General features: G+C 47.1%; 55 protein-coding genes (2 of these 55 running past the window's edge). 8 read left to right on the top strand and 47 right to left on the bottom strand.

From position 1 onward, the window contains the following. The 3 genes in view from T499_RS0103670 to T499_RS0103660 are tightly spaced (at most 17 nt apart) and all read right to left on the bottom strand, a layout consistent with a single transcriptional unit that may run on beyond the window. Window positions 1-480: the 5' end (the start) of an ROK family protein gene (locus T499_RS0103670; RefSeq protein ID WP_033149772.1), read on the bottom strand. 501 nt of this gene lie to the left of the window's left edge; 480 of the gene's 981 nt are visible here — the first part of the coding sequence; its start codon is at window positions 478-480; its stop codon lies beyond the left edge, outside the window. A 17-nt stretch (window positions 481-497) separates the two neighbouring features. Continuing rightward, complete coding sequence (locus T499_RS0103665; protein WP_013064085.1) at window positions 498-1,496, bottom strand: ROK family protein; 999 nt, start codon at window positions 1,494-1,496, stop codon at window positions 498-500. 12 nt (window positions 1,497-1,508) lie between these two features. Next, a complete protein-coding gene (locus tag T499_RS0103660) occupies window positions 1,509-2,489 on the bottom strand; it encodes an ROK family protein (RefSeq protein ID WP_033150172.1) in 981 nt (326 codons plus the stop codon). 156 nt (window positions 2,490-2,645) lie between these two features. On the opposite strand from T499_RS0103660, the gene lysS reads away from it, so the two are divergent. The 3 genes from lysS to T499_RS0103645 are packed head-to-tail and all read left to right on the top strand — an operon-like array spanning window position 2,646 to window position 6,167. Further along, window positions 2,646-4,373 (top strand): lysine--tRNA ligase, encoded by a 1,728-nt coding sequence (lysS, locus tag T499_RS0103655; RefSeq protein WP_033149771.1) that lies wholly within the window; start codon window positions 2,646-2,648, stop codon window positions 4,371-4,373. Window positions 4,374-4,407: 34 nt separating this feature from the next. Next, window positions 4,408-5,403, top strand: coding sequence for an NAD(P)H-dependent glycerol-3-phosphate dehydrogenase (locus tag T499_RS0103650; RefSeq protein WP_013064950.1), 996 nt, complete (start codon window positions 4,408-4,410; stop codon window positions 5,401-5,403). Window positions 5,404-5,405: 2 nt separating this feature from the next. After that, complete coding sequence (locus tag T499_RS0103645) at window positions 5,406-6,167, top strand: DNA alkylation repair protein (RefSeq protein WP_033149770.1); 762 nt, start codon at window positions 5,406-5,408, stop codon at window positions 6,165-6,167. A 2-nt stretch (window positions 6,168-6,169) separates the two neighbouring features. Here T499_RS0103645 and T499_RS0103640 read toward each other — a convergent pair whose 3' ends face one another. From T499_RS0103640 to T499_RS0103625, 4 genes are read right to left on the bottom strand one after another with little or no spacing between them, the layout of a single operon-like run. Next, window positions 6,170-6,715, bottom strand: a complete 546-nt coding sequence (locus T499_RS0103640; RefSeq protein ID WP_033150171.1) for an NADPH-dependent FMN reductase — start codon at window positions 6,713-6,715, stop codon at window positions 6,170-6,172. Window positions 6,716-6,731: 16 nt separating this feature from the next. Continuing rightward, on the bottom strand, window positions 6,732-7,124 hold the full coding sequence (locus T499_RS0103635; protein WP_052173350.1) for an MGMT family protein: 393 nt from the start codon (window positions 7,122-7,124) through the stop codon (window positions 6,732-6,734). Beyond that, window positions 7,105-8,172 carry a glycerate kinase family protein gene (locus T499_RS0103630; RefSeq protein ID WP_033149769.1) on the bottom strand — a complete coding sequence of 356 codons (1,068 nt, stop codon included), beginning with the start codon at window positions 8,170-8,172 and terminating at the stop codon, window positions 7,105-7,107. The genes T499_RS0103635 and T499_RS0103630 overlap by 20 nt, the downstream gene beginning before the upstream one ends. Next, the gene (locus T499_RS0103625) at window positions 8,173-9,327 is read right to left on the bottom strand and encodes an FprA family A-type flavoprotein (protein ID WP_033150169.1); all 1,155 of its coding nucleotides are present in this window, start codon (window positions 9,325-9,327) and stop codon (window positions 8,173-8,175) included. Window positions 9,328-9,540: 213 nt separating this feature from the next. On the opposite strand from T499_RS0103625, the gene T499_RS0103620 reads away from it, so the two are divergent. Then, window positions 9,541-9,993, top strand: coding sequence for a helix-turn-helix domain-containing protein (locus tag T499_RS0103620; RefSeq protein WP_013064035.1), 453 nt, complete (start codon window positions 9,541-9,543; stop codon window positions 9,991-9,993). Here the strand turns inward: T499_RS0103620 and T499_RS0103615 are convergent. Then, window positions 9,990-10,940 carry a hypothetical protein gene (locus T499_RS0103615; RefSeq protein ID WP_013064784.1) on the bottom strand — a complete coding sequence of 317 codons (951 nt, stop codon included), beginning with the start codon at window positions 10,938-10,940 and terminating at the stop codon, window positions 9,990-9,992. The genes T499_RS0103620 and T499_RS0103615 overlap by 4 nt on opposite strands. Before the next feature lie 59 nt (window positions 10,941-10,999). Between T499_RS0103615 and metF the strand changes: the two genes are divergently transcribed. Genes metF through T499_RS0103595 form a run of 4 tightly spaced genes read left to right on the top strand, consistent with a single transcriptional unit; the run spans window position 11,000 to window position 14,716 of the window. Further along, complete coding sequence (gene metF / locus T499_RS0103610) at window positions 11,000-11,965, top strand: methylenetetrahydrofolate reductase [NAD(P)H] (RefSeq protein WP_013064350.1); 966 nt, start codon at window positions 11,000-11,002, stop codon at window positions 11,963-11,965. Between the two features lie 6 nt (window positions 11,966-11,971). Further along, window positions 11,972-13,084, top strand: a complete 1,113-nt coding sequence (locus T499_RS0103605; protein ID WP_033149768.1) for a DNA polymerase III subunit — start codon at window positions 11,972-11,974, stop codon at window positions 13,082-13,084. A gap of 26 nt (window positions 13,085-13,110) precedes the next feature. After that, window positions 13,111-14,262 (top strand): PSP1 domain-containing protein, encoded by a 1,152-nt coding sequence (locus T499_RS0103600; RefSeq protein ID WP_033149767.1) that lies wholly within the window; start codon window positions 13,111-13,113, stop codon window positions 14,260-14,262. Beyond that, window positions 14,252-14,716, top strand: coding sequence for a gliding motility lipoprotein GldH (locus T499_RS0103595; RefSeq protein ID WP_073043807.1), 465 nt, complete (start codon window positions 14,252-14,254; stop codon window positions 14,714-14,716). Before T499_RS0103600 ends, T499_RS0103595 begins: the two co-directional genes overlap by 11 nt. Here T499_RS0103595 and rodA read toward each other — a convergent pair. From rodA to T499_RS0103400, 39 genes are all read right to left on the bottom strand, one after another. Beyond that, window positions 14,702-16,177, bottom strand: a complete 1,476-nt coding sequence (gene rodA, locus T499_RS0103590; protein WP_033149766.1) for a rod shape-determining protein RodA — start codon at window positions 16,175-16,177, stop codon at window positions 14,702-14,704. The genes T499_RS0103595 and rodA overlap by 15 nt on opposite strands. Further along, on the bottom strand, window positions 16,158-18,017 hold the full coding sequence (gene mrdA / locus T499_RS0103585) for a penicillin-binding protein 2 (RefSeq protein WP_013065289.1): 1,860 nt from the start codon (window positions 18,015-18,017) through the stop codon (window positions 16,158-16,160). Before mrdA ends, rodA begins: the two co-directional genes overlap by 20 nt. After that, window positions 18,014-18,514 carry a rod shape-determining protein MreD gene (mreD, locus tag T499_RS0103580; RefSeq protein ID WP_033149765.1) on the bottom strand — a complete coding sequence of 167 codons (501 nt, stop codon included), beginning with the start codon at window positions 18,512-18,514 and terminating at the stop codon, window positions 18,014-18,016. Before mreD ends, mrdA begins: the two co-directional genes overlap by 4 nt. Before the next feature lie 4 nt (window positions 18,515-18,518). Next, the gene (gene mreC, locus T499_RS0103575) at window positions 18,519-19,388 is read right to left on the bottom strand and encodes a rod shape-determining protein MreC (protein WP_013064278.1); all 870 of its coding nucleotides are present in this window, start codon (window positions 19,386-19,388) and stop codon (window positions 18,519-18,521) included. A 21-nt stretch (window positions 19,389-19,409) separates the two neighbouring features. Next, the gene (locus T499_RS0103570) at window positions 19,410-20,432 is read right to left on the bottom strand and encodes a rod shape-determining protein (RefSeq protein WP_033149764.1); all 1,023 of its coding nucleotides are present in this window, start codon (window positions 20,430-20,432) and stop codon (window positions 19,410-19,412) included. A gap of 61 nt (window positions 20,433-20,493) precedes the next feature. Beyond that, window positions 20,494-21,096 (bottom strand): IMP cyclohydrolase, encoded by a 603-nt coding sequence (locus T499_RS0103565; protein ID WP_033149763.1) that lies wholly within the window; start codon window positions 21,094-21,096, stop codon window positions 20,494-20,496. 123 nt (window positions 21,097-21,219) lie between these two features. Continuing rightward, the gene (locus T499_RS0103560; RefSeq protein ID WP_157054497.1) at window positions 21,220-21,738 is read right to left on the bottom strand and encodes a hypothetical protein; all 519 of its coding nucleotides are present in this window, start codon (window positions 21,736-21,738) and stop codon (window positions 21,220-21,222) included. 36 nt (window positions 21,739-21,774) lie between these two features. Then, window positions 21,775-22,812 (bottom strand): aspartate--ammonia ligase, encoded by a 1,038-nt coding sequence (asnA, locus tag T499_RS0103555; protein ID WP_033149761.1) that lies wholly within the window; start codon window positions 22,810-22,812, stop codon window positions 21,775-21,777. Between the two features lie 498 nt (window positions 22,813-23,310). Then, window positions 23,311-24,762 (bottom strand): NADH-quinone oxidoreductase subunit N, encoded by a 1,452-nt coding sequence (locus T499_RS0103550; protein WP_033149760.1) that lies wholly within the window; start codon window positions 24,760-24,762, stop codon window positions 23,311-23,313. Window positions 24,763-24,781: 19 nt separating this feature from the next. Next, window positions 24,782-26,302 (bottom strand): complex I subunit 4 family protein, encoded by a 1,521-nt coding sequence (locus tag T499_RS0103545; protein WP_052173349.1) that lies wholly within the window; start codon window positions 26,300-26,302, stop codon window positions 24,782-24,784. Between the two features lie 4 nt (window positions 26,303-26,306). Further along, window positions 26,307-28,295, bottom strand: a complete 1,989-nt coding sequence (gene nuoL / locus T499_RS0103540; RefSeq protein ID WP_033149758.1) for an NADH-quinone oxidoreductase subunit L — start codon at window positions 28,293-28,295, stop codon at window positions 26,307-26,309. A gap of 37 nt (window positions 28,296-28,332) precedes the next feature. Further along, window positions 28,333-28,641: an NADH-quinone oxidoreductase subunit NuoK gene (gene nuoK, locus T499_RS0103535; protein WP_013065623.1), complete on the bottom strand. Its 309-nt coding sequence runs from the start codon at window positions 28,639-28,641 to the stop codon at window positions 28,333-28,335. After that, window positions 28,638-29,153, bottom strand: a complete 516-nt coding sequence (locus T499_RS0103530) for an NADH-quinone oxidoreductase subunit J family protein (protein ID WP_013065044.1) — start codon at window positions 29,151-29,153, stop codon at window positions 28,638-28,640. Before T499_RS0103530 ends, nuoK begins: the two co-directional genes overlap by 4 nt. 6 nt (window positions 29,154-29,159) lie before the next feature. Further along, window positions 29,160-29,705 carry a 4Fe-4S dicluster domain-containing protein gene (locus T499_RS0103525; RefSeq protein WP_013064037.1) on the bottom strand — a complete coding sequence of 182 codons (546 nt, stop codon included), beginning with the start codon at window positions 29,703-29,705 and terminating at the stop codon, window positions 29,160-29,162. A 9-nt stretch (window positions 29,706-29,714) separates the two neighbouring features. Continuing rightward, complete coding sequence (gene nuoH / locus T499_RS0103520) at window positions 29,715-30,803, bottom strand: NADH-quinone oxidoreductase subunit NuoH (RefSeq protein ID WP_013064661.1); 1,089 nt, start codon at window positions 30,801-30,803, stop codon at window positions 29,715-29,717. A 39-nt stretch (window positions 30,804-30,842) separates the two neighbouring features. Then, window positions 30,843-32,408, bottom strand: a complete 1,566-nt coding sequence (locus T499_RS0103515) for an NADH-quinone oxidoreductase subunit D-related protein (RefSeq protein WP_033149757.1) — start codon at window positions 32,406-32,408, stop codon at window positions 30,843-30,845. Next, window positions 32,405-33,118 (bottom strand): NADH-quinone oxidoreductase subunit B, encoded by a 714-nt coding sequence (locus T499_RS0103510; protein WP_028911757.1) that lies wholly within the window; start codon window positions 33,116-33,118, stop codon window positions 32,405-32,407. The genes T499_RS0103515 and T499_RS0103510 overlap by 4 nt, the downstream gene beginning before the upstream one ends. Then, window positions 33,109-33,459 (bottom strand): NADH-quinone oxidoreductase subunit A, encoded by a 351-nt coding sequence (locus tag T499_RS0103505; RefSeq protein WP_028908178.1) that lies wholly within the window; start codon window positions 33,457-33,459, stop codon window positions 33,109-33,111. The genes T499_RS0103510 and T499_RS0103505 overlap by 10 nt, the downstream gene beginning before the upstream one ends. 52 nt (window positions 33,460-33,511) lie before the next feature. Next, window positions 33,512-35,023, bottom strand: coding sequence for an alkaline phosphatase family protein (locus T499_RS0103500; protein WP_033149756.1), 1,512 nt, complete (start codon window positions 35,021-35,023; stop codon window positions 33,512-33,514). A gap of 58 nt (window positions 35,024-35,081) precedes the next feature. Further along, complete coding sequence (locus tag T499_RS0103495; protein WP_084162874.1) at window positions 35,082-36,356, bottom strand: AGE family epimerase/isomerase; 1,275 nt, start codon at window positions 36,354-36,356, stop codon at window positions 35,082-35,084. After that, window positions 36,353-37,696, bottom strand: coding sequence for an MFS transporter (locus T499_RS0103490; RefSeq protein ID WP_028911760.1), 1,344 nt, complete (start codon window positions 37,694-37,696; stop codon window positions 36,353-36,355). Before T499_RS0103490 ends, T499_RS0103495 begins: the two co-directional genes overlap by 4 nt. Before the next feature lie 14 nt (window positions 37,697-37,710). Beyond that, window positions 37,711-38,889: a glycoside hydrolase family 130 protein gene (locus T499_RS0103485; RefSeq protein WP_033149755.1), complete on the bottom strand. Its 1,179-nt coding sequence runs from the start codon at window positions 38,887-38,889 to the stop codon at window positions 37,711-37,713. A gap of 21 nt (window positions 38,890-38,910) precedes the next feature. Next, window positions 38,911-41,220, bottom strand: coding sequence for a glycosyl hydrolase (locus T499_RS15105; protein ID WP_198021233.1), 2,310 nt, complete (start codon window positions 41,218-41,220; stop codon window positions 38,911-38,913). Window positions 41,221-41,554: 334 nt separating this feature from the next. Further along, entirely contained in the window at window positions 41,555-42,139 is a 585-nt protein-coding gene (locus tag T499_RS0103475) for a superoxide dismutase (protein WP_033149754.1), read from the bottom strand. Between the two features lie 123 nt (window positions 42,140-42,262). After that, on the bottom strand, window positions 42,263-43,531 hold the full coding sequence (locus T499_RS0103470; RefSeq protein ID WP_157054496.1) for a glycosyltransferase family 4 protein: 1,269 nt from the start codon (window positions 43,529-43,531) through the stop codon (window positions 42,263-42,265). Window positions 43,532-43,562: 31 nt separating this feature from the next. Next, the gene (locus tag T499_RS0103465; protein WP_033149753.1) at window positions 43,563-43,904 is read right to left on the bottom strand and encodes a hypothetical protein; all 342 of its coding nucleotides are present in this window, start codon (window positions 43,902-43,904) and stop codon (window positions 43,563-43,565) included. A 289-nt stretch (window positions 43,905-44,193) separates the two neighbouring features. Next, a complete protein-coding gene (locus tag T499_RS0103460) occupies window positions 44,194-44,796 on the bottom strand; it encodes an RloB family protein (protein WP_052173347.1) in 603 nt (200 codons plus the stop codon). Between the two features lie 2 nt (window positions 44,797-44,798). After that, a complete protein-coding gene (locus T499_RS0103455) occupies window positions 44,799-46,028 on the bottom strand; it encodes an AAA family ATPase (RefSeq protein ID WP_033149752.1) in 1,230 nt (409 codons plus the stop codon). Between the two features lie 126 nt (window positions 46,029-46,154). Then, a complete protein-coding gene (locus T499_RS15100; RefSeq protein ID WP_033149751.1) occupies window positions 46,155-46,385 on the bottom strand; it encodes a helicase associated domain-containing protein in 231 nt (76 codons plus the stop codon). A 46-nt stretch (window positions 46,386-46,431) separates the two neighbouring features. Then, window positions 46,432-46,734: a type II toxin-antitoxin system RelE/ParE family toxin gene (locus tag T499_RS0103445; protein ID WP_033149750.1), complete on the bottom strand. Its 303-nt coding sequence runs from the start codon at window positions 46,732-46,734 to the stop codon at window positions 46,432-46,434. Then, window positions 46,725-47,024: a hypothetical protein gene (locus T499_RS0103440; protein WP_033149749.1), complete on the bottom strand. Its 300-nt coding sequence runs from the start codon at window positions 47,022-47,024 to the stop codon at window positions 46,725-46,727. Before T499_RS0103440 ends, T499_RS0103445 begins: the two co-directional genes overlap by 10 nt. Window positions 47,025-47,246: 222 nt before the next feature. Beyond that, window positions 47,247-48,314 carry an HNH endonuclease gene (locus T499_RS0103435; RefSeq protein ID WP_033149748.1) on the bottom strand — a complete coding sequence of 356 codons (1,068 nt, stop codon included), beginning with the start codon at window positions 48,312-48,314 and terminating at the stop codon, window positions 47,247-47,249. Continuing rightward, window positions 48,295-50,670 carry an AAA family ATPase gene (locus T499_RS0103430; protein ID WP_033149747.1) on the bottom strand — a complete coding sequence of 792 codons (2,376 nt, stop codon included), beginning with the start codon at window positions 50,668-50,670 and terminating at the stop codon, window positions 48,295-48,297. The genes T499_RS0103435 and T499_RS0103430 overlap by 20 nt, the downstream gene beginning before the upstream one ends. An 18-nt stretch (window positions 50,671-50,688) precedes the next feature. Next, complete coding sequence (locus T499_RS0103425) at window positions 50,689-53,802, bottom strand: AAA family ATPase (protein ID WP_033149746.1); 3,114 nt, start codon at window positions 53,800-53,802, stop codon at window positions 50,689-50,691. Between the two features lie 2 nt (window positions 53,803-53,804). Then, window positions 53,805-54,224 carry an ABC-three component system middle component 1 gene (locus tag T499_RS0103420; RefSeq protein WP_033149745.1) on the bottom strand — a complete coding sequence of 140 codons (420 nt, stop codon included), beginning with the start codon at window positions 54,222-54,224 and terminating at the stop codon, window positions 53,805-53,807. Beyond that, entirely contained in the window at window positions 54,211-55,506 is a 1,296-nt protein-coding gene (locus T499_RS0103415; RefSeq protein WP_033149744.1) for a S1 family peptidase, read from the bottom strand. The genes T499_RS0103420 and T499_RS0103415 overlap by 14 nt, the downstream gene beginning before the upstream one ends. Before the next feature lie 3 nt (window positions 55,507-55,509). Continuing rightward, window positions 55,510-56,502, bottom strand: coding sequence for a ComEC/Rec2 family competence protein (locus T499_RS0103410; RefSeq protein WP_033149743.1), 993 nt, complete (start codon window positions 56,500-56,502; stop codon window positions 55,510-55,512). A gap of 225 nt (window positions 56,503-56,727) precedes the next feature. After that, window positions 56,728-57,123 (bottom strand): WbuC family cupin fold metalloprotein, encoded by a 396-nt coding sequence (locus T499_RS0103405; RefSeq protein ID WP_033149742.1) that lies wholly within the window; start codon window positions 57,121-57,123, stop codon window positions 56,728-56,730. 490 nt (window positions 57,124-57,613) lie between these two features. Then, a protein-coding gene (locus T499_RS0103400) for a hypothetical protein (RefSeq protein WP_033149741.1) crosses the window boundary here: on the bottom strand, window positions 57,614-57,671 show its 3' portion. It continues 323 nt past the right edge of the window; 58 of the gene's 381 nt are visible here — the last part of the coding sequence; its start codon lies off the right edge, out of view; it ends in the stop codon at window positions 57,614-57,616.

The raw sequence follows: 57,671 nt of genomic DNA, 5'->3' as shown, positions 1-57,671 counted from the left end.
ATGTCCGATATGGTCGTCGCCTGCCGTGAAGAAACAGCTGCCTATACCCACACCCAGACTGAGAATAATGAAATTCTTCATACCATGGGCACAACCAAAGGTATACTCGCCAAGAGCCGATACGTGGGCATCGTTCGACAAACCTACAGCCAATCCAATGCGGTCGCGCAGCATAGCACTCAGAGGTACGATACCTTTCCAAGGCAGGTTGGCTGCGTTCTCGATACAGCCCGAAACCGAGCTGGCACTGGGCGAACTAACACCAATGGAACGAATGGTTTCGTAACCGCCATTAGCCTCAACCAGATTCACAATCTTATCGCTCAAGGCAGTCACAAAGTTGTTCACATCCGAATAGCCGCATGTAAGGAACGATTCCTCGGCAATAATATTACCGCGGATATCCACAATGGCATAGGTGGTCAGTTCATTACTGATGTCGACACCTACAACTTTCGTTTTAATCTTATACTCCTCCATAGATATAGGTCTAGTTATTATTTAAACAACGAATATTCCTTCACATCCCATGCCAGAGCGCTGGCGCCAAGCACATCACGCTCACCTTCCTTGAGAATCGACACCAGGATACGGGTCTTATTCTTGATGTTATGGAAAACGTGCTCCTCGAACGAGGCACGCATGGGTTTCAACAGCCACTTACCTGCCTGCGTCATATCGCCTGTCAGGATAATAGCCTCAGGGTTCAACACTGATGCATAGTTGGCCATACCCAATCCCAATATCTCGCCAGTTTTACGGAATACCTCGATGGCCACTTTATCACCTTTATAACAACAGTCAGCAATCGTCTTGATGCTCAGCTCCTGCTGCTCACTCAGCAATGTGGGTTCCTTACTGGCAGCAATCAGCTCTTCGGCAGTCTTAATCAAGCCCTTCTCCGAGCAATAAGCCTCCAAACAGCCTTTGTTACCACAACCACACTGCCTGCCGTTCAACTCTACACAAGTATGACCCAGTTCGCCAGCAAAGCCATTAAAGCCCAGATGGGGCTGACCGTTTGAGAAGAAACAGCTACCCAGTCCGCCATGACTGATTGAGATCACAACAAAGTCCTTCATGCCATGCGCACTTCCGTACGATTTCTCGCTGAGCGCTGTAATATGAGCATCGTTAGCCACTGCCACAGCCAGTCCTAACTGGTCTCTCAGCATTGCTCCCAGAGGTATCACACCCTTCCAAGGCAGATTGGCCGCATTCTCAATGCAACCTGTTACCGCACTGGCACTAGGCGCACTCACACCTACCGAGCGGATGGTTTCGTAACCACCGTTCTCCTCAACCAGCGCAACCACGCGCTCGCAAAGGGCCGCTACGTATTCATTAATATCAGTATAGTCGGAAGTCAGGAAATAATCCTGTGCCACAATCTCACCTCTGATATCTACCACAGCAAAAGTGGTACGATCCACACGGATATCGATTCCTACTACACGTGTTTTAATCTGGTCGATGCTCTCGTCTTTCTTCTCCATAACTATTCTCTGTTATTTAAACAACGAATATTCTCTTACTTCCCATGCCAAGGCACTGGCGCCTAACATGTCATTCGAGGACTTGTACTCCTCAGAAATCAGGAACTGGGTTTTACCATAGGTATTATGGAACACCATTTTATCAAAGGTCTCTCTGGCAGGTTCAAACAACCATTTACCAGCCTTTGTAAGCCCGCCGGTAAAGATAAAGGCCTCAGGATCTACCAGCGATGCATAGTTGGCCAATCCATATCCCAACATCTCACCTGTTCTGCGGTACACTTCGATAGACAGTTCGTCACCCTGATTGCAAAACTCAGCTATCTGCAAGGCTTTCAGATTCTCAACGCCACGCATCAGCGATGGTGTGGTTGTTTCGTCCAACAGTTCTTTGGCAGTAGCTACAATGCCTTTTTTGGCCACGTAAGCCTCTAAGCAACCTTTGTTACCACAGCTGCACTGTCTGCCACCATTTACTACACAGGTATGACCAATCTCACCAGCAAAACCTTCGTTGCCTTTATGTATCAGACCATTCGAGAACATACAGCTACCAATGCCACTGCCCATGGTAAGTACCACAAAGTCGCGCATGCCTCTGGCCAGTCCGTAGGTATGCTCACCCAGAGCTCTTACATCTGCATTATTAGCCACAGCCACAGCGTAGCCAGTACGTTCTCTAAGCAAAGTAGCTAAGGGAATAACACCTTTCCAAGGCAGGTTAGGTGCATTTTCAATGCTACCAGTCATAAAGTTGGCGCTGGGCGCACTGATGCCTACCGAACGAATGCTCTCGTAGCCACCGTTGCGTTCCACCATTTCCATCACGCGCTCACTCAGCACTGATACAAATAGGTTTATATCTGGATAGTCTAATGTCGGGAAGCTGTCCATCACAACCACCTCACCCTTCACGTCAACAATTGCGTAAGAGGTGGCTTCAAGACTGATGTCAATCCCGATGACCCTTTTCTTGATTGTTTCTTGTTCCATCAAAGTGTTCTCAGTTATCAGCCACAAATATATACTTTTTTTAGAGACTGAGCAAATCTTTCTCACTTTTTTTGCAAATATTTACTCGAATCTTGCATTTTTCGAGAAATTTCCGTAACTTTGCAGCCATAAAATTGAAATATTCGAATATTAAAGATGAACATTTTAGAGTTAAGCGAACAAGAAATCGGAAGGCGTCAGAGCCTTCAGGAACTGCGCTCGATGGGCATCGATCCCTATCCTGCAGCCGAGTTCCCAACAAATGCATTCAGCACAGAAATTAAGGAAAGTTTCAAGGACGATGAGGATCGTGAGGTCGTTATCGCAGGTCGTATGATGAGCCGTCGTGTCATGGGTAAGGCATCTTTTGCCGAGCTTCAGGACTCAAAGGGCCGTATCCAGGTGTACATCACTCGCGATGATATCTGCCCAGGCGAGAACAAGGACCTATATAATAATGTATTCAAGCGTTTGCTCGATATTGGCGATTTCATCGGTGTTAAGGGTAAGGTATTCCGCACCCAGACTGGTGAGATTTCTGTACATGCCTCAGAGCTTACACTGCTTTCAAAGAGCCTTAAGCCACTGCCTATCGTGAAGTACAAGGATGGTGTGGCCTACGATAAGTTTGATGATCCCGAGTTGCGTTATCGCCAGCGTTATGTCGACCTGGTAGTTAACGAGGGCGTAAAGGATACCTTCCTGAAGCGTGCAACTATCATTCGCACCATGCGTAGCATTCTCGACAATGCTGGTTATACCGAGGTTGACACACCTATCCTGCAGAGCATCGCAGGTGGTGCATCAGCCCGTCCATTCATCACCCACTTCAATGCCCTGAATCAGGACATGTACATGCGTATTGCCACCGAGCTTTACCTGAAGCGCCTGATTGTAGGTGGTTTCGAGGGTGTTTACGAGATGGGTAAGAACTTCCGTAACGAGGGTATGGACAAGACCCACAACCCTGAGTTCACCTGCATGGAGCTCTACGTGAGCTATAAGGATCTGCTGTGGGGTATGACCTTCACCGAGAAGATGCTCGAGGAGATCTGTACAGCTGTAAACGGCAAGCCCGAGGTTGAGATTGATGGTAAGGTTATCTCATTCAAGGCCCCATTCCGTCGCCTGCCTATCCTTGATGCGATCAAGGAGAAGACAGATTTCGATTGCGATGGCAAGACCGAGGACGAGATTCGTGCATTCTGTCTCTCTAAGGGCATGGATGTAGATGAGACCATGGGTAAGGGTAAGCTGATCGATGAGCTCTTTGGTGAGTTCTGCGAGGGCACCTTCATCCAGCCGACCTTCATCACCGATTATCCTGTTGAGATGTCACCTCTTACCAAGATGCATCGTTCTAAGCCCGGTCTCACCGAGCGTTTCGAGCTGATGGTTAATGGTAAGGAGCTGGCCAATGCTTATTCTGAGCTCAACGATCCTATCGATCAGGAGGAGCGCTTTATCGAGCAGATGAAGTTAGCTGATAAGGGCGACGACGAGGCTATGATCATCGACCACGACTTCCTGCGTGCCCTCCAGTACGGTATGCCTCCTACATTCGGTATTGGTATCGGTATCGACCGTCTGGTGATGCTGATGACTGGTAAGTTTGCTATTGGCGAGGTAATGCTGTTCCCACAGATGAAGCCTGAGAAGAAGATTCCTCAGTCATCTGTAGCAGAGTGGGCCGAGATTGGTGTACCCGAGGATATCGTTCCAGTACTCCGCAAGGCTGGTTTCAACCTGATCACCAACATTAAGGACGAAAAGCCTCAGGGGCTGCAGCAGAAGATTGGTGAGATCTTCAAGAAGTACAAGCTCGAACTCCAGAAGCCTTCAGTTGATGAAGTAGCCGCCTGGATCGAAAAGGCGCAAGCCTAATGGTCAATGTTCAATGATCAATGTTCAATGAACCATGTACGATTGTGGTAAGATAGCAATTATCGGAGGTGGCAGCTGGGCAACAGCTATTGCCAAGATTGTGGTAAGTCATACACACCATATAGGTTGGTATATGCGTCGCGACGACCGTATCGAGGATTTCCGTCGCATGGGGCATAACCCCGCCTACCTCACCAGTGTACACTTCAATATCGATGAGATTAACTTCGATAGCGATTTGAATCGTATTGCGCAGCAGTACGACACGCTGGTGTTTGTCACCCCTTCGCCTTACCTCAAGAGTCATCTTAAGAAGTTGAAGACGCGTATTCGCGACAAATTCATACTTACCGCTATTAAGGGTATCGTACCTGATGAAAATCTCGTATGTAGCGAGTATTTTCATCAGGTTTACGACGTACCTTACGAGAATCTCGCTTGCATCGGTGGTCCTTCTCATGCCGAGGAGGTGGCACTCGAGCGTCTCAGCTACCTCACCGTAGGTTGTGCCGACCGTGAGAAAGCCCAGGCCTTCTGCGATGTATTATCAAGCGAGTATATCAAAACCAAGACCTCTACCGATGTGGTTGGTATCGAGTATTCTTCTGTTCTGAAGAATGTGTATGCCATTGCCGCAGGTATCTGCAGCGGCCTGAAATATGGCGATAACTTCCAGTCGGTACTCATGGCCAATGCCGTGCAGGAGATGAATCGTTTCCTCACAGCTGTTTATCCTTTGGATCGCAATGCTTACGATAGTGTTTATCTGGGCGATTTGCTGGTTACGGGTTATAGCAACTTCAGTCGTAACCGCACCTTCGGAACCATGATTGGTAAGGGCTACAGCGTGAAGTCGGCCCAGATCGAGATGGAGATGATTGCCGAGGGTTACTTCGGTACCAAGTGTATGAAGGAGATCAATCGCCACTGTCACGTAAACATGCCTATCCTCGATGCCGTATATAACATCCTATACGAACGCATCGCTCCCCAAATCGAGATTAAACTTCTTACCGATTCATTCCGCTAATAATGACAGCCAAAGAAGTTATCAACCATATGGAATCGCTGCGCAACGATGCCCAGCGACGCATCCTGATGGGCTTCTTCAAGACTGGTCCTGGCGAATATGGCGAGGGTGACGAATTCCTTGGCCTGAAGGTTCCTCAGACACGCGAGGTGGTTAAGCTTGTGGGGAAAGATTTCCCATTGAACGAAATCCCCGAACTCCTGATGTGTCGCTGGCACGAGGTACGCCTTTGTGGACTGCTGATATTAGTATCTAAGTTCGAAAAACTGGCCACCAAACGTCTTGAAAACGATAAGAAAGCCATTAGCGCTCGCGACGAGATACTCACCCTTTATCTGCAATATGCCGAACAAGCCAACAATTGGGATCTGGTAGATCTTTCTGTCCACAAAATCCTGGGTCACTGGCTCCTGTTGCCCTCCAACTTAGGCGATAAAGATTACAAACTCAAGGTTCTCGACTCCTTGGCCCAAAGCCCCTGCCTGTGGAAACAGCGCATGAGTATGGTCTGTTCATGGAAAACCTCACAGATGGGCGATTCCACTTGGTGCCTGCGCTATGCCGAAATCCATCTGCATCACCCACACGACCTGATGCACAAGGCCGTAGGTTGGATGCTACGCGAAATGGGTAAACGTGTTAGCGAAGAACTCTTACGCGATTTCCTCCGCCAACACGTTCACGAAATGCCCCGCACCATGCTCCGCTACGCCATCGAGAAACTCCCCGCCCCCGAGCGCCAGTATTGGATGGGCATTAAATAAGTTCACACAATCTTCAAGAAAGCCTCAACCTGATTCTTTAGTGCTACTTTCTGTTCATCGCTAAGAATCATACGTCCTTCAGTCCAGGCCTCAACATTCAGAGCGATGCCTGTCTGAGGCTCCATCACATCGGCCTTCAGAAAAGTAAGCAATTCCGTTAGTTTCTCACGACATTTGGCTGTAGCCATCTTGCCGCCTGCACCACTCAGCGCCACCTTTTTGCCATTAATAACAGTAGGGGTTTCATAATCGTTAGCTACCACAGGACGCGACAACCAGTCAAACAGGTTCTTTACATGACCAGGATAACTGAAGTTATACTCGGGCGTAAACACCCAGATGCCATCTGCCTCTTTCACCGTAGCACGCAGTCTACATACAGCCTCAGGCTCAGGAAACTCTATATCCTGATTAATCAAGGGCACATCCTTATAATCCAGATAAGTAACTTCGGCACGTGCGCCAATCATTTGCTCAGCCTCGCGGGCTAACTGCCGGTTAAAAGAACCTTCCCTCAGCGATCCAACGATAAAAAGAATTCTTTTCATATCCATAAGTTTTTAGTTATTCACGTTGCGAAAAATGAAAATCATTGATATACCAACCACCCTCTAATGAATTCCGTTGCATATGAATCCACTGATGAAGAGACATTTCTACATGACCATTTGGCTTAAAGTGGATACCCTCTTCTTCTAGGAGGGGGCGTTGGCGACTCCAGCCTGGGGCGGTGCGACCAGATTTGTTCACTACACGATGACAAGGTAGCTTCTCTGCACCAGGCGTGTAGCGCAACGTTCTACCTACCATACGCGAATGACTGGGCCAACCTGCCAGGGTGGCGATATCACCATAGGTGGTTACACAGCCACGAGGTATCTGGGCCACTATGTTGAGCACAGCATCGCTAAAGGCACGCGCCTGTTCGGGCGACATCTTATCTGGATAATCCTTCATTCTGAACTGTAAGTAGGATGTTCTGTTTAGCTGTGGTGGGTTGCATAGCCATGTCGAGGGGTAATCCCAGGGGATTGATGCAGGCAACACGGGCAAAGCCGGCATCGAGAAGTTGCTGCTCGTCAGCGATGCGACCGGCTATGAGCATAACAGGCACATGATGTTTCTGAGCACGCTGCAGAATGCCATAAGGCAACTTACCCATCAGCGTTTGTCTATCGGCTGAGCCTTCGCCAGTAATCACAAGGTTAGCATCCTTCAGGAGTTCGTCGAAATGGATGGCATCCAACAGAAGGTCGATTCCAGAGCGACAATCAGCTTGCATATACTGCATAAAAGCATACCCCAAACCACCTGCAGCACCTGCGCCTGGCATATCCTGACAGTCGCGCCCCAAGTGCTTGGCCGATGCCTCAGCAAAGCGTTTGGCCCGGGCATCGAGGGCAAGAACATTATCAGGCGAAGCCCCCTTCTGTGGCGCAAACACATGGGCAGCGCCATTTAAGCCACAAAGGGGGGTGGTAACATCGGTGGCGATGGTGAAACGCACATCATCTAACTGACGCACATCGTCCCAAGTCTTTCCTTTGGCAAACGCATCGATGATGACACGCAGCATGCCTATACCACAATCACTGGTGGCACTACCACCAAGACCCACGATAATGTGCTTACAGCCTCTTCGCACAGCATCGACCACCAACTGACCAGTGCCATAGCTTGTAGCTACCATGGGATTACGTTCCTCGGGCTTCACTAGCGTTAGTCCACTGGCTTTGGCAATTTCAATCACAGCCGTATCGCCCTGCATCAGATACTGTGCTACAATGGGACGCATCAGCGGGTCCTTCACATGCACCTGCACAATATCACCACCCATAGCCGCTTGGAAAGCCTCCATAAATCCCTCGCCACCATCGCTCACAGGCACCTGCACCACCTTGGCATCAGGTATCCTGCTAAGAATACCCTCGCTGGCTGCCTGATTAGCCTCAACAGACGTGAGACAGCCCTTGAATGAGTCGATGGCAACGATGATTTTATGCATTTACAATAAGCTATCGGCCAACTGCTGCAGCAGGGCCTCGTCGGTAGATTTCATGCGTGAGCGGATGGTTACCATGGGCTCTACGATCTCACAGTCCTTCAGGGCCTCAATCATGGTGCGCATGGTCTTGCCGGCCGTAGGAGCCCAGCTACCATTCTCAATGATACCAAACTTACGCTTCTGGTAGTTCTTGATTTGCAGATGATACAGGAAGTCGTGCATCACGGGGAACACACCTGCATCGTAGCTCGAAGCAGCTACCACCACTGTAGGATAGCGGAAAGCATCCTCGATAACCTCAGCCATATCCGAACGACTCAGATCGCTAACTACTACCTTTGGCGCACCCTTTTCGCGCAGTATCTCACCTAATCGCTCTGCAGCAGCGGCAGTACCACCATGAATACTGGCGTAGGCAATCAGTATGCCCTCGCTCTCAGGCTCGTACTTGCTCCAGATATCATACAGGCGCACAGCCTCAGCCAGAGCCTCACCCTTGAGCACAGGACCATGCAGCGGACAGATAGCCTGGATATCGAGGGCTGCAGCCTTCTTCAGCACACTCTGCACCTGCGAGCCATACTTACCACATATATTAAAATAATAGCGACGTGCCTCGCAGGCCCAGTCGTCAGTCTCGTGGATTAATGCACCAAATTTACCAAAGCCATCGGCACTGAACAGCACCTTATCGGTGGTATCGTAGCTCATGATTACCTCGGGCCAGTGAATCATGGCAGCCCCAATAAACTGCAACGTGTGCTTACCCAACGCGAGTGTATCGCCCTCCTTAACAGTAACCACACGACCTGTAAAATCTACGTCCTCGAAGAAGTTCGACAGCATTTTTACAGCCTGCGCACTGCACACCAGCTGCACACCGGGATACGTCTCCAGCATCCAAGCGATAAGTGCCGAGTGATCAGGCTCCATGTGGTGAACCACCAGATAATCAGGCTGACGACCATTCAAGGCAGCCGTCAGGTTGGCTTTCCATTCCTCGCCCTTACGACGATCGGCAGTATCCAGCACAGCTATCTTCTCATCATCGATGAGATACGAGTTATAACTCATGCCCTCGGGCACCACATACTGACTCTCAAACAAATCGATGTCGAGATCATCCACACCGATATACTTAATTGTATCGTTCATTGTATTCATAGTTATACGTTTAATCACATTCTGGCGACAAAGATAGTATAATTTTGTGGAAAGGCCAAACTTTTCGCACAATTATTTATGTGTTAAAATAGCGTTAACATAGCGTGCAGTGGTGCGCTATGTCGCCGATTTTTTGTACCTTCGCATCCGTTTTGCCCTTTTCGGGCAGCACTTTCAGGAAAAATGTAAAAAGATTGTTTAAAGATGGCAACAGGAAAATATCAAATTACTGAACTAAAGAAGTGTACAGCCGATTACCGAAATATATTAGGCGACGAACGTAAGGATGAGCTCCACGACAGGATAATGGAGATAATAGTAGATGACAAGAAATATCGTGATAAGGATTACACTGCCAGCAAACTGGCTGCCGACCTTGGCACCAACTGTCGTTATATCTCGGCAGTGATGACAGAGCGCTTCCACACCAACTTTAATGGATTGATGAACAAGCATCGTATCGACGAGGCTAAGACACTATTAGCCGAGGAGGAATATCGCGACAAATCTATCAGCGAGATTGGCGAGATGGTAGGCTTCGGTACCCGTCAGGCATTCTACGCCTCGTTCTACCGATTCTTAAACACCACCCCACGCGAATTCCGCGTCAAGCACCTTGGGCCTAAAAAGCGTAAGCGTTACAGCAAAAAGGCTTAATGCTTTTTACGGTATTCGTATAGCTCCAACGAGTTAACAATATTCTGCCACAGCACGTAACAGCCTGCACCTACCGATGCCACTGGGTTAAGGTAGGTATAGGCTACCCAGATGCTCAGGGCAGTATTTTTTTGGAACGAAGCCTGACCGCCATCGATCTCATCGCCTAACTGGCGACCAATCCAACGGCCCATCAGGAAAAGCACAAAGCAAAGAATCAGCGACATCACGGCTATCATCAGCAGCGTACGCAGTCCAGCGTCGCTATGCACGATGTTACGCACGGTAACACCCGACGTTACTGCCAACTGCGCTGCCCAGAGGTAGAACGAGAGGTCGGGTATCGACACAATCCATGCGCAGAGGCGCTTGGCATAGTGCTGCACCAACCATCCCAGCACCAGCGGAGCTACCAATACCATAGCCAACTTTTGCAGGATGATAAAGAATACAGCCCAGAAACCAGTACTAACACCACGCTCCAACAACGGGAACACGGCTGGAATCATAAGGGCCGAGGCAAAGGCCGACATCACCACATAAGCCGTCATGGTATTGATGTTACCGCCAATCTTGGCAGTAACCACCGGAGCTGCCGTAGCAGCAGGACCGATGATACACGTAAGCACACTCTCCCAAAGCAATTTCTGTTCAGGGTCGGCATCCACTTGGAAGATAATCCACACGTTCAATGCCACCAAAGCCACCTGTGCCACCAGCACACCTATGTGCCAGCGGTGAGGACGCATCTGATGGAAGTCGATACGACAGTAGGTCGAGAATAGCGTAGAGAACACCATAAACGGGAAAATAGCATCCACCACTTCGCCTAACGTATCGCCTGCGCCATCCAGAAATGGCAACAGATAAAACAGCAGATACACCACAGTACCAACAGCTATAGCCACTGGAAGAGTCCAGTCTTTAACAAATTGCTTCAGTTTCATGGTGCAAAATTACAAAAAATTTTTGTAATAAAGAAATTTTTAGTATCTTTGCAGCCAATATGAGTGTTACTGAGTTTATACATCAAGATAAGGAGGCAAAGCGATTCTCATTCGAAGTGCTGCCACCGCTGAAGGGTACTGGCACAGCCAAACTGTTTGCCGATATCGACAAACTAAGAGAATTCGACCCAGCCTACATCAACATTACCACCCATCACTCGGAGTTTGTGTATCACGAACTTGAGAATGGGCAGTTTGAGCGTCGTCGCATTCGTCGCCGCCCAGGAACCATCGCCATAGCCGCAGCCATCCAGCAGCGTTACCAGATTCCCGTTCAGCCCCACGTTATCTGTAGTGGCGCCACCATCGAGGATATCGAGTACGAGCTGCTCGACCTGCAATTCTTAGGCATCAACGATTTGTTGCTGTTACGTGGCGATAAGGCCAAGGAGGACAGCCGTTTCCAGCCTACCCCTGGCGGTCATGCGCACACCACCGACTTGATGGCTCAGGTAAAACGCTTTAACGAGGGCTTTTTTGCTGATGGCACCCCCATCAAGAATCCTGGTCGTCCGTTCGACTATGGTGTGGCTTGCTACCCCGAGAAGCACGAGGAGGCACCCAACCTTGAGATGGACATGCAATACCTGAAGCAGAAGCAGGACCTGGGCGCCCAGTATGCCGTTACACAGCTGTTCTTCGACAACGAGAAGTACTATGCTTTTGTTGAGAAGGCACGCCAGATGGGCATCACCATCCCCATCATCCCCGGCATCAAACCCATGGCCAAGCTGAGTCAGCTAACAGTAGTGCCCAAGACATTCCACTGCGATATCCCTGAGCCACTGGCCAAGGAGGTAGTGAAATGTAAGACCGATGAGGATGCCAAGCAGTTAGGTATAGAGTGGACCACCCAGCAGTGCAAGGATCTGTATGCGCATGGGGTACACAACATCCACTTCTACACCGTCTCAGCTGTTGATAGTGTTGCAGAGATTGTGAAGAGATTAGTGGTTAGAGGTTAAAGACAGATGAGTTTCGACGAGGTTATAGGACAGAAAGAGGCCGAGGAGCGATTGCTGCAGCTGGTACGCGAGGAGCGATTGCCCCACGCACTGATGCTGTGCGGTCCGCAGGGCTGTGGCAAGCTGCCATTAGCCGTGGCTTTTGCCTGCTATCTGTTGGATAATGGCACACCATCTGCCAAAGCCATGCTGGCCAAACTGGAGCATCCCGACCTGCACTTCACCTACCCCACCATCAAACTGCCATCGATGGGCGCCGAGCATAAACCAGTGAGCGATGATTTTGCCAAGAACTGGCACGAGCTGGTGATGCGAGGCCTGTACTTTACGATGGAAGAGTGGATGACAGCCATGGGCGCCGAGAATCAGCAGGCCATCATTACTGCAGGCGAGAGCGACGACCTGGTACGCAAGCTCAGCCTGAAATCCAGTCAGGGTGGCTATAAAGTCAGTGTTATCTGGCTTCCGGAGCGCATGAACATAGAGTGCGCCAACAAACTGCTCAAACTGATTGAGGAGCCCCCACAGCAAACGGTATTCATCATGGTATGCGAGGAACCCGACAAGCTGTTGGAAACCATCCGCAGTCGTGTGCAGCGCATCGATGTAAAGAAAATATCCAACGAGGCCATCGAGCAGGCACTCATCGAAAAGCGTGGCATCAGTGCCGACGATGCCCACCGCATAACCCGACTGGCCAATGGCAGTTGGATAAAGGCCCTCGACGAGTTGCAGGTAGGTTCCGAGAACGAACTGTTTCTCGACATGTACGTGATGCTGATGCGCCTGGCCTACCAGCGTAAGATAAAAGACCTGCGCAAGTGGAGCGAGCAGCTGGCTGGCATGGGTCGTGAGAAGCAGAAGCGCTGGCTGACGTATTTCCTGCGTATGACCCGCGAGAACTTCATGTACAATTTCCAGAACGAGGAACTGGTATATATGATACAGCGCGAAGAGGACTTTGCCAAGAACTTTGCCCGCTTTGTGAACGAGAAGAATATCCTGCCCATCACCGATATGGCTAACCTGGCCATTCGCGATATCGGACAGAACGCCAACGGAAAGATTGTATTCTTCGACTTGGCCCTACAAATGATAGTACTGCTTTTGCAGAAGTAATAGTGAACAGTGAATAGTGATTATATATGGAAAAATCTAAAGAACATATCGTACACGTAGGTTGCGACCGCGGTTTGTGCCACCAGGCAGTGGGACGACAGGACAAGCAGCTTAACACTTACGACTGGTTGGCCGATGTGCCTGGCAACCCCTACACCACTGATTTGGTAGAGGTACAGTTCAAGCACACCCGCAAAGGCTACTACCACAACGTAAATAATCTGGACCTGAAGAAAGGCGACATCGTAGCCGTAGAGGCCAGTCCTGGTCACGACATCGGTGTGGTTACCCTCACAGGCCGCCTGGTAAAACTGCAGCTCAAGAAGGTGAACATCAAGTCGCCCGATGATATCAAACGTATCTATCGCATAGCCCGCGAGAACGACATCCAGAAATGGCGTGAGGCGCAGGCTCGCGAGCACTCTACCATGATCGAGAGTCGTAAGATAGCCAAGGGCTTGGGGCTCGACATGAAGATTGGCGACGTGGAGTACCAGGGTGATGGCAACAAGGCCATCTTCTACTATATCGCTGATGAACGTGTGGATTTCCGTCAGCTCATTAAGGACCTGGCAGTAGCCTTCCACGTACGTATCGAGATGAAGCAGATTGGTGCGCGCCAGGAGGCTGGACGTATTGGCGGAACAGGCCCTTGCGGACGTGAGCTCTGCTGTGCCACCTGGATGAAGAACTTCTCGAGTGTGAGCACCAATGCCGCCCGTTTCCAGGACATCTCGCTCAACCCACAGAAGCTGGCAGGTATGTGTGCCAAGCTGAAGTGCTGTCTGAACTACGAGGTGGATGATTACGTAGAGGCAGGCAAGCAGCTGCCTGGCAAGGATATCATCCTGCAGACCCAGGATGGCGACTACCACTTGTTTAAGAACGATATCCTGGCCGGTCTTTGCACCTACAGCACCGATAAGAACATCGCTGCCAACTGCGAAACCATTACCGCCGAGCGTGCCAAGACCATCATCGAGATGAACAAGCGTGGCGAGAAGCCCGTATCGCTCACCCACGACGAGGGTAAGAAGGCAGAGCCTAAGCCACATATCGACCTGGCAGGTGGTGATATCAGTCGTTTCGACAAGGCCAAGAAGAAGAAAAAGAAGAAGAACAAGCCCAACAACAACCGACAGCCTAACGATAAAAAGGAGGCCAAGGATGCAAAATAAGGCAATCACACTGATACTGGCGATGGCAGGCTTCCTCATGATGGTAGCCTGCGATCGTTCGGTGGTGTACAATCACTACGAGCATGTGGATAACGAGGGATGGGAGCGCACTGATACCATGCACTTCTACGTGCCCCCTATCAAACAGACTGGCACTTATCACCAGCAGCTCATGCTGCGCACCAACAATCAGCTGCCTTTCTTAGGCATCAGCGTGATTGTTGAGCAGGATATCTACCCTGTAGGTCGCAAGCTGCGTAAGCGTATCGATTGCAAGCTGGTAGAACAGAATGGCCACGTGATGGGCAGCGGCATCAGCTGTTATCAATATACGTTTGATGTCGATAGTCTGCAGCTTAACGAGGGCGACTCGCTGCACATGTACGTGATGCATTACATGAAACAAGAGAACATGAAAGGCATCAGCGATGTAGGAATCTTAATTTCTCAGTAGATTTCTTCCTGCGTCAATACGTAGGAAGATAAACAGCAGCAGGGTGAAGCCCCACAGCGACGAACCACCATAGCTGAAGAATGGCAATGGGATACCGATAACCGGCGTAAGTCCTAATACCATGCCCACATTGATAAACACATGGAACAGGAAGATACTCACCACACAATAGCCATACACACGTCCGAACCTGTGTACCTGACGTTCGGCCAGGTGTATTAGGCGCCATATCAGCGCCAGGAACAGCAGCAGTACGCCTGCTGAGCCCACAAAGCCCTCTTCCTCGCCTACAGTACAGAAGATAAAGTCGGTATCCTGTTCAGGCACATATTTCAATTTTGTTTGTGTACCATTCAAAAAGCCTTTTCCTTGCAGTCCACCCGATCCGATGGCAATCTCACTCTGGTGTACGTTATATCCCGCACCCTTCAGGTCCTCCTCCAGTCCCAACAGCACGTTAATACGCACACGCTGGTGGGGTTCCAGCACATGGTTCAGGGCATAGTCAGCCACGTTATAGAACATCAGCGAGCCTACTGCAAAGGCTGTAATCCAAAGATAGTTACGCAGGCGTGTAGCCAGGAATCGGTATAGCAAATAGCCTATCAGCACCGCACACAGCGCCATCTCTACGTAATTCAGGTCGAAGGGGATAATCAGCAAGCTGAAGACGAGTGCCACCAGGGTAGCGCCCAGTCCTATCAGCGCCATGCGTATGGTTTCGCGCTTATCGTTACAGTACACATACACCAGTCCGATTGAGAACAGCTGCACCATCAGCAGCACAGCAAATTTTCCCACCGATGTTGGCGTATATACCATCATGGTATCTGCATAGCGTATGCCCACCACAAAGTACACCACCATGGCCACACCTGTAAACAGGATACTGCCAGGCATACCCTCGCGATACAGCATCAGGAAGAACGACAGATATACCAGTGCCGAACCTGTCTCACGCTGCAGCACGATAAACAGCATAGGCACAAAGATCACACCCAGCACCAGGGCAAAATCCTTCCATTTGGCTATAGTAAAACCATAGGTATTCATCAGTTTCGCCAAAGCCAAGGCCGTAGCAAACTTAGCAAACTCAGCTGGTTGCAGTCGTATGGGTCCCAACACCAGCCACGATCGGGAGCCCTTGATACTATGCGGATTAAAGATGGTTCCGAATAGCAGTAGTAGCATGATGCCGAATATAATATAGGCAAACATATCCAGATAGCGGTCGTCGAGCATCAGGATGACGAAGCCCAACACAATCGAGGTACCAATCCACACAATCTGCATACCCGAGCGAGTGCTCAAGCTAAACAAGTCGGTCTCGCCATAGCTGTAGCTGGCACCACACACACTCACCCATCCAAAGGTCAGCAGGGCGATGTAAATGATAATCGTCCAGTAATCGAGCGAGCGAATCACTCCTTTTTCTTTTCTGTTACCTATCGCCTGCGCCATATGCTATTCTGCGTTCCTGAATACTCTTGGCCTTAGCAATGCTGGCCTCCGAGAGTTTACCTTTTAAATATTTCTCCATAATCAAACCGCCGATGGGCACACCGTAGGTGGCACCCCATCCACCGTTCTCAACATACACGGCTACAGCGATTTTCGGGTTCTCCATGGGTGCAAACCCCATAAATACCGAGTGGTCGTGTCCGCGGTTCTGGGCAGTACCCGTTTTACCGCAGGCATTAAAATCGTATTTGCCTAACTCCTTACACGTACCGCCTAATACCGATGAGCGCATACCCTGCACCACATAGTCGTAGGCCTCTTTGCTGGCCTTGGTATAATGCTTGCGGGTGTAAAGCGTATCAAGTGGCTGTCCCTGCACGTTCTTTACCACATGGGGCACCAGATAATAGCCACGATTGGCGATGGTAGCACCCAGGTTGGCAATCTGCAGTGGTGTGGCATTCACCTCACCCTGACCAATGGCGATTGAGATGATGGTGAGTCCGTTCCACGAGCCCTTGTAGGCCTTATCATAGAACATGGCATTAGGTATCAGTCCGCGTTTCTCACCAGGCAGGTCGATACCCAGACGATAACCGAATCCCATCGATACCATATAGTCGCGCCAGGTGTTCATGGCGTTCTGTACCGATCCGTATTTGCTCACATTGGTATTAATCATGTGATACAGTCCCCAGCAGAAGTAACCGTTACACGATGTACTCAGGGCAGGTACCAAAGGCAGTGGTGCCGCATGTCCGTGACAGCCCACGTGCAAGCCTTTGAAGTTAAATCCATGCGAACAGGGGTACATGGTGTGCGAGTTGATGATACCCTCGGTCATAAACGTCAGTCCCTGGGTGGTCTTGAAGGTTGAGCCTGGTGGATACTGTCCCATGATGGCACGGTTCAGCAGCGGTTTCCACACATCCTGCGACAGGGCACGATGGTTCTTACTGCGCAGTCGTCCTACCATCTGTCGTGGGTCGTACGTGGGCGATGATACCATACACAGCACCTCACCAGTAGCAGGTTCGATGGCCACGATAGCACCAATCTTACCCTCCATCAGGCGCTCGCCTAAGGCTTGCAGCTCAGCATCAATACCCAGTGTCAGGTTCTTACCAGGGATGGCACGCTGGTCGAGTGCACCATTCTGATAACGTCCCTGGATACGTCCATGGGCATCACGCAACAATATCTGTATACCTTTCTGTCCACGTAGTTCTTTCTCGTACGAACGCTCTATACCCAACTTGCCGATATAGTCGCCAGGCTGGTAGTACTCATCCTCCTCGATATCGCCAGGCGACACCTCGGCCACATCACCCAACACGTGCGCACCCATATTATAGGTATATTGGCGCACACTGCGCTTCTGAATATAAAAACCTGGGAAACGGTACATCTTTTCCTGGAACACACTAAAGTCCTTATCGCTCAGCTGACTCATAAACAGCTGCTCGGTAAAGCGCGAATAACCAGGATTCTTACTGCGGTCTTTGATGGTGGCCATGCGACGGTCGAACTCCTCCTTGGTAATACCCAAGGCTGTACAGAAGTCGAGGGTGTCCAAACGGTCCTTCATCTCGTTCATCACCACCATGATATCGTACGATGGCTGGTTATACACCAGCAGCTTACCCCTGCGATCCAAGATGGCACCTCGCGAAGGGTATTCTATTTTTTTCAGGAAAGCGTTCGAGTCGGCACTCTTCTTGTAGTCATCACTTGTAATCTGGAGCATAAACAAACGGATGATGTAGATGAACACAATCAGTGCGGCCACCCCAGCAATCACGTATTTACGGTATTCCAGATCAAAGTCTTTCTGCTTCACCGGCTTCTAACACTTTCTACGGCCAGTATCAGTACCATCGTAAGCACAAAGCTGATGACCGATCGGGCCAACCATAACAGCACATCAAAAAAGTTAAACGCCTCGAGTGCAAAGAACACCAGACAGTACAGCAGTGTCAGCAGGGCGCTTAACGTTACAAACTTAGTGGGCCCCAGCACTTTGGACGCTGCCTCCAGGTCTTCGGCCGAGTCGCGTGGTGCAACCAGTTCAATCAGGTATGTCTGTGCCAGTGCCACCAGTGTCATTGTGCTGGCAGCCAGTCCTGGCGTATTCGAGAACACATCAATCAGCAGTCCTAACAGGAAGCACGATACCAGTACCAACCACTTAGGGAAGTTACGACGGAAGGTGATGGCAAAATATACATACAACAGCGGTGTGCCCACGCCTAACAGGTGTACATGGTTCAGGATGAGTACCTGAGCCACAAACAGGGCCACAAACATCACCAGTCGGTTTATCAATTCAATCTTCATAGTGCTACTGTCGCTGTTTAAAACTGATTGAGTCGCGGGCAGCCTGCATCAGTGCTGCACGCTCGGCTATACTCTTATCACTGATTACCACCACATCGCGCAGGTTACCAAAGTCGGTACTCAGGCGCACCTTCAGCTTGTAACTCAAACCATCGCTCGAGTTATAAACCTGTTCAATCTTACCAACCTGCACACCCGATGGGAAGATACTCGAGAAGCCGCTGGTTACCATCCACTCGCCCAAGTTAAACTTGGCGTGGCGTGGCACATCCTCCACATAAGCCACCGATGGGTCGCCACCATACCAGTGCAGATAGCCAAAGTAGCCACGGTTACGAATGCTACAGCTGATACGCGACGAGGCAGCGTTCAAGGCCGAGATAACCACCGAATAGTGGTCGCTCACCAAGTAAACCACACCTACCACGCCATTACCGCATGCCACACCCATATCGGGCTCTACACCATCCTTACGTCCTTTATCGATGGTAATCAGGTTCTCAGCCTTGTGTATGGAGTTCTCAACCACCTTGGCGGGTATCAGCTGGTAATTACTCAGGAATGCCAGCTCCTCGCGCTCAGCGGCAGTCGTGTCCTTGGTGGCCTCGGCATACAGGCGTCGCAACTGGTCAAGCTGTCGCTCCTGATAGATGTTACGCAGGGTAAGCTGTTCGTTCAGCTCGGCCATGGCCATATAGCTGGTCAGCTTACTCTCCATCTCGTACACCTTGCCTGCCACGGCATTGGCACTTGTAAACCACACACTATTCTGATAACTGTTGTACTTAAACAACAGAACAACACTGACTACTTCGAGTAATACGAAAACTAGCCAGTGATGATACTTGTATAGGAAATCCAGCAGATTGCGCATCGGCCCAAACTACCTTATTGATTATCGCATCAAGAAATTAGATCTATCGATATTCTTCAGTGCAATGCCGGCACCCTTAGCAACACTGTGCAAGGGATCCTCGGGCACGTGGAATGGGATATGCATCTTGTCGGTCAAACGACGGTCCAAGCCACGCAGCAAGGCGCCACCACCTGAGAGATAGATACCATTCTTCACGATATCGGCATACAGCTCTGGGGGCGTATTCTCGAGCGCTGAGAGTACAGCGTTCTCGATCTTGGCCACAGTCTTATCCAGACAGTGAGCAATCTCCTGATAGCATACAGGCACCTCCATAGGCAGGGCTGTAATACGGTTTGGTCCGTGAACGATAAAGTCCTCAGGAGCCTCGTCACCCAGGTCGGTCAGAGCCGAACCTACGTTAATCTTAATACGCTCAGCCATACGCTCTGAAACCTTCACGTTGTGCTGACGGTACATATACTCCTGGATATCAGCTGTCAGGTCGTCACCAGCAGTACGGATCGAGTTGTTAGATACGATACCACCCAGTGAGATCACAGCAATCTCGGTAGAACCACCACCGATATCAACAATCATGTTACCCTCTGGTGCCTCTACATCGATACCAATACCGATGGCAGCAGCCATAGGCTCAAAAATCAGGTAAACATCGCGTCCGTCAGCATGCTCAGCTGAGTCGCGTACAGCACGCAGCTCTACCTCGGTAGAACCTGAAGGAACGCCAATCACCATACGCAGTGAAGGCGAGAACAGGCGACTACCTGTGTGTACCATCTTAATCAGTCCACGCATCATCTGCTCGCAAGCCGAGAAGTCGGCAATCACACCATCGCGCAGTGGACGGATAGTACGTATATTCTCATGAGTCTTCTCATACATCATCTTCGCCTCGTTACCTACAGCAATCATCTTGTCGGTACGGCGATCCAAAGCCACAACCGAAGGCTCATCTACCACAATCTTATCATCGCTGATAATGATGGTGTTGGCAGTGCCAAGGTCCATGGCAATTTCCTGTACGAAACTAAAAAATCCCATATATTAATTATTAATTATCTAATCGTTTCTTTAGTACGCTTGCCTAAGCAAGAATTATCAATTATTTTGCTGTTTTCTCAAACCAAGCATTGATAGCAGTATCGTAGTGGCTGCTTACGCCAAAGGCGCGAGTAGCAAACATACGGCGATCCTCAATATCAGTCTGTGCACCCTTCTTGTTCAGGATGTCGAGCAGCACGCTGTACTCAGCCTTGCTGGGCACGATAACCACATCCTTAAAGTTCTTGGCTCCAGCACGGATCAGTGAAATACCACCGATATCAATCTTCTCAATGATATCAGCCTCGCTGGCACCGCTGGCCACAGTCTGCTCAAATGGGTAGAGGTCAACAATCACCAGGTCAATCTCAGGAATCTCGTACTTCTTCATCTGCTCCTGATCGCCCTCATTGTCGCGACGTCCCAGAATACCTCCAAACACCTTTGGATGCAGAGTCTTTACACGTCCACCCAGGATTGATGGGTAAGTGGTAACATCCTCGACCTTCTGACACTCATAACCAAGTGATTCGATAAACTGCTGTGTTCCACCAGTCGACAGGAACTTTACGCCCTCGGCGTTCAACTTCTTCAAAAGCTCATCCAGTCCGTCCTTGTGGAAAACAGACACCAATGCGGTCTTAATCTTCTTAATTTTAGCCATTTTTTATCCTTATAACGTTATAAATATAAATTTTGGGTGCAAAGGTACAAAAAGAAAACGGATTAACCTCAATTTCTCGGCGAAATTTTCAGATTAATCCGTGTTAAAAATATGATAGGTCAATTATTTCAGCGTAAAATTGCGCACCCACTCCTTCATGGGCTCTACAGCTTCGCTGTGTTCGGGCTTGTATCTCAGCATCACGGTTACCAGACGTATGGTGCCATCTTCAAGCACCTTACCATAGTAATCCCATTCTTCGTCCGAGCCCTTCTGTATGCTGTAGTCATCTCCTACCTCAACCAGGTCGGCCCCCATGGCCAACATCAGCTGACTGGCAGGTCGATGATTGCCTGTGAGCGAGTCAACCATTACCGATATACTCATCTCGTCGGCCATCAGCACCTCTTGGTTAGGCTCCTCGGGCAGATCCTGCAGGTATAGGAACGAGGGGTAGTTAATATCGAGACCTAGTTTCTCGCTGTGATATTTCAGCAGATCCCACTGTCCCATGCGTATGGTCAAACTGTCGCTGCTGGTCAGCTCTGTACCGCCATAAGCCCTAGGCTGCCGCTGTCCGCCACAAGCACACAGCATGCCCGCCATCAAGCCAGCTATCACCCAACACCTAACACCCTTCATCAACATTAATGTTTAATGTTTAATGTTAAATGTACATCAAATCAGGTTCATGCCCAGTGCCTTGCACTGCTTGCGCATCTCCTCAGGCCAGATACTTGCCTGAATCTCACCAATATGGCCTTTATGCAGCAGCACCATACACAGACGGCTCTGTCCGATACCACCACCAATACTCAGTGGCAGCTTATCGTTCAGCAGCTGCTGGTGGAAGTAAAGCTGCTCGCGCTCCTCCTTGCCTTCCAGCTTCAACTGGCGCAGCAGACTCTCCTTATCTACACGGATACCCATGCTCGACAGCTCAAAGCTTCTACCCAGCACAGGGTACCAGATCAGGATATCACCATTCAGTCCGGCACGTCCATCCTCAGCAATGGTGCTCCAGTCGTCATAGTCTGGTGCACGTCCGTCGTGCTTCTTACCATCACTCAGTTTACCGCCGATACCAATCACAAATACAGCGCCATACTTCTCGCAGATAGCATCCTCACGCTCCTTGGGCGTCTTACCAGGATACATCTCCACCAGCTCCTCAGCATGCACAAAGTGTATCTTCTCAGGCAGGAATGGTTTGATCTGTGGATAGGTCTCACAAGTCAGATACTCTGTACGGCGGATAGCAGCGTAGATACGCTCCACGATATTCTTCAGAAATGCCAGGGTGCGATCCTCCTTACGGATTACAGCCTCCCAGTCCCACTGGTCCACGTACAGCGAGTGCAGGTTGTCCAGCTCCTCATCAGCACGGATAGCGTTCATATCGGTATAGATACCATAGCCAGGCTCAATCTTGTACTCAGCCAAGCTCAAGCGCTTCCATTTAGCCAGCGAGTGTACCACCTCGGCCTTGGCATCACCCAGATCCTTGATGGGGAAGCTCACAGGGCGCTCCACACCATTCAGGTCGTCGTTAATACCCAATCCTTTCAGCACAAACAGTGGCGCTGTTACACGTCTCAATCTCAGTTCTGTCGACAGGTTCTGCTGAAAGAACTCTTTTATCAGTTTAATACCCTGTTCCGTCTGCTTCATATCCAGCAGCGGTTCGTACATCACGGGTTTAATTACTTGTCCCATTTTAATCGTTTATGATAATTTTGCGTGCAAAGGTACACATTTTTATCAAATATGCAAGCAAAATTGAGATTATTTTTGCAAAATGACACAAATACATTGATTATTACTATCTATTTGACACCTGATACCAAAACAAATAAAGAAGCACAAAAGGGCGCGCGCCTCACGGCGCACGCCCCTTCAGATATCAAAAAATTAATGGACTGATAGATCTTTATAGAAGATAAACTTCCTACTTTTTTGCTTTTTTTCTACTATACTTTGATTAATACTAAACACCCAATCTATTTTCACGTGCAAAGGTAAGCATAAAACCGCAACTTAAAGACGAGTTTCCCGAAAATTTACATATTTTAAAAGATTTATTGACCAATATCATTAAATCGACACAATCACCACTTTTATCGTTTAAAATATTTTAAATCTACCTATAAAAAAAATCCCAACCACCCGAAAGGGCAGTTGGGACCAACATATTTAACAACTAAGAACTGATGCTTAGATACCAGCGGCAGCAATCCACTCGTAAACGCAGCTTGCTACGCCGAACAGAGCGATACCTGCAGTGCAGATGCCAAGAGCCAGCTTAGTGGCCTCGTCGCTCTGGAATGTAGGCAGAGGATTCTCTGTCTTAGTGATGTACATAGCCTTCACAATGAGCAGATAGTAGTAAAGTGATACTACGGTGTTAACCAAGGCGATGAACACTACGCCATAAGCCATAGGCTCGCCATTCTGCACACCAGCCATGAACACAAAGAACTTAGAGAACATACCTGCAAATGGAGGAATACCAGCCAACGAGAACAGAGCCAGTGTCATAAGGAAGCTCAGCTTGGGGTTGGTCTGATAGAATCCGTTGTAGGCAGCCATATCTGTGCGACCGTTATTATTCTGCTCAACCACATTAATCACAGTGAATACAGCCATGTTAGCTACGATGTAAACCAGCACATAGTAAGTCAGTGCAGCCACACCCAGCTGACCATTGCCAACCACTGCCAGCATGATATAACCGGCCTGTGAGATTGAACTGAAGGCCATGAAGCGCTTCAACTCGTTCTGACGGATGGCAAACAGGTTAGCCACGGTGATTGAGAGTACAATCACGATATACAGCATGTAATCCCAGTACTCAACCATAGGCGCGAAGGCCTTCATCAGGATGGTGCACAGTGTGATAGCGGCAGCACCCTTAGAAATTACGCTCAGGTAACCGGTAACAGGTGTAGGCGCACCCTGATAGGTATCGGCAGTCCAGAAGTGGAAAGGCACCAACGAAATCTTGAAGCCCAGACCACTGAAGAAGAATACCAGACCCATGATGCACAAGGGCGAGTTAGATACTGCAGCACAAACATCATCGAAGTACAGAGTACCTGTAGCAGCGTAGATGAACGAGATACCGAACAGCATCACACCACTCGAGAAAGTAGCTACCAGGATATACTTGGCTGCACCCTCGGCACTCTCCTTACGATGGCGATCGAAAGCCACCATACAAGCCAGGGGCACTGAAGCCATCTCCAAGCCCAGGAAGAACAGCAGGAACGAGCCTGATGACATCATCATGAACATACCCAGCAGGGTGCTCAGAATCAGCATATAGAACTCACCGGCAATGCGCTGCTGCTTGGCAGCCCACGACTCAGCCATAATCACTACGATGAATGTACCGAAGGTGAGCACCATCTTCATCACGTTAATAGCCTGAGTGGCTACATACATACCACCAAAGGCAGTAATGGTATCACCCTGGCGCATAGCGCTGAATACACCGAGACCAACAGTCATCAGCATGAAATAGGTAAGACGACCGATAGCCACATTGGGCTTTTCGCCACGCCACTCGCCAGACTTGGTCATCGCGAAATCAACCGCAAATACCAGAATCAATGCTACAACCAGAGCACACTCTGGGAACATATATATAAATTGTCCGTAATTCATATTCTTTCGTCCTCCTTCTTTACATTACACCAATTGACTCCAGGATTGTACCTGCTGCAGGCGAAATCATATCGCTTACCCAGAATGGGAACGAACCCAGACCAGCAACGCAGAAAATCAGGCAGATAACAGCCACGCGCTCATCCCATGTAGCATCGGTGAGCTCCAGGAAGTGCTTGTTCTCAACCTCGCCATACAGAATCTTACCAACCACACGCAGGATGTAAACAGCTGTTACAACAATCGACATACAAGCGATGATGGTAGCCACCATGCGGAACGAAGTGTTGGGGTCGCCGCTCAGTGGGTGAGCACCAAACGAACCTACAAAGATGGTCATCTCGGCAATGAATCCAGAGAAACCAGGCAATCCGAGGTTAGCCAAACCGGCAATCACATAACCTACAGCCAGGAAAGGCATAATCTTCATCAGTCCAGCCAGCTCGCGGATGTCACGGGTATGAGTACGACCGTAGATCATACCAATCAGTGCGAAGAACAGGGCTGTCATCAGTCCGTGTGAGAGCATCTGCAGTACAGCACCTGTCACAGCAGTCTGACTCATCATCAGCAGAGCAAACAGTACCAGTCCGCAGTGCGAAACCGAAGAGTAAGCATTGATATACTTCAGGTCGGTCTGTACACAGGCAGAGAGTGCACCGTAAACTACCGAGATAGTAGTGAGGATGAGGAAGATCCACGAGAGATCCTGAGCAGCCTCAGGGAGCAGGTACATAGCTACACGGAAGCAGCCGTAACCTCCCAGCTTCATCAGTACACCAGCGTGCAGCATTGAAACGGCTGTAGGGGCCGAAGCATGACCATCGGGGCTCCATGTGTGGAATGGGAACAATGCACCCAGCACACCGAATCCGATGAAGATGAATGGGAAGAAGATGTTCTGGATGTGACCAGGAATGCAGTGGTTAGCTGCGATTGTGGTCAACTCAAAGGTGTAGTTGCCACTGTAGATACCATTAAAGTAGTAGATACCCAGCAGTCCAAGGATCAGCAGGGCCGAGCCTCCCATCAGCATCAGGGTCAGCTTCATGGCCGAGTACTCCTTGCGACCCGAACCCCATACACCAATCAGCAGGTACATTGGAATCAGAGCCACCTCGTAGAACATAAACATAGTAAACAGGTCGGTAGAGATAAAGAAGCCATACACACCTGTAGAGAGCAGGGTGAACCACAGGAAGTACTCCTTAGTAAGTGGCTTCAACTGCCATGAGGCAAAGGTACCGGTGAACACGATGATGCTCGAAAGCAACAGCATCACCACAGAGATACCGTCAACACCAACGCTGTAAGCGATATTCAAAGGCTTGAACCAAGGCGTGCTATAGGTCAGCAGCATCTCGGCTGTATTACCTGCTGCACGCTCCTGAATAAAGTAGATGGTTAACCAAACTGAGAGGACCAACAAACACGAAGCTCCCGTTACCATCACACCACGCACCTGATTAACGTTCTTGGCCAACCAGAGACCAACCAGCATCAGGGCAGGAATTATTACGAAAATACTTAATATACTCATATCTTTAGATGCATAAAAGGATTAATGTAAGGGCCACACTACCCGTGATGAACCATACGGCATACTGGCGAACATCGCCACTCTGCCAGCTACGGATACTCTCACCAGCCTCGTTAGCTCCCCATGCCAGGAAGTTAAAGGTGCCATCCACAACGTGACGGTCGAACCAGGCAATAGGTGTAGAAACCAGACGGAAGATGATGCGATGTGTCACATACTGCCAGATTTCGTCCTGATAGAAACGCTTGTAGGCTGCGCGATGCAGCTTGGGGAAGGTAGCATACAGGCGATCGGCAATAGGCTGCTGCTCACCCTTATAGATATAGGTGGCCAGGCAGATGCTCAGAATCGCAATCACAGTAGAGGTAGCAGCAATCTGCATGTTAAAGTGGATGGTGTAGTCAGTACCAGCAGCACTTACGAAGCTACCGAACGAACCACCCCACTCTGCAAATCCTGCAATCGTGGTGTAAACACCCACACCAACGGTAATCACTGTCAGCACAATCAAGGGGATTGTCATGGTCAGTGGTGCCTCGTGTGGTGTATGATGTGCATGAGCCTCCTTGTTCTCAGTACCCCAGAAGATACCGTAGTACAGGCGGAACATGTAGAAGGCTGTCATGGCAGCGATACCTGTCATAATCCAACCTACCACCGGACTGTACTCCATGCAGGCAGTGATAATCTCATCCTTTGAGCTGAAGCCCGAGAAGAAGGGGATACCAGCGATGGCCAGACACGAAATCAGGAAGGTGATATGTGTGATAGGCATATACTTGCGCAAGCCACCCATCAGCGCCATCTCGTTGCTGTGTACAGCGTGGATGATACATCCTGCACCCAGGAACAGACAAGCCTTGAACATAGCGTGAGTAAACAGGTGGAACATACCAGCCATGTAACCCAGCTGAGCGTGGTTGTCGAGGATAGCACCATGATGTCCAGGTAGTGATACACCCAGAGCCACCATCATAAAGGCAATCTGCGAGATGGTCGAGAAGGCCAGCACACGCTTGATATCGCTCTGGGCACAAGCCACAGCAGCTGCATAGAAAGCGGTGATCACACCCACCCAAACCACAATGCTCATAGCCTGTGGGGCATACTCAATCCACAAGGGGAACATACGTGCAATCTGGAACACACCAGCTACAACCATGGTAGCAGCGTGAATCAGGGCAGATACTGGTGTAGGACCCTCCATGGCATCTGGCAACCAGATGTGCAGTGGGAACATCGCACTCTTACCGGCACCACCGATAAACATCAGTACCAGTGCAGTAGGAATGATAAAGCCACCGGCAGCTACAGCCTTCGCCAGGTTACCCTCGATGAAAGGTGTAGTACCCTGGCCCATCACAATGTCGCCAGCAAAGTTAAAGCTGAACGAATCCACGAAGTAACCGAATGTCAGGATACCTACCAGGAAGAACATATCGGCAAAACGTGTCACGATGAATGCCTTTTTAGAGGCTGCGATGGCAGGCTTCAAAGGATAGTAGAAGCCGATGAGCAGGTATGAGCTAACACCTACCAACTCCCAGAACATGTACATCTGGAAGATGTTAGTGGCCAGAACCAGACCCAGCATCGAAATCGTAAACAGCGAGAGGAAAGCGTAGTAACGCTGGAATCCCTTCTCACCATGCATATAGCCGAATGAGTAGATATGAACCATCAGTGATACAGTCGAGATCACAATCAGCATCATCACGCTGATAGGATCCAACAGGATACCGAGGTCGAAATGCAGGTTACCCAGGGGCAACCAGGTAAAGTTATACGGAACAAAGGTCTGATACACGCCATTCACACGATCCAGTCCGAAGAAGTACTGGAAAGCGGTGATATAAGAGAGTATCGTAACCATTCCCAACGAGCAGGTACCGATCAGTCCGGCCACCTTATGCTGCATCTTCATGCCAGCCAGTCCAAGAACAATGAACGACAGCAGTGGCAGAAGCATGATAAAGATTGTATATCCAAACATAATGTTTACTGTTTAATCTTTAATGTTTAATGTTAAACTATCGTTTCATATTCTGGATAGCCTCAACACTATCACTCTTGAACTTGCGATACACGTTGATGATGATAGCGATAGCCACAGCACTCTCGGCAGCAGCTACACCAATCACGAAGAGTGTCATGAACATGCCCTCCATACCGTTTGGATAAAGCAAGCGGTTGATAGCGGCAAAGTTGATATCCACGGCGTTCAGCACCAGCTCAACCGAGATGAGCATGGCAATCAGGTTGCGACGTGTAGTGAAACCATATACACCGATAAAGAACAACAGGGCACTCAGTGCGAAATAACATTCTACTGGAATCATGCTTTATCCTCCTTTCTTGCTACAACCAAGCCACCGATGATACATGCCAGCAGGAATACTGAGATGAACTCGAAAGGCAGTACATACTGATATTTACCCGAACCAACGAGAGCAGTACCAATCTCCTTCATAGGTACCTCTACGCCGGCAATCTCCTGTGTATAGAAACCAGTCTTAAGCAGAATCAATCCTACTACCACCAGTCCGGCCAGGGCGGCCAGGGCGCCAGTAATCATCTTGCTACTCTTAACTCGCTCCTCCAAACCCTGAAGTGTGCGCTTGCTTACCAACTGGATGGCAAACACATAGATCATCGTAACGCCACCGGCATATACGCTAATCTGAGCGGCTCCAAGGAAGGTGTAATCCAGCAGGAAGTAGATACCTGCCACACCAAAGAGCACAAACAACATGAATGTTGCGGCTCGCATAATCTTCGTCGTGGTCACACACATCAGTGCCGAAGCAATGATGAATACCGCGAGAATGATAAACATAACTGTATTACCCATAATGCGTTACTTGGTTTTAGTGTTAAACTTACCGACCTGCCATTCGGCACCGCCCTCAATCAGGTTAGGCAGAGAGCCACCAGCGTAAACCTCCTCGTTCAGGTGCAGCACCAGACGAGAGCGGTCGAACACAGCGTTCTCAAAGTCGTTTGTAAACTCGATGGCGTCAAAGTTGCAGGCGTTAGTACACAACTGGCAGAACATACAGTCGCCCAGGTCGTACGCATAATCGTCCAGCACCTTCTTTTTCTTTCCTGTCTCAGGATCCTCAGCCATGTGGGCAGTAATCTTGATGGTTCCGTTAGGACAGGCCTTTTCGCACAATGTGCAAGCGGTACACTTGTAGCTGCCATCCTCGTTGCGCTTAAAGGTCAAGCGACCACGGTGACGCTTTGATACGTGCAGTGTAGTCTTGCGGTTTTCGGGATACTGCTCTGTCGACTTATTGGTGAAGAAATCCTTGAAATACTCCTTCCAAGTAATCTTCATACCTGTAGCCAAAGTCTTCAGGCCGTGTCCGATTTCTCCGAAATATGTTTTGTTATCTTCCATTGCTATACCTTATTTAATATATAGGCCCAGGGCCACAACAACAGTCATAATTACCAGGTTGATAAGTCCCAGAGGCATCAAGTACTTCCACTCCAGCTTCAGGATCTGGTCGATACGCAGGCGTGGGAAAGTCCACTTCACCCACATCAGCAACCAAACCACCAGCAGGGTCTTGCCAAAGAACCATACGATACCGGGGATGTAGTTCATCACGGTATCAAAGGCATCCACACCAATGTTGATAGGAGCCCAACCACCCAGGAATACAGCCGAAGCCAATCCAGCAATGATAAACAGGTTCAGGAACTCAGCCAGATAGAAGAAACCGAAGCCCATACCCGAGTACTCAGTGTGGTGACCGGCAGTCAACTCACTCTCAGCCTCAGCCATATCAAACGGACCACGGTTAGCCTCGGCATTACCAGCAATCAGGAACACTACAAAGGCGATGATGGCAGGGATATGACCCTGGAAGATCAACCACTTAAAGGCACCTGTCTGAGCCTCAACGATACCACTCATCTGCATGGTACCTGTCAGGATCACAGCGGTAATCAGACAGAGGCAGAGCGACATCTCGTACGAGATCATCTGAACAGCAGCACGCATGGCCGAAACCACCGAGTACTTGTTGTTCGAACCCCAACCAGCCAGGAAGATACCTACCACACCAATCGATGAGATGGCAGTTACCAGGAAGATACCTACATTAAAGTCAAGCACTTGGGCACCATTGTTCCAAGGCAGGAAGCTGAAGGTTCCTACCGAAGCAATGATTACCAGCAGTGGAGCAACAGCATACAGCAGCTTATCAGCACGATCCACAAAGAAGATCTCCTTCACGAGCATCTTCAGTACATCGGCAAAAATCTGCAGGGTACCGTGGAAACCTACACGGGTAGGTCCCAGTCGGCACTGGAAATAAGCGCATACCCAGCGCTCCATCATAATCATCAGCATGGCAATCAGCGCATATCCAGCCAGGATACCAGCGCCAACCAGCACGCACTCAATCAATATCGACCAGAAATCTCCTAAGCCAAGTGTATCGCGCAGGAGAGCGTCGAACCATGTTGTAAATATAGAAAAGTCGAACATAATCTTTACTTTTTACATTATTACATTTTTACATTTCGACTATCTGTCGATATCAGGAATTACAACGTCAATGGCAGCACAGGTGGCAATCAGGTCGGCAATCTTCTGACCACGCAGCATGGGGTCGAAAGCACCTACCAGCGAGAGTCCCATTGGGCGCATCTTCATGCGGTATGGACTCTTGTCGCCACGCGAGTCGAGATAAACACCAAACTCACCAGCCACACCCTCAACCGAGTAGTACCACTGGCCCTCGGGCACCTTGATGATAGGCTTCTGCTTCACGTAGAAGTCACCCTCAGGGATATTGTCGATGAGCTGCTCGATGATATTCAAGCTCTGGTACATCTCGTTGATGTGAACCAGGTAGCGGTCCATAGAGTCGCAACCAGTCAGTGTGCACTGTTCCCACTCTACCTTGTCGTACATATCGTATGGGTGGTTCTTACGCACATCGCTCTTCCAACCCGAAGCACGTCCGGCAGGACCAGTTACTGCATACGAGATACAGTCCTCCAGGCTCATTGGTCCGCACTTCTCCAGTCGGTTGTGAGTAATCACGTTGTCACCAAACACATCCATATACTCCTTGATCATGGGTCGCAGGTACTTCACCAGTGCCTTCACGTTCTGTACAAAGTTAGGATCGATATCATCCTGCAGTCCACCTATTCTATAATAGTTCTGAATCAGGCGTCCACCGGTGGTCTCCTCCATACAGTTCAGCACATGCTCACGATCGCGCATACCATACAGGAAGGCAGTCAGAGCACCCAGGTCCTGAGCCACACACGAGGTGTACAGCAGGTGACTGTCCAAACGCTGCAACTCATCCATAATGGTACGGATGTACATAATGCGGTCGGTCAGCTCAACCTCCATGGCCTCCTCAATCACTCCTACCAATGCATGACGATGCTGCATGGCACCCAGGTAGTTCAGTCGGTCGGTCAGAGCCAGTGTCTGAGGATAGGTCATACCCTCCCACATCTTCTCGATACCACGATGAATATAACCAAAGTGAGGATAGATGCGCTTCACGGTCTCACCGTCCAGCACAGTCTGCAAACGCAGCACACCGTGGGTAGCAGGGTGCTGGGGACCGATGTTAATCACATAGTCGTCGGCCTCAAACAGTTTGTTCTGCTTGCACTGCAGCTTACCCTCCTTGTCCAGATAGTACTCCAGACCGTAGTCAGGCTCTACATCATCCTCCAGGGTGTACTTGTCGTTAAACTCCCAGTCCTTACGGAAGGGGTGACCCTTAAAGTCGGTACGCAGGAACAGGCGACGCATATCCTTATGACCCAGGAACACGATGCCGAAGAAATCGTAAACCTCACGCTCCAGCAGGTCGGCCACCTTCCATATATCTGATACAGTAGGGATATAAGGCGTGTCGTTCTGAGTCTGGGCCAGCTGCTTCACAGCACAACGCTCGTGGGTGTTGGTATTCTCAAGGATATACACACAACCCAGACCTTCTTCTCCACCAAAATCCTCACCTACGATAGTTACAAGATAGTCAAAGCCTTTCTTGCTCTTCAAGTTCAGCATCTCCGAGGCGAACTTCTCAAAGTCGAATGATAAAAATTCTAATTTCATGCCTTGTCCTCCCCGTTCTTTAATTCTTCTACAAACTCCTGTGGAACATCTGTTACCACGATAGGCTCGCGGCGATGATCACCCAGGTTGTTACGGAATGTCAACTCCTCGTTCGATACACCCAGCTCGCGCTCCTCAGCGTTCTGCTTGTGGTTAGCACCTCCAAAGAATTTCTCTACCTTCACCTTACGCTGCAGCTGCATCATACCATACATGATAGCCTCTGGACGTGGGGGACAGCCAGGGATGAACACATCCACGGGCACAATCTCCTCGATACCCTTTACCACATGGTAGCTCGATTTGAAAGGACCACCGCTGATGGCGCATCCACCAACAGCTACCACATACTTAGGCTCAGCCATCTGGTCGTACAAACGCTTCAGGGCTGGGGCCATCTTGTGGGTGATGGTACCTGCACACATAATCAGGTCGGCCTGTCGTGGTGAGTTACGTGTCACCTCGAAACCAAATCGGGCAAAGTCGTAACGCGAGCAACCGCAAGCCATAAACTCAATACCACAGCATGATGTAGCAAAGGTGAGCGACCACAGTGAGTTACTACGTCCCCAGTTAATCAACTGGTCAAGCGAACCTGTAACCACGTTTACGCCACCCTCATGCAGCTCGTCGATAATCTTCTCCAACGACTCGTTGTCGTTCCACTCCTCGTAAGGAATGCTCTTGATGTGGGGCTTTCTTACTTCCATTCGAGATCTCCTTTCCGCCAGGCATAAGCCAAGCCTAATACCAGAACTACTAAGAAGAAGCCGATGCTAAGCAGAGCCATTGCGCCGAACTCCTTCACTACCACAGCCCATGGATACAGAAACACCGTTTCCACATCGAACATGAGGAACAAGATGGCAAAGAGATAGAAACCTACCGAAACAGGCAACCATGAGCTGCCGCGGGTAGGAATACCGCTCTCATACGGCTCACCCTTGACCTTTGCGTAGGACCTTGGTCCCAACAGCTTGGCCATCACGTAAGCCGCTACCACCAATGTAATAGCCGTCACCAAGACGGTAATTAACAAAGTAAAGTTCATAAAAAGCTAACTATAATTTTATATTAATGTTTTAATCATTTTTCTCAAGTAGTTACTGGCCTATCACCTCTGTAATAGGTTCACCCACACACGCGTTTGGCTGCTGTATGTGCAGCTTCTGGCACACGGTAGGTGCTATATCGGTAATATGCACTTCGCGACTGGTGGCCCCATGCTTCACCTGCCAACCGTAGAACAGCAGGGGGATATGGGCATCGTAGGGATTCCACTCGCCATGAGTGGTGCCGATGGGCGACGAGCCCTTGCCAAATCCATACCAACCAGGCTCCAGCATAAAGATGATATCACCCGAACGGTCGTGATGATACCCCTTCAGCGCACGCTCTTTCAGCATTTCTGGCACGGGAGCTGTGGCAGCCTTCTTGAAATCAAAGGCGAAAGCAACATATGGTGTCTTCAGCAACTCCTCTACCACCACCTCGCGCACTTTCTCCTCGTCGAGCCCCTGCTCACGGATAGCCTCCTTGTCCAGCACCAGACGGTAGTCCAGACAGTCTTTGATAATATTCTTGGTCAGGTGCAGTCGCTCCTGCAAGCGCTTGGCGGCCTCTCCACTATACATCTCGTCGAACATAAACGGACCTCCGCCCAATCGGTGGTCTTCCATGAACTTAAAGTTATGCGCAGCGCCATGATCGGCAGTCAGGAACACCAAATAGTTCCCCTCGCCCACCTGTTCGTCGAAAGCCTTCAGCAGTTTGGCGATATCCTTATCCAGCTCCAGGTAAGCCTCGTCGGTATGCTCTCCACGCGTGCTGAACTCATGCCCGATCACATCTGTCTGCGAGAAGCTGATACACAGCATATCAGTCTCTTCGCCCTTACCAAGCTGTTCGCCTTTTAAAGCAGCAATGGCCATATCAGTAGTGATATGACCACACAATGGATACAGTCCGACGTTCTTACCTACCTTCTGTAGCTCTTTGTTTTTCTTCAGCTGGGCGTTATACTCCTTGGCCCATTTAGGCAGTTCCTGCATATACCAGGTACTGCTGATAAACTGTCCAGCCTTGGTATCAATCCAATAGGCAGCATTGGCACTTCGTCCGGCAGGCAGAATGGCAGCGCGGTCTTTGTAGCTTACGCCAATCACCTTCGACTTGAAGTCGGTATGCAGGCGCAACTGGTCGCCAATGGTCGTGGCCAACAGGTTGACAGGCGACGAAGCCTTCACCTTGTCCGAGCCAACGGTCTTCACGTCGTGATCCTCGCAACTCTCAATCTTCACGCCGTTCTTGTAAAAAGCGTTACCGCAGATACCATGAAAAGCAGGTGTTGTTCCCGTGTAAGCACTGGTATGTCCGATGGCAGTTACAGTGGGCAGATAATTAATCAGGCAGTTATCACACGAGTATCCTTGATTGATGAGTCGTTTCAGTCCATTCTCCTGATACTGGTTGTAATACCTGCCGAGATAATCCCAACGCATCTGATCAACTACGATTCCCACCACGAGCTTAGGGCGCTCGTTAAACTGCGTTTGTGCCTGACTGTCAACAACATAGCACAACGCCAATGCAACGAATAGTATCAATCTTTTCATAATTGGTTGCAAAGGTAAGAAAAATCCGCCAAAGTTCCAAATTCTCTGGCGGATTTTTTTATCTCTCTATGATTTCTAGACACATGCGCGAATTGTGATACGGACATTTCCAGAAACCGGCTTTGTCATCTTTTGTGTTCAGCAAGCCGTTGGCATGCCTGCTCCAGTACCACTCACCGTGTTCGTAATCAATCAGCTGTTTTTTGATATAATGCCAGCATTTTTCAGCACGATTCAGAGCCTCTTCATCGCCGAAATGCTGCCAGATATTATACCAGCCCACCACGTTCTCGGCCTGTACCCACCAGTGCAGATCATCATCCACATAGCCTGTATCCAGATTGGCCTCGTGTATCAGCGAACCATCGGGTCGCAAACCCTTCGCCGATGCCTGTGCAACCGCTTGTACAATAGGTTCCACCTTGTTCAGCACCTGCTGGTCGCCCAGCACCAGAGCCGCCTCGTGCAACAGCCACGAGCACTCGATATCATGACCGTAGCTCTCCAGGTGGCCGGCCCCACGCGTCCAGTCCATTCCAAAGAACAGATCCAGGTGGTTGGTCTCCTTGTTCAGTATCTTCTCTGTAAAGATATCTACCAAGTTTCTCAGCGTCCCTTCCACCTCGCTGATGGTCTGTGGCGGCACACTGATTCCCACAGGCAGCACAGAGCCGATGGCCGACACATAGTCGCACGACTCCTGCGCCTGCGCCTCTTTCAGACATCTCAGCAGGTTGGTATAAGGCTCGATAATATGCAAGTGGGTGTTCTGCGATTTGGGGTAGTTGGCATCCAGATCCGACAGGCGCATATCCTCTATCCTGCCCCACTCGCGTGTGCAGGCCTCAATATAGCCGTTATGCTCGCTGTCAAAGGCGTGCTCCTCTATACAGTCGTACAGGTCCAGCGCATAGTCCAGCGCCTCTCTGTCGCCCGTCGCACGGGCATATTCCGTCAGTCCGTAAATCATAAAGCCGATGGCATAAAACTGCTTCTTGGTGTCCAATGGATTCCCCTCGCAATCTACGCTCCAGTACACGCCTCCATACTCCTGATCGATAAAATGCTCAATGATATAGTCCTTGGCTCTGGTAGCCGCCTCCAGATACTCCGGATGTTTCAGCACACGGAAAGCCGCCGAGAACGCCCAGAGGATACGGGCATTCAGGATAGCCCCCTTCTCGGCCTCGGGGTGCAGTTCGCCGTCATGGGTCATGCGCCCGTAAAAGCCCCCATGCTCATAGTCCATCATCTGGTCGAGCCAGAAACGCAGGATATTATGCTCCAGCACGTCCTGCATCTCGCGCTTCATCATATCAACACGTTCGTTCATTTCTTAATCGGATAAATCCAAGTCAGTACAATAATCAGTCCTGCGATGATAGCAGGGAACAGCGAGAACAGACTCCATACCATCGAGAGTACCGAACTGGTAATCGAGGCAGGGTCAACCATGGTGTTACCCATCTCATCCGTAATCATACTGGCACCAGCCAGACCTAAGAAGAGGGCTACCAGCGAGCCCGAGATGGCCGTACCGAACTTCTGCGCCATGGTACCCGACGAGAAGATCAAGCCAGTCGATGACGTACCGTTTTTCTCCGTAGCATAGTCGGCCACATCGGCATACATACTCCACAGCAGGGGCGAATACAAGCCGATGCCCACCGATGTCAGCACCACCAGTGCCACCATCACCCAGATATAGGCGGGATCCATGGGCACGAAGAAGAAAGCCACCGAAAAAACTACACAAATCAGCGCAGCCGCCATAAAGGCATTACGCTTCGAGCCTATCAGTTGGGTGAACTTTGGCGACACACCACCGAAAATCATACAAGTCAGCTCACCAAAGGTCATAAACACGGTGTAGTTGATAATCAGTCCACTCACCGTCACATCCCCATGCAGACAGTATTCCAACAGATAGCCAGCCACAGCGTAGCGGAATCCGTTAAAAAAGTTTGTACAAATACCGATCAGTGTCAGGATAATCCAGGGTTTATTCTTAAACAAGTCGCCGAACTGCTTAAACGAGAATTTCTCGGCGCGTACCGGCTTCAGACGCTCCTTGGTCAGGAAACCGCAGGCCAGCGTTCCGGCAGCTGCCAGCACACCGAAGAAAGCACCCAGCACCGCATACTGGTGCTGCTCGGTGCCACCCACCAGACGCTGCAGGTAAGGGAACGACAGCAGGGTCACAAATCCCATGGCATAGGCACCCACCATACGGAAACTCGAGAACTGGTTCTTCTCGTTGTCGTCATCCGTCATCACACCCAGCAACGAACCATAAGGCACGTTCACAGCGGTGTACATCGCCATCATCAGCAGATACAGACTGTAAGCCCAGATGCGCTTGCCCGTCAGTCCGAAGTCAGGCGTATAGAGCAGCAGGGCAAACACCAGTCCGAAGGGGATGGCGCCAAATATCAGCCAGGGGCGATAGGTGCCCCATTTGCTCTGTGTACGGTCGGCGAGCGATCCCATCAGCGGGTCGGTCACCACATCAAACATACGTGCTATCAGCATCAGTGTCGCTGCATCAGCAAACGTCAGTCCAAACACATTTGTAAAAAACAGCGGGAAGGCAATCGACATGATTTTCCATGTGATACCACCAGCAGCCGCATCGCCCAAGGCGTAACCTATTTTCTCCTTTAACGTCGCCATATAATCTTTAATGTTTAATCTTTAATGTTTAATGTACGCCTGTTTTTGTCTATCAACTTGTTGATGGTCAAAACAGAAGCCGCGGTATAATAGCCATCCTCAGGGGTGTTCATACAGTAATCAATCAGTTTATCGATGGTCGATGTAGCCACGTGCATGCGGGTGTCGGCCGAGGCATAGTAGATAAACACCTTACCATCCTCATCGGCAATCCAACCATTCGCAAAAGCCACGTTCATCACGTCGCCATAGTACTCGTCACCCTCAGGCACCAGGAAATAGCCACCAGGACGTGCGATTACCTTTGTGGGGTCGTCGAGGGCAGTCATATACATATACAGCACATAGCGCAGACCGTCGGCAGTAGCACGCACACCATGCGCCAGGTGCAACCAGCCCTTCGGTGTTTTGATGGGGTGTGGACCCTCACCATTCTTCACCTCAGTGATGGTGTGGTATTTGCGCTCATAGATAATCGTCTCTTCCTTAATCTCTGCGTGCGTGATGTCGTCCACCAGCGCCCAACCGATACCACCGCCGCTACCAGTATCAATAAAACCATCCTGCGGACGGGTGTAGAAAGCGTATTGCCCATCCACAAACTCAGGGTGTAGCACCACATTACGCTGCTGACTTTTTGTTTTCAGGTCAGGTAGTCTGTACCAGGTTTTCAGGTCTTTGGTACGTGCGATACCCGCAGTAGCTGTGGCAGCACTCAGGTCGCCAGGCTGCGAGTCGTCGTGACGCTCAGCACAGAACACGCCGTATATCCAACCATCCTCATGCTGTGTCAGTCGCATATCATAAACATTGGTAGCAGGCACCACATCATCCGGCATGGTGATAGGCTCATCCCAGAAGCGGAAGTTGTCGATACCATTCGGACTCTCGGCCACAGCAAAGTAACTCTTGCGGTCAGCCCCCTCAACACGCACCACCAAACAGTATTTCCCCTGCCATTTAATGGCACCTGCGTTCAGCGTGGCATTACACATAATACGCTGCATCAGGTAAGGGTTGTCGTGCTCATCAAAGTCGTACTTCCACTCCAGGGGCACATGTTCAGCCGTCACCACCGGGTTCTTGTACTTCTCGTAAATACCATTTCCCCACTCCAGGGGTTCGTTCTTTCTCGCAAGCAGCTCCTCATGATGTTTTCTCAGAGCCGCTACCTTCTGTTCAAACTCGCTCATATAATGTTTAATGCTTAATTTTTAATGTTTAATATCATTTAAGAACATCACGTTCTTGGCCTCCTTAAACGCTTTGCGGTAGTCATCCCCACAGGGTGTGCCCGGCACTGGTCCGAACCACTCCTTCTCGTAGTTACGCCACAACAGGAAATAGCTGATGGGATATTTATCCATCTGCGGTTTCAGCACTCTGCTGAACCAGGTGGCGTCGGGGATATTCTTAAAGCCACACTCCGTCATCGCCAACAGTTTACCGTTATTCTTGGCAAACTGTGTCAAGAATGTCAGGTCGCTGTTCACGGCCTTGATAAAATCCTGCTCCGAGCCCCACTGATAGGCATCCTCACCTATCAGCGTCACGCGGTCGTTACCCGGGTAGCGCTGCATAAAGCGCTCCAGCGTCCAGCCACCATCCAGATTAGGTGAGTAGCTCCACAACAGGTTACTGAATCCACGCGCGTTCATTTCATCCTGTAGCAGGTTCCACAGCGCCTTGAATTCGCTGTCGCTGCACAGTTTCTGTCCCCACCAGAACCACGAGCCGTTGTTCTCGTGCCAGGGACGGAAGATGATGGGCACTGGCTGACCGGCTTCATCCTTCAGACTTTCGAGGAAGTCGGCCAAGCGGGCCATCCACACTTTAAACAGGTCTGCCTTCACGCCACCAGGCAGGATGCTTTTCACCACCTGCTTGCTGGTTACATCCCAGGCCGTGCCACCTGTCAGCGGGTTACGTGGATGCCAACTGATAGTCACCACGCCCCCACGCTTCACATGGGCCAGCAGTTCATCGTGTATGCGGGTAAAGGGCACGCTGTCCAAGTTCTTCTCATCGCCCATCTCTATGCCACCCAACTCAAAACCCATCACCGCAGGGTAATCACCCACGGCCAGTTTCACATCACTCTTACCATCCTCGTAGGCCCAGCCAATGCCGTAGAACGGATCGTCCTGATGCCCGGCCATGTAACCTTTCTGTTGCAGACTCGTCAGTCTGTCGGCCAACTGCGTGGCTGTCGTCTGTTTCAACTCTTTCAGCAACCAAGCCTCCCAAGTGTCCCATTGCTCCTGATGCCAGAAGTGCCAGGTAGCCTGATAAGGCTTTATCTCCTTCGGTCCCTTCACACTATTATAGGTAGCCCAGGCACTGGTAGGTGGCACCACATCATCGTTATAGCCAAACGAGAACCAGCCCTTCTGCCCCTCATCAATCAGCCGCGCAAAATTCACCCCATCATAATATCGAGAAGTAGTAATTTTTTCATTTTTACATTCTTCAATTTTTACATTTTCCCATTTTTTAATTTTTACATTTTCATAAAAGTAGTGTGGCCATCCACAGGCAGCCCCATTCAGCGAGTTAGTATGATCGCAAAGCGCAGCATGCACAGGTGCATAGCAGGTGATACGCTTATCCAGTCCGGCCGTCACCAGTGTCAGGAATCCCCCCTGACTCGATCCCGTCACGCCAGCCTTCTGTCCGTCCCAGGGTGTGTACTGCTCGATATAGTCCATCGCACGGATACAACCCATAATCACATGGTGATAGTAGTGTTTTTCGCGGTTATCCATATTAAACTCCCAGTACCCCTGCAGGGCGCCATTTCCCAGGTTGTCGTACACGCCCTGCTCCATCGTCACAGGAATGCCGTGGATACCAATCTCCAGGGTTATCACCCCCTGCGAGGCCGTATATACATCGCCTCCATAGGGACGCACACCAGCACCGGGCACACGCAACAAGGCCGGATATTTCCCTTCGCGCACGGGCACGCATAATATACCATAGGTACGCGAGCCCCATCGTTCGTTGTTAAAGCTTACTTCATATACGTTTACATCCTTCGTACAACGCTCAGGCAGCAAACGTTTGGTAGGGTTCAGGTCGGTTTTTCGGGCTTCGGCAATGCTCTTTTGCCAGAACTGCTCAAAATCCTGTGGCATCACGGTCGATGGTTGCAGTTTCTCCGGACTAAACGCAGCCCCACACGCCCCGCGGTAATCCTTGCCATTCACATGGGCAGTCACATCCAGTCGGTAGAATCCCGGTTTCGCCATCGTACCCTGCAGTTTCAGACTACCGTCTTTCAGGGTCACGCTTTTGCGAATGTCCTGATACATCTCAGGTCCCATCGCATAATCTATAGCAACGTTTTTAAGTAATGTACCCTCCTGGCGCACCTCTACAGTAAAGTTCACCTTTTCGCCCGTTTTGTAATGCCAGTCAGCATGGTCAGGTTCAACGGTCACCACCACACTATTTCCACGAATCTGTGCCTGCAGCATCACCGCAGTCGCCACACAAAAAAAGAAAGTAAGCAGTCTTTTCATTTTTTAATTATCGATTGTCGTTTTATTTAATTTTAAGTTTACGGCTGCAAAGTTACGACATCTTTCTTAAACTGCAATACTTTTTTTTGCTCAATCATTACACTTTTCCACCTTTAATATATACTCCCCCCGCTCGCTAGAGCGCTCGCTTGCTACCGAAGGGACGCAAGAAGTCGCAAAAAAAATATGCCGGACCTTTGATGGTCCGAGCATACCTTAGTGAAAGAGCGACGAGCAGGAGCGGTTGCATCCCCCTTTGAAGGGGGCCTTGGGGGTAGCAATCTTCTTTGGTTCCTTTTCTTCTGGTGTCAGAAGAAATGAACATAGCAAACGGTTATCCAAATCGTTTCTCGATAACCTGCCAGTCAATAATCTGCCACAAGGCAGCGAGATGATCGGGCCGACGGTTCTGATAATCGAGATAGTAGGCATGCTCCCAGACATCAAAAGTAAGCAACGGTTTCAAGCCCTTCTGCACAGGGTTGGCCGCATTCGTTTCCTGCGTAATAACCAACTTACCGTCTTTGTCAGCAGAAAGCCACACCCATCCAGAACCAAACAACGTAGCCCCAGCTTTCTGGAATGCCTCCTTGAAAGCCTCAAACGAACCAAAGTCACGCACGATTGCCTCTGCCACCTTTCCGACAGGCTGATTGTCAGCCTTTGGCGCAGCAAACTGTCCGAAGTACAACTCATGATTCAGGATCTGTCCAGCATTGTTAAGGATACCACCCGTTGCCTGACAAACGATTTCTTCTAATGCCAGGTCGGCCATCGGATTTCCTTCCAGCAAACCATTCAGGTTATTCACATAAGCCGCCAAGTGCTTCCCATGATGAAAAGCAATCGTTTCGCGACTAATCACCAGCTCCAAGGCCTCAGGCGCATACGGCAGCGCCATTAATTCAAACTTTCCCATATCGTTTCCATTTATTGGTTTCGGTTGCAAATATACGAATTAATTTCTATCCACCAAGAGATTTAAGAAAACTTATAAAAAAATTGAGCCGCAAGTAGAAATGCCTGCAGCTCAATTTGCGATTTAGATGATGCGTGCCACGTCCTGTCCCCTGACAGGATTGGCAGAAGAAGGGCGGCCTTTGCCAGCACCAAGCAGGGGCCCATCTACCAGTTTGGTGAGTAGGCGCCAGATGGGACCCTTCTCACGATGCGAGAACGCACCTACACGCCGCATAAAGTGCCAGAGGGCAGTGCCTTGTGGATAACCTTCCTCATCAAGGGGTCCACCATTCTGCTGTTTTTTCATCAGTTTGTAGAAACCAAAGGTTACCATAAAACCTAAGCCTACAACGATGTAGAACTGCAAGTCGATCGAAGCACCAAGCTTCCAGCTTGCATACCAGCAAGCCACTACCATTAGGTTAATCAGCAGAATAAACAACGCTGCACCTAAGTGCGAGAATCCCATATCGATAAACAGATGGTGTAGATGCGTCTTGTCAGGACGGAATGGCGACTTGCCACGCAATATGCGCAGTGTCATCACACGCAACGTATCAAACACGGGGATACACATCACTGCCACGGTAAATGCCATCAAACTGATGTTCCTGTCGTCAAGCATATAGCAGGCCTGTGTTGAGCTCAAGGCATAGAAGCAGCACACCGTCATCATCATACCCAGCATCAGGGTGCCACTATCGCCAATAAACATACGCGATTTCTGGCCAAACACATTATGCATAAAGAAAGGCAGCAATGCGCCGATTACAATCAGCGTTACGCATACCATCGTTGGGCTCCACACCTTCCAGAAGCAGATACCAAACAGTGTGCAGGCCATCATACCATAGCCACTCGAGTAGCCGTCCACGCCATCAATCAGGTTCACGGCGTTAATCACACCTACGCCAGCCAACACCGATAGCGGTATCGCTACTGCGTCAGGCAAACGATCGATGCCCCACAGGCCATGGAAGTCATCCACATATACACCCGTCAGTGCGATGAAACCTAATACCAATCCTATCTCAATCAGCAGTCGCAGTCTGGCCGATATATCCTTTACGTCGTCCCAAAGTCCGATAGCCATCATGATGCTCATACCGATAAAGCCCGATATCATCACCTTGCTCCACAAAAAGCAGCTCAGCACCGTGCCAGCCACCAGAATGCCCATATATACCACAATGCCGCCGAACACAGGTACAGGCGTACGCTGCAGTTTTCGCGCGTTCGGGTTATCTACTATGCCATGTCGCCTGGAAAATACCAGCGCTTTGGGGAACACCGCTGCCGATGTCACCATAGCCACCACAAACACAAGTAGTCCTAAGTATGTATTATCCACTAGTTTCTTAAGTTTTTAGTTCTACAATCTATTACCGCTTTACCACATTGTTATGTTTTCTTAAGATGTTAGCCGCCCACTTCTCATAGCCGGCATCCCCCACTGGTGCCATCAGCTTAAACTGGTAGTACGTTTTCACCGTATGCTCCACCTTTTGCAAGCTCTGTCGCAAAAACAGTATATGCTCTTTTCTAAGCAGTGCCACTGGCATCAGCAGCTCTTCCGAGTACGACATGTATGGCTCTGTTACCATGGTGGTGTAGTAGGCCGACAGTCCAAAAGCCAGGTACAGTCCAGCCATTGCATCATAGTACAGATACACGCTCTGTCCGTCGTTCTCCAGCTCTTTTTGTTTTATTTCAATTTTGTCCATACTTTATTTATATGATTACGGTTTTTGAAAAACGCGCTGCAAAAATACAGTTTTTTCTTTACCCCCGCAAATTTCGCCTAACATTTTTTATAATTTTAGTAGATTATCTTGATAAATCCTATGTTTATCTACTAAATGACTCGTACTGATTCTTCCGTTTATGCTGATCGATGAGTGCCAGCAGTTCTTTAAACCTACTGAGCCGCGGTTCCTTCATCTCCCCCGCATTCATCCGCTTCCTATTCGCCTTCAGCCAGTTAAGCATATCATGCTCCTCTAGCCGATGATGTCAGGGACCTGTCCCTTGGCATTTGGAACCTATCCCTTGGCATTTTGACTCATCCTTTTTCAACAACTCTATTAATTTATACACCCCAGAGGATGGATTCTGCAACTCCTTAAGATTCATTGCCCTTGCAGTTGCTGTATCAATATTGCTCTTCAAAAAAGCTTCTTGCGTATCAGTAAAGTTTGTCTTAGAATAACTCCTCCAAACAGTCGCACTCTTCTTTAGTTCTTTAATGAGCGCATCTGTCGAAATAGCACTCTTTTGATCTTTTGCATGAAGCAGTATCCATATCTCGAAACAAGGATTACTAAGCAGCATCTCTGCTTTGCATGCCAATAGTTTCTCATTAATAGATGGTACATCCATATCATACATCAGGAACGTGTGTACCTTATCATATTTTGAGAGCTTGAGTTCCCTAGTGCGATTGTCTACAAGAGACTGCGTAATTTTAGTTCCTTCAATATGCGACACGATTCTAATTGGCGACTTATACCACTTCTTCAGGAGGTTGATATAGCGTTCTTCTGTTTCGCCCTCGCAGATTACAAGAGCAATTTTGCGCATCCGCATGGATGGAGATGGTTCTCTTTTACTTGCCATAGTCAACCTTCCAATAATTGTTTGATACTAGAAACCGATGAATCTACATATGGTACAGCATCAAAGCGTCCCTGCAAATAGCCCTTTTCGGCATCCATATTCTCGCGAAAATCCTTAAAGTCGTATAGTGAATATACATCAGTCGCTCCCTCTTCAGTCTTATTCACAAACACAATCTGGTCACGTCTCAACCTCCTTACATCAATTAGGTTCGTATTGTGCGAGGTAAAAAGTAATTGACTACTTTCGGAAGCGTGAATCAAATCCAGGATAAAATCAGCAAGGCGAGTATGAAGTCCCATATCAAACTCGTCCATGATGATGCCTTTCTTATTCTTCACAACATCCAGCAAACGGATAAGAATCTGGAACAACTTTCGTGTACCATTAGATTCTTCCATATCCATGTCGAACATAACATCCTTCTGATTGCGGTGGAATGTCTTAAATCTAAGTACATCCACTAACTTATACGACATCTCTGGTTGCCCAGGAATAGCTACAGGGGCAGGTACCTGTTCCTTTCTTGCCTCTATATCAGTAATATCTGTATCGCTTATCTCCAGAGCCTTAAGGATAACCTTTTTGTAAGTATTAAAGCTATCCAGCATCATCATATCATTTACATTCACAAGTCCAAGAAGGAACTGATTCATGAAATAGCGATAAAGCTTTTGAGCAATCTCACGATTCATAGAACTGGCACGACTAAGGAAAAGATTCTTCACGCTAGTATTAGTGGCAACATCCGAAGGCTTTACCATTACGCCGGTACCAAAGCTATATTTCCCCTCGGCGTCACGAACAAAAACTTTTGCCCTCCTACCAACAGGATAATAATACAGACTTTCACTAAGAATACGCTCGCGAGTAAGTTCAAAGGAATATTCGTATTCCACATCCTCACAAACAAAATCAATCAAGAATCTACTTGGTTTATTCTGCCATCCATCAAACTTAAATGGCTCGAAATTAAAGGTCACTCCCTCATTATATAGGTGCGACTCAAGAATCATTCTACAGCAAAAAGTGATAGCTTTCAGGATATTTGACTTACCTGAAGCATTGGGACCAAACAGCCCAATCGATTTAAGCACAGGCACGCCTTTCCACTCTATAACATTGTGGCTCAGTTCTCGAGCAAGTGCAGTATTAATGCTTGCAGCCCTAAAGTCAATCCTGATTCTGTCCCTGATAGAGAAGAAGTTCTCAAATTCGATTTTAAGTACCATTACATCTCTAATTTTGTAGATTTTCTGCAAAAATACAACTTTAATTTGATTTTGCTATAGTTTTAAATAAAAAAGTAGTTACAACACGCCTATTTTTAACAACGGTTAATAATTCTTCATTGTTTTCTACTCATATTGATTCTTACGTTTATATTGTTCGCTCAACGCAAGCAGTTCTTTAAACACAGCTATCCTCTCCGACCTCAATCCCCCAGCATTCATCTGCTTTCGGTTATGCTTCATCCACGTATACAGTCGCCTTTCCTCCAAATCATATTTGGAAAGATTCCGATGATTCGTTTCTATGAAGGTCTTTACCTCATTATAGTTTGTCATCCATCTTTCCTCTTGTATCATAGAATTCAAATAATTATGATGTCAGGGACCTGTCCCCTGGCAGGGGTTATTGTTTCTTAAACGTTCTTATATCAGGATCTGTTTCACAAGAATAGATATCAATTATCAACACCACCTTATCGCGAATCTGATACACTATTCCAAATCGTTCTACAAACAAAACTCTTACACTAGGAAAATCAGTTAATCTTCCAATCTCTGGCATTGTCTTTAGCAATAAAATCTGCTTATGAATCATTTTTAGCAATTTCTTGCTGAAACGATCACTTCCATTCCTTTCATCAAAAAAATTCAATATAGCCTCCAAGCTATCAAAAAACTGACGGCTAAAACTTATCTCTAAAGCCATTTTGCAAACCTTTCCTTGAAATCAGCTTCAGAGAAGCACTTCCCTGCTTCATAATCACGTTCAGCTCTTGATGCTGCAGCTTTCATATCTGATGAAAGTTTAATCCTACCTAATTCATCAGAATCAAAAGGAGTCTCCCTATCCATATCCTTATTGAGATATTTTACAAGAGCCGCCTTATCCGGTTGACTCAGTTTCATAACTTGAGCCAACAAGCCGCTTTTTCTAACATCCTCACTTAACAAGGCTGCTGCAGGCTCTGCTGCATTAATCGTATCTTTCTTTTTCATCACAAATTGCTATTCTGCCTGCAAATATACGAAATATCTCAATATCACCAAACAAAAAATACGAAAAATAGCAGAAACGCGACAAAAAACAACAAACGCCCCGGAAAAGAACTTGTCTTGTCCGAGGCGTTTGGCTATTGATGCCACGTACTGAAGTGCCCCTTTAAGTTGTGTCCAACTTTCTGAGTCCACTTCGTTGTCCTAAATATTTTTCCACCGCTCTTATATCTCAATCTTCAATTCCTTCGCTACATCCTGTATCATCTTGCTCAATGGCCTCAAATAAATCTGCTCTGGCATTTCATACGTTCCAAGAATAAAACGGTATATATCACCTCTGCATATCGGAAAACTCACGTCCTTACTTGCGAAACTATTCGAATTCAGTCCATCATGAAGCGAACCAAGAAACGATGGATTATAAACCTTCGCTTTCCAGAATATCTCCTCCGTCACATCATTATGTTCTTTATATCTATCTTCTATATGCAGCCGTTCCTCCATGTCATCCCGCATCTTCTCATACCGGGAATCTGCGCTCAGGAACCGGACATACTCCTTCTGGCTCTGGTGAGTTATCCAATACCTCGCTACATCCCCATGATTCAGGCCGAACTTAAGCACCTCTTCACTATGGTCTGTCTGGTCATTCCATAACTGAAAGAATTCACATAAATCACTGTCGCTTTTCCTCCTATTACAAGAAGGACATGACACTTGCAGGTTATAAAACGATGTACACAAATAAGGATATAATGACTTAGGTTTCCAATGATCCAAATCATAATACCCGTTCCCGTTTTTATCCGTTATCGCATAGTTAGCATTACAATACACACAAGTCTTGATGCCCAACTTCCTAACGTACTTTGGATACACCTCATCCCTGATTGTCTGATACCCCATCGCTTCTACAATTCTACTGCTTAGCGAATTCAATACGACATTGCCAACTCCTATAATTTTCCTGTTGATCTGATCTCCTTTAATAATAGACTCAAAATCACTTACTATACGACGGAACTCCTTTGGATGAGATATCAACAAATTCTCATATTTCCGTACGGCCAAATCAATATACCTGTGAATATCGTCATTTCTCAAAACATTGCTAATCTTGGTTTGGTATTTCTTTGGAATTTTCAACAACGTTTTCCCTCCTGCAGGGAAAGCTGTCTTAATGTCTTCTAATGCATTCTTGAATGCAGTAATCTTACCAGCATCCTTCAATTCTTTCAGATAATCCTCGGCATGCTTGTCCGATATCACATCAACAGGCAACTGTATCATCGCTTCTTTTATTTCGTTTATACTCCTGAAAAAGGTCTGTCAGTCTGGCCTTAAGAAATGGATCTCCAACGGCCTTTATGACTTGTTCTGCTGTCTGCTTCCATTTCGTGCTATCATTCTTTTTTTCCATATAATCTATCAGTTCCAACAGATTCTTGCTCACGAAATCGCCCATAAAACCGTCTTCCAAAAAGAAACTACTCCTCAATACATCATTGATATTAGCCCCAAAAGGATTCACCTCCACTTCAACACTCACATCGCTACCATTCTTAAGATACAAAATATGGTCTTTCGGAATATCACTCAATATAAAAGGTGAATGGGTAGCAAATATCATATTAATGTGCTCCACTGTTCCCAATGTCATATTCCCTATCACATTCAGCATCCTATTCACAAGTTCTTTCTGATAGTCCGGGTGATAATACAGTTCTATCTCGTCAAAAATAATATTTACGCAAGGATACTGAATTTTACTAGCATCAACAGAGTTCAGATGGTGTAGCTGATACACTGTAGTACCAAGCGTATAAATCATTTGTTTCTCTCCCGAACTGAGAGTGTCGAATAATATAAAATTACCATCAGACAATTGAAGTATAAGCGATGTGAACAGTGATGGCGATGGCAAAAGCTCTTCTTTTTTCCATTCTGTCTTTCTAGTAAGTCCAAGCTGTGTAAAATCCTCATCGCTGAACGGATCATCAACTGGCATACGATCCCTCCTATTTGACAAGACCTGTGCACAATGCTGCAGTTTGTCATTCAATCGATTTTTAAAGGTCTGCAGTATTATCTCTGACGTCTCACCTCCTGCATTTATATACATCTCTGTGCCATAATGCCCGAAAATCAGCTGTGCCAATGCTCTTCTCAGTTTCAACGTAATATGGGTATCGTCACAAAAAAGCCTTTTAATATATTCGTCAAGCCTGATTCCACTACCGATACTCCCTTTATAGGCATGATATTGACTGTAATAATGGGCACATTTAATAGTCTTATAAACAACATAGTTCAGTGCGCTGATTTTGTCCTGATACCTCTTAACATCTACATTAAGCGCATCAATGTTCTCTACAAGCCTGAAACCTAGACATTTTTGCCAATAATTGATGATGCGTTCGCTGATCTCCTCGAGAATCCTGTTTTTTTCTTCATTGTTATCACCACGGACACCACGCTGATAGTTTATAATATTTCCATTCTCATCATAATTGGCATAATAATACTGGTATTCTTCTAACGCATCATTAACCTTTTTGCAACTGAATTTACAATCTATATTGGATGCCGGAAGATACTCTTCTTGTTTACTAAAAATAAAACTATAGGGTTCCTTGTTACCCAATATACCAGAAATTGCCTCAGTGTTATCCATCAGCAACAGAAACAATCTCTCATTCAACAACCCGCGCTCTCTATTATAATCTATGTTTCCCCTGGTCCTAAACGGATTGATAACGATTGGTGTCTGATAAGCATCATTTTTATGGAACAACGACCCTATCCAGCATCTCTCTTCATCACTTCCTCTTCCTTTAAGAACTGGGTGTTGTGTCTCCTCTTGAAGGTGCAATTCAGCTTCAGTCCGACGCTGTTCTTCAGCTCGAATGTTTTCCTCATTTTGGTTAATCCATTCTGCTCGATAATCATCAATATTAAATCCGTACGCAGAATAATCAACCATAATGGTATAGAACAGGAATTCCAACTGGCACTTACATTCCCTCTGCCATCTGGCAGCCTCCTCTGTATCTCTGTTTTTTCTTTCTCGATTATTATACCTCCAAACAATCGTCCCCTCAGTCACATAACTCAATGTAATCTTGGCATCTTCCTGTTCTATTCTTATTAATTTTCCATCAGGTCTTTCCAAATACAATCTTGCGAAGATACCATCTACGAAATGCAAATCATATGACCCGTTATTATCAATACCCTCCTTCAGTGCATATGCTGTATTATTAAGCAGTCGGAGCATCAGTTCTAATAACGAGCTCTTTCCTGAACCATTCTTTCCAACAATTGCACAAATGTTTACTTTAATCTCTCTAGTATTTCCCTGTCTGTCAACAATCTCTTCCCTTATCTGATTATAGAAACCCTCTGGCAGCAGTGACTCTCCTTTTTTTAATTTACCATCCCTATCAAAGGTGTATTCTCTACAAAAAACATATCTCCGATTAAGCCCGCCCTCAGCCTTCAATATTCTCATTGTGCTGTCATAGCGTTCTTTCTTGGCTTTGGCTATTTTAATATCTAATGGCGAAAGCTCTTCTGGAATATCAGGATAGCCCTGAGCATATTCCGCAGGGGCAGGTATTGTTTCGATGGCTATTATCTTAAACATACAATCAATATCTATAAATCAAGACACTCTCTCAAACTTTCCCCTCGCCACTGCCTTCAAATAACAGGCATTAAACTTATCCTGCGGAATCTTTTTCTGTAGCAATTCAAAAAAGTTCTGGTCATGAGTGGTCAATATCACCTGTTTATGCAGCGAGAATGCCACATTTCTCAGCAAGTCTATCATCGACAATATATTGATGTCATCAAGCGCCTGTATGGGGTCATCAATGAAAATACATCCTAAATCCTCACCTTTATCATTCTTGGCAAACAATGCCTTAGCCATAAATATACAAAACGAAAGAATATTCACCTGCGCCGTGCTGAAATAGAGATTCGGCACAATTTGCTCATTTTCATCTTTTTTCCCCATAAAAACATTTAAGCGAGGTTGCTGATATTTAAAGTCACAGTTGAACTCTATCTTCTTATAATCAGGGTGTGGGTCTATCTGATTATACAATTTGTTAATCAAATCAACTTGGAAGAAATTACGAACATACCGATCAAGATAGTTTTCCAAATCCACAATCTCCTTATCTACAGCCCCTTTATACTCTTTCTCTATTTCTATCTGCTTTCCCAGTTCCTCAATTTCTTTCTTGATAGTCCTTTGCTCGTTCAGTTCTCCAGCAAGCTTCAGAAGACCCTGATATTCTTGTAACGCATCTCGTTGTTTGTCCAACAACTCTTTTTGCTTTTTATAATCCTCATTGGCAGTTTTAAACGCTGTTACAATTCCCATCACCTCTGTTTGGCCATCAACCATCGTCACGCCACACTTGTCATGGATAAATTGGACGGTCTCAGAATAGCGTTTCTGCTGATTATTCGACTCTCGGTCTGCCTCCGCCAAATCATTTGTAATTTGAGCTTCCATAGTCATTGAGATTTGTTCTTTCTCTTCTAGAGTCTTACGTTCTGAGGTCGCTTCTTTAACTTGTTCCTGTAATTCACCAATCTGCTTGATATTATCACTTATTTTTTGTTCCCAAATGCTCACCATACTTTCGTCGGATGATGCTCCATTCAGACTTTTTTCGTATGCCAAATACTCCTCTCTTGTCTTTATCTCGTTGATTATCTTCTTAGCATCCTCTATTTTGACATTTAATCCTTCAATACTGTTAACCAGATTATTTTCATTCTCAATATTCTTTTTAAGCAAGCCATCAGTTTCTTCTATTTGTTTTGATAGTCTAGACCTCTCTTCCTCATTCGACTTTTCTATCTGTTCTCGTGTTAGTACAGAGAAATCTTTGAATTCTTCATCTTTTCTCTTTTTGAGTTCCTTTATTCTCAGCTCACATTCTTCCAATTCTTTCTCCATCTCTTTGATTGCCGTCAATTCGGTTGTCAAATCCACATTTGCCTGATATAATGCCTGACCAAGTTCCTCGTCAAGTGATGTATAAATAATGCTAAGTTCAAGATTTTTTTCATTCACATTTGCGTGTAACTTTATCTTTTGGGTTCCTAACATGTCCAATGTTTCCGATATAGCTTTATTTGCTTCAATACTTTTAAGTAATTCATCGGTAGAATGGTAATCATGTCCACAAAGAGGGCATACTCCTTTCTTCTGGGCATCTATCAACTCCTTTGAATAAAGCAACAATTCCTCAACCTTGTCCTTATATGAAATTTGTTTTTTTATCGCCCCATCCACAACTTCAATCTGTTTTGCAAGCGATTCTATTTCTTTTGTAAGTGCAACTATCCTTTTGGTCTTTTCATTATAACCGTCAATTTCTCGTTCAATATTTCTCTCTTTGACAGCTTGACGGAGTTGTGTCAGTTGTTTAACTCGGCTCTCAATGCTCTCTTTTGCTTGCTTATTTAGAATCAGTTTCTTTTCTAAACTGCTTTTTTGTTGTTCATTCTTTCTTGTTTCCTTAAGTTCTGCCTCATACTGTGCATATCTAGCAGGGAACTCTTTGATACTTTTCCCTATCTTAAGCAATTCTTTTTTTAATTCTGTCAGTTTTCCTTCATACCCAGTTCGTTCCGTGGCGTATTTTCCCCGAAGTTGTACCAGTAGTTTTTCTTCAACTGTATGCTTAATTATTATATTTTCCTGAGCGTCTATCTGCTTAAGATAATCTCGATAAACGGGGTTTTTCTCTATAAGGAATGAAAGCGCTTTATTCCATTCCTCAAGCATCTTCTTCTCTGCGTTGAGTTTCTCGACAAGTGCTGTCAGTGCTTTTAGCCTAATAATTTTGGCGTGTATGGTTTTCAACTCTTCTAGTTTCTTTTTGCAATTCTGTAACGTCTTGCAGGCTTCATCTAAATTATCAACAGGAATCAATCCATCCTGCCCTGTTAGGATTATCTGGCAATTTCCCCTTACTAGGTTATTGTAACCTGTCTTCTTTTCTATCTTCTCAAGTAATCTCGATGCTTCAAAATTAAGTTTCTTTAGGTATGTTTCTTCAATCTTTCTTTTCCAACTCACCTCTATGAGCAGTTCATTTAGGGTTGACTGCATCTTATCAACCTGATCCATGATGTTTTCATCCACTTCATTTTTGATGCTGTTTGCCTTTTTCTTTTTCTTATCAGAATCACCTTTAATCTCAGATTTCAGTTTGTTAGATGCAGTCTTTAATTGAGCATGATAATCAAGTAATCCTTCTGAATCATAAAAGTTTTCCATAAAAATCTTGAAACGTGATTCAGCTTTCTGTGCCGACAAGAATTCTGAGAACCAATCTTGAGCCAGCATAACCTTGGAGAAATACTTATTACTTGGCTCACTTATCAGCAGAGAACGTTCATCATTCTTGTTCACTTTTGTTTCTATATCACCACCGTCATGACCTTCCAAGCCTAGTTTTATAGTTACAGTGTCATCTGGTTTTTTCTTGTTATGAATAAAGCTGCCCATATCCGACAATTTCTTGTCCGACTCTACATTTTCCTTAAAGTTACTGAATTTCAGTCGTTTAATATTTTTGGTCATGCCAAACTCAATCGCATCAAACAACGATGTTTTTCCAAAACCATTGGGAGCGTATATAGTAACAAAGTCTGCGCATCCATTATTCGCAAATCTTTCATTCACGAATTCTATATATTCTTCATCAAAGAGCCTGAAGGCTTTTACATAAATATCCCGCAATTTCATAATCAATACTTTTTTAATACTTTCATACAAAGATTGTTCTTCTCAAACCCATCCATTTCTTCTTCAGCACTTTCTTCCAACGAAAACTGGATGTAGTTCTTAATCACTTTTTCATAATCTTCCTGACTGTAATCTTTCGTCGAAATCACAATCTTTCGCGAGGATATAGTGTCATGTTCAATTTTATACTTCAGATTCACATCAATGTCACCATCTCCCTCTACAAGATAGAACAGGTAATGGTTCCAGCGTTCAAAATCATCGTCAAGAGATCGTTGACCTGTGGCTATACAATCCCTAATGTCAGTCCAATTTTCTGCCAATTGTGTCCATGCCATTGGAGCAGTGATAAAGATATCAATATTCGACTTAATGTCAAACACATCTTTTTTAAAAGTCTCAAATTTCTTAATTTTTTCCATTGATTACTTTGTTTAGCAGGGTTATGTAAAACTTGAGTCTATCATCATCGCTTTTTTCCATTATTTCTTTGCAGTTGTCATTCATGGCATCTTTAAACAAAGTTCCATTGATAAAGGTCAGACAGTTCAGAGCACCTTTTCCCCCTGTTGCAATGTCGAGGCTATCAGGAATTTTTGCCAAGGCGATATCGGGTATTCCGGGTGTCATCACATCATTAGCATATCCCGATTTTCTGATACCACCAACCACTATTCTCGTTTCCTTTTTTACCACACCAATGAGTTTGGGGTCTAACTCGTTTCTGATATCATAGAGGTCAAAATCTTTGTCAGATTGCACAAACTGAAATTCCCCAAAAATTTCCTGGTACTCCTGCCCTACATCAATTCCCAGCATAATTCCAATCACAACAACAAATTCTCCAAAGGTCACCCAGTCTTTTTTCTTTAATTGATCATGATGTAAAGGCTGACATCCTTCTCTCGCGGTCTGAAATGCATCGTACAAGTCTCTTGGCGAAACGTTTATCATAAAACTTAAACTGGTTGATATTTCGTCAAGCAGTCTCTGTAGTTTTGCCTTGGCCCCCTTGTTTTGATCAAAATTAAATATGTCATTCTGAAAATCTCTAAAGTCATCCAGATTAAACAATGTTTTTTGCGAATCCCCTTCGAACCAAACTGGCGAAAGACCATGACTTTTGAAAAGATTATAGAAATGACGACAAGGAATATAAGTAGCGTAGCCTAATAATTCTTTTTCATCTATGCAGGCCGACTCTTCATGCACCCCTAGAAGATGATAGTCATTATCAAAGACTCCTCCACCTGACATGCCTTTAAGTTCATGATTTGCTATATTATCTTCATACTGACATGACACATAACTACCTTTGTTATCCAGTATTCGTTTGATAGGATGACTGCGAAAATCCCTTTTTCCATCTTTCTCCGTACACTTTGGATATCCAGCATGTTCACAATTTACATCGGTCTGATTAGGTTTCTCTATAAACTCTATGGTCCTTATATCATCCGAGAAGTTGTTAATTTCAATTATGCACACATCTCTATCCTCGTCTTCCCACTTGTCGATAATTGTAATTCCCGCATCTCCGTATTTATCTTCATTTGGTATGATGGTAAAGTTATCTCCAACTTCTTTTATGCAGTGCCAGGCCGTAAGTACAAAAGTCCTTCTCTCTGAAGGAAATCGCATCAGCACACCACTTCCCCCAGCAACTCTAACCGTCAAGTCTTTCAATTCGTCTGCATAGTTCATAAGTCAGATTTCTTTTATTCTGTTTAAGACTTGAGGATAGTCCACGATATCCTGATTCGTTATCATACTGCGCCCTCTCTCTGGATAGTTAAAATAAAAGTCTGCATCTGTTTTATCCACGAGATGAGCTAGTACTTCCTTATCAGGATGCCCATAGTAACTCCCGTCTGTAGAGAAAATGAATCTATCAGCATTAACATATTCTAGGAGTTTGGGATCAAAGTTATTCTTACTTCCATGGTGTGATAGCTTCACCCACTTGCAATGCAGTGGTTTTTCTATCCTGTCGTCATCCTTAATTGCGTTAATTACAGTATAAATATTGGCATCACCCAAGAAAAGATCATTCTCACCATCATTCAGTTGCACAAGGAGAGCAATAGATGCATCGTTCTCAGGAGTCACCTTATCTCTTTTATTATCCGCTTCCATGATATCTTTAATACTTATACTGTAATTTTCATTATCAGCATTCTTCAGATTCTTTTCTATGTCATGGGCAATAACATTATGATCTGTCACACTTGGAGCTAAAACAATTATCCTTCCCCAGTCATAGCTCTTCGCTATGCCTGCTACCATTTTGTCGCAGAAGGGCATACCCTTTTCGCGTAGCATTGATATAAAAGAAGCTGCCTTTGCACTTGTATTTTGCAGGTTTGATACATCCTCGATTTCTATATCATCATTAATCCATATCTCTCGTACGAAATCAGATGTTGGAAAGTCATGTTCAAACCAAGCTTTAATTCCACCTATATGATCCTCATCCACATGAGTAATAATCATAAGATCAATGGTCATTCCTTTGTTTTTCAGCTCATCCAGTTTATCTTTAAGGACTCCAGGTTTCATTCTACCTCTTTCTTTATGATGATAAGAATATGCTGGACCTCCATCAATCATAATGATAAAAAGTTTACCACCATAATTGATGTTGATGAAAATACAATCACCATAAGTCGCTTTAAGTAATTCGACCTGAGTTTCAGCCATAATACTCAATTATTATCATTCTCCAACACCAATGAAACCTTTTTCCTCACCTTTGCTTTTGTTAAGCAGGCCCCACTTGATTGATTGTATGAGAGTAATCCAAGTGGAAGCCTGCGTTATAAAGAACTTTTTATATTGATACCTCACGAAATCTCGTACCTTGATGTCAGGAACTGAAGTGACCTCGTCCCTTGACAGAGCGCATCCTTCGTGGGATGCTTAATATCACTTCATCACATCACCCTCCTTTAGCGGTTCGTAGGGGCCATTCTTCATTTCCAGGATGCAGGTGCCGCTCTCCAAGGCTCTCACTGTATGCCACATGCCGAGGGGAATACTCACAGCCACATTTACACCGTTCGGCTCCAATATAAACGACTCAGTACATTTACGTTCCTGTTCGTCATAATATTCCACCCGGAGTTTCCCCCTCAGGCACACCATCGTTTCCGAAGTCTTCTGATGCCTGTGGATAGGCAATATACTACCAGGCTCGATGGCATTAAGCATTCTCTGGCTTCCGTCGTCTGCAGAATCACGAAGATCCAGATTCATCCTCAACCTTTCCGAAACCTTAGCTTGTTCCGTCAGGTCGTCCAATATTTCTTGGTTTATCGTCATGTTTTCGATAAAGTTCTTAATGTTTCAGATGTAAGGTAACCAGATGCCAGGGACTGTCCTTTGGCAAGTGCATAACTCTACGTACCACCTTCCACAAAGCACAGCTTAACTAGTTAAGTTTCAATGCGTTGCGTAACATTTTTAGTTTATTCACATTTAAGTAATCGGGGTAACAGAGGTTGCAACTCCTTTTACCGCCTGCAAATATACGAAATTTCTTTTTACCAACAAACAAAACACACGAAAAATAGCATAAATGTGTCGAAAAACGTCAAACGCCCCGGAAAAGAACTAATCTTCTCCGAGGCGTTTGACTGTTGATGTCACGTACCATCAGATGTCACGAACCTGTCCCCCCTGGCAGGAGAACCATTCTTCTCCGAGGCGTTTAGTTGTTGATGTCAGGAACCTGTCCCCTGGCAGGACGTTGCTATCACGTACCTGCATTCTATGCTAAATTCCAAACATTAATTGATATTTAACTATATATTTAACATTTCGCAGAATAGGCAATTTCTTTGTTTGTCTGATAGACATGATCAGGATTG

Origin of the sequence: Prevotella sp. RM4 (genome assembly GCF_000701965.1) — a bacterium.
Taxonomy (GTDB): domain Bacteria; phylum Bacteroidota; class Bacteroidia; order Bacteroidales; family Bacteroidaceae; genus Prevotella; species Prevotella ruminicola.
This window is presented reverse-complemented; position numbering and strand designations above follow the sequence as displayed.

Bases quoted from the DNA above. Each gene is read 5' to 3' on its own strand.
- T499_RS0103510 (WP_028911757.1), bottom strand. From the start codon at position 33,118: ATGGAAGTAAGAAAGCCCCACATCAAGAGCATTCCTTACGAGGAGTGG.
- T499_RS0103630 (WP_033149769.1), bottom strand. From the start codon at position 8,172: ATGCATAAAATCATCGTTGCCATCGACTCATTCAAGGGCTGTCTCACG.
- T499_RS0103620 (WP_013064035.1), top strand. From the start codon at position 9,541: ATGGCAACAGGAAAATATCAAATTACTGAACTAAAGAAGTGTACAGCC.
- T499_RS0103640 (WP_033150171.1), bottom strand. From the start codon at position 6,715: ATGAAAAGAATTCTTTTTATCGTTGGATCGCTGAGGGAAGGTTCTTTT.
- T499_RS0103530 (WP_013065044.1), bottom strand. From the start codon at position 29,153: ATGGGTAATACAGTTATGTTTATCATTCTCGCGGTATTCATCATTGCT.
- rodA (WP_033149766.1), bottom strand. From the start codon at position 16,177: ATGGCGCAGGCGATAGGTAACAGAAAAGAAAAAGGAGTGATTCGCTCG.
- T499_RS0103445 (WP_033149750.1), bottom strand. From the start codon at position 46,734: ATGGCTTTAGAGATAAGTTTTAGCCGTCAGTTTTTTGATAGCTTGGAG.
- nuoL (WP_033149758.1), bottom strand. From the start codon at position 28,295: ATGTTTGGATATACAATCTTTATCATGCTTCTGCCACTGCTGTCGTTC.
- mreD (WP_033149765.1), bottom strand. From the start codon at position 18,514: ATGAAGATTGAATTGATAAACCGACTGGTGATGTTTGTGGCCCTGTTT.
- T499_RS0103420 (WP_033149745.1), bottom strand. From the start codon at position 54,224: ATGGAAAAAATTAAGAAATTTGAGACTTTTAAAAAAGATGTGTTTGAC.
- T499_RS0103500 (WP_033149756.1), bottom strand. From the start codon at position 35,023: ATGAAAAGATTGATACTATTCGTTGCATTGGCGTTGTGCTATGTTGTT.
- T499_RS0103665 (WP_013064085.1), bottom strand. From the start codon at position 1,496: ATGGAGAAGAAAGACGAGAGCATCGACCAGATTAAAACACGTGTAGTA.
- T499_RS0103595 (WP_073043807.1), top strand. From the start codon at position 14,252: ATGCAAAATAAGGCAATCACACTGATACTGGCGATGGCAGGCTTCCTC.
- asnA (WP_033149761.1), bottom strand. From the start codon at position 22,812: ATGGGACAAGTAATTAAACCCGTGATGTACGAACCGCTGCTGGATATG.
- nuoK (WP_013065623.1), bottom strand. From the start codon at position 28,641: ATGATTCCAGTAGAATGTTATTTCGCACTGAGTGCCCTGTTGTTCTTT.
- T499_RS0103625 (WP_033150169.1), bottom strand. From the start codon at position 9,327: ATGAACGATACAATTAAGTATATCGGTGTGGATGATCTCGACATCGAT.
- T499_RS0103490 (WP_028911760.1), bottom strand. From the start codon at position 37,696: ATGGCGACGTTAAAGGAGAAAATAGGTTACGCCTTGGGCGATGCGGCT.
- T499_RS0103485 (WP_033149755.1), bottom strand. From the start codon at position 38,889: ATGAGCGAGTTTGAACAGAAGGTAGCGGCTCTGAGAAAACATCATGAG.
- T499_RS0103435 (WP_033149748.1), bottom strand. From the start codon at position 48,314: ATGATACAGTTGCCTGTTGATGTGATATCGGACAAGCATGCCGAGGAT.
- T499_RS0103430 (WP_033149747.1), bottom strand. From the start codon at position 50,670: ATGTTTAAGATAATAGCCATCGAAACAATACCTGCCCCTGCGGAATAT.
- T499_RS15105 (WP_198021233.1), bottom strand. From the start codon at position 41,220: ATGAAAAGACTGCTTACTTTCTTTTTTTGTGTGGCGACTGCGGTGATG.
- T499_RS0103550 (WP_033149760.1), bottom strand. From the start codon at position 24,762: ATGAATTACGGACAATTTATATATATGTTCCCAGAGTGTGCTCTGGTT.
- T499_RS0103525 (WP_013064037.1), bottom strand. From the start codon at position 29,705: ATGGAAGATAACAAAACATATTTCGGAGAAATCGGACACGGCCTGAAG.
- T499_RS0103475 (WP_033149754.1), bottom strand. From the start codon at position 42,139: ATGGGAAAGTTTGAATTAATGGCGCTGCCGTATGCGCCTGAGGCCTTG.
- T499_RS0103545 (WP_052173349.1), bottom strand. From the start codon at position 26,302: ATGAGTATATTAAGTATTTTCGTAATAATTCCTGCCCTGATGCTGGTT.
- T499_RS0103460 (WP_052173347.1), bottom strand. From the start codon at position 44,796: ATGGCAAGTAAAAGAGAACCATCTCCATCCATGCGGATGCGCAAAATT.
- T499_RS15100 (WP_033149751.1), bottom strand. From the start codon at position 46,385: ATGATACAAGAGGAAAGATGGATGACAAACTATAATGAGGTAAAGACC.
- T499_RS0103615 (WP_013064784.1), bottom strand. From the start codon at position 10,940: ATGAAACTGAAGCAATTTGTTAAAGACTGGACTCTTCCAGTGGCTATA.
- T499_RS0103570 (WP_033149764.1), bottom strand. From the start codon at position 20,432: ATGGGATTTTTTAGTTTCGTACAGGAAATTGCCATGGACCTTGGCACT.
- T499_RS0103425 (WP_033149746.1), bottom strand. From the start codon at position 53,802: ATGAAATTGCGGGATATTTATGTAAAAGCCTTCAGGCTCTTTGATGAA.
- T499_RS0103405 (WP_033149742.1), bottom strand. From the start codon at position 57,123: ATGACGATAAACCAAGAAATATTGGACGACCTGACGGAACAAGCTAAG.
- T499_RS0103440 (WP_033149749.1), bottom strand. From the start codon at position 47,024: ATGAAAAAGAAAGATACGATTAATGCAGCAGAGCCTGCAGCAGCCTTG.
- T499_RS0103465 (WP_033149753.1), bottom strand. From the start codon at position 43,904: ATGGACAAAATTGAAATAAAACAAAAAGAGCTGGAGAACGACGGACAG.
- T499_RS0103605 (WP_033149768.1), top strand. From the start codon at position 11,972: ATGAGTTTCGACGAGGTTATAGGACAGAAAGAGGCCGAGGAGCGATTG.
- T499_RS0103645 (WP_033149770.1), top strand. From the start codon at position 5,406: ATGACAGCCAAAGAAGTTATCAACCATATGGAATCGCTGCGCAACGAT.
- T499_RS0103495 (WP_084162874.1), bottom strand. From the start codon at position 36,356: ATGAACGAACGTGTTGATATGATGAAGCGCGAGATGCAGGACGTGCTG.
- T499_RS0103650 (WP_013064950.1), top strand. From the start codon at position 4,408: ATGTACGATTGTGGTAAGATAGCAATTATCGGAGGTGGCAGCTGGGCA.
- T499_RS0103515 (WP_033149757.1), bottom strand. From the start codon at position 32,408: ATGAAATTAGAATTTTTATCATTCGACTTTGAGAAGTTCGCCTCGGAG.
- T499_RS0103410 (WP_033149743.1), bottom strand. From the start codon at position 56,502: ATGGCTGAAACTCAGGTCGAATTACTTAAAGCGACTTATGGTGATTGT.
- T499_RS0103565 (WP_033149763.1), bottom strand. From the start codon at position 21,096: ATGGCTAAAATTAAGAAGATTAAGACCGCATTGGTGTCTGTTTTCCAC.
- T499_RS0103560 (WP_157054497.1), bottom strand. From the start codon at position 21,738: ATGAAGGGTGTTAGGTGTTGGGTGATAGCTGGCTTGATGGCGGGCATG.
- metF (WP_013064350.1), top strand. From the start codon at position 11,000: ATGAGTGTTACTGAGTTTATACATCAAGATAAGGAGGCAAAGCGATTC.
- T499_RS0103415 (WP_033149744.1), bottom strand. From the start codon at position 55,506: ATGAACTATGCAGACGAATTGAAAGACTTGACGGTTAGAGTTGCTGGG.
- lysS (WP_033149771.1), top strand. From the start codon at position 2,646: ATGAACATTTTAGAGTTAAGCGAACAAGAAATCGGAAGGCGTCAGAGC.
- T499_RS0103635 (WP_052173350.1), bottom strand. From the start codon at position 7,124: ATGAAGGATTATCCAGATAAGATGTCGCCCGAACAGGCGCGTGCCTTT.
- nuoH (WP_013064661.1), bottom strand. From the start codon at position 30,803: ATGTTCGACTTTTCTATATTTACAACATGGTTCGACGCTCTCCTGCGC.
- T499_RS0103600 (WP_033149767.1), top strand. From the start codon at position 13,111: ATGGAAAAATCTAAAGAACATATCGTACACGTAGGTTGCGACCGCGGT.
- T499_RS0103455 (WP_033149752.1), bottom strand. From the start codon at position 46,028: ATGGTACTTAAAATCGAATTTGAGAACTTCTTCTCTATCAGGGACAGA.
- mreC (WP_013064278.1), bottom strand. From the start codon at position 19,388: ATGCGCAATCTGCTGGATTTCCTATACAAGTATCATCACTGGCTAGTT.
- T499_RS0103660 (WP_033150172.1), bottom strand. From the start codon at position 2,489: ATGGAACAAGAAACAATCAAGAAAAGGGTCATCGGGATTGACATCAGT.
- T499_RS0103505 (WP_028908178.1), bottom strand. From the start codon at position 33,459: ATGAACTTTACTTTGTTAATTACCGTCTTGGTGACGGCTATTACATTG.